Origin of the sequence: Actinophytocola sp., assembly GCF_049647105.1 — a bacterium.
GTDB lineage: Bacteria > Actinomycetota > Actinomycetes > Mycobacteriales > Pseudonocardiaceae > Actinophytocola.
In genome coordinates this window covers 1-47,759 of the sequence record NZ_JBARWZ010000157.1, presented here as the reverse complement: position 1 = coordinate 47,759, position 47,759 = coordinate 1, and the positions used below count along the sequence as shown (strand labels likewise).

Sequence of the window (47,759 nt, the reverse complement as noted above, 5' to 3'; positions counted from 1 at the left end):
GGCCCCGGCACCGTGGTCAGCGCCGCGGCGACGGCGGCGACGACCAGCGCCGCCACGGCCACCGGCACGGCGATCGGCCGTGCCTTGTCACGGGTCCAGTGGTCCCAGGCCACGGCGCCCTCGTCGGCCCACGCCGGCCGCGTCTCCGGCGGCGCGCCCTGCCACAGGTGGTCGGCGCGCAGCACCGCGCGGCTCGCCGCGTCGAGCGAAGCGGCGTCCGACGGGTCGGGTGCGCGGCCTCCCATGTCAGCCCGGCTGGTGGTCGCCTGCCGCGCGGCGGCGAGCCAGGTGCACGGTCAGCAGCGTCACGGCCAGCACCACCGCCACGAGCGCCACCCAGCCGCCACCCGACATCCGCTGTGTCACCTCGGCCTGCGCGACCGGGGTGTCCGGCGTGTCACCGGCCGGGATCGTGCTCGGCAGCTGCGGAGTGGTCGTAGGCGGGGGCGCCGCGGTCGTCCTGGCCGCCGCGGTCAGCTCCTTCTCGCCGCCGGTGCTCACGATGCGCTGCGTGTCGATCTCGATCGGCTGCTGCACGACCGGCACGACGGCCGGGCCCGCGAGGGTGATGTCGATGGCGGGCGCCGCGCCCGTCGGCGTGACCGACAGGGTGAGCGGGTCCTCGGTCGTGGTCACGGTCCCGTTCGACACCTGCTTGCCGTCGGCGTCGGCGAACGTGGCGTCGGTGGCCGTGACCGTCACCGGCACGTCCGGCACGCCGGTGCCGCCCGCATTGGTGACGGTGATCGTCCAGTCGGCGGTGGCGCCGATCTGCTGCGCGCCATCGGGCGCGGCGACCGTGGCCGTCCACGGGCCGCGGTTGACGGCCGCGTCGGCCTGCAGCGCGGCCACCGCGGCCTGTGCGCCCGAGGGGAGCTTCGACAGGTGGAACGGCGCGTCGTAGGCGATGTGGCGGAAGTCGTTGGCCGGGTCGAGCTGACCGGCGTTCTGCGGCCCCGCCGTCCACGTGTGCAGCAGGTGCGCGAGGGCGGCCGCCTCGTCGGCGCTGTCGGTGCCGGCGTACCGCAGCAGCAGGTACGAGATGTCCGACGCGACGTTGGGCGGGAGGTCGGTGCCCCACTTGGTCTTCAGCGCCGCGCCCGGCTGATACTGCTCGTCGCTGTCCGGCGCGAGGTGCGCGAACTGCACGCACCACACCTTCTTTCCACCGACCACATAGGACCCGAGCCAGTCGGCGGGGTCCGGGTTGTTCAAGTATGGCTGGGCGGGCGTGGTCAGGTGGCCGACACCCTGCTGCACCTCAGCGACGGCGGACGGCGCCCCGGTGAGGGAAACGCAGGCGACCACGGCGGTGACCGCCATGCCCACACCGAACCGACGGACGGACGGACGCTGCTTCCCGGTACGCACAGGCACGGGGACAGCATTCTGGGTCGACCCCTACGCCGACAATCCCCCAGCAGAGGGGCCGGAATTCACACGGGTATACCAACGCCGACCCGCTCAGCTCACGGAGAGCGACGGTCAGCCCTGGTTCTCCTCGGCCGCGCGTACCTTCTCGCGCACCTCGTCCATGTCCAGCTCGCGGACCTTGCCGATCAGCTCGGCGAGTGCGGGCGCGGGCAGCGCGCCCGGCTGGGCATACACGACGACGCCGTCCCGGACCACCATCAGCGTGGGGATCGACGAGATGCCGAACGCCTGCGCCAGCTCCACCTCGGCCTCGGTGTCGACCTTGCCGAACGTGAGGTCGGGATTGTTCTCGGCGGCGTCCTCGAAGACCGGCGCGAACTGCCTGCACGGCCCGCACCAGGCCGCCCAGAAGTCCACGAGCACCGTCCCCGGCAAGCTCACGGTGTCGCCGAAGTTGTCCTTCGTCAGCTCGATCGTCGTCACTGTGCCTCCCTTGCGTCTGTCCCGGGTGCAGCGCGGCAGCGCACCCGTTCATTCCCGATCATGGCCCATGTCCGAGTTGAGGAACTCGCGCCGCCGTGTCACCGTGCACGATGACCACCGTGCTCACGATCCTCGCAGGCATGGTCGTCGTGTTCGGCCTGACCGTGCTCACGGGATACTTCGTCGCGCAGGAGTTCGGCTACATGGCCGTTGACCGCGCGCGGCTCAAGGCCCGTGCCGCCGATGGCGACGCCGGGGCGGAACGCGCACTCGACATCACCCGCCGCACCTCCTTCATGCTCTCCGGCGCCCAGCTCGGCATCACGGTGACCGGGCTGCTCGTCGGCTACGTCGCGGAACCACTCATCGGCGCGGGCATCGGCGACCTGCTGGGAGGCGCCGGGCTGTCGCGGGCGGCCGGTGTCGCGATCGGCACGGTGTTCGCGCTGTTGTTCTCCACCGTCGTGCAGATGGTGTTCGGCGAGCTGTTCCCGAAGAACCTCGCCATCGCCAGGCCGGAGCCGGTCGCCCGCAAGCTCGCGTGGTCCACCGCCCTGTACCTTTCGGCCTTCGGCTGGCTGATCCGGCTGTTCGACCAGGCGTCGAACCTGCTGCTCAAGGTGGTGTCGATCGAGCCGGTGCACGACGTCGAGCACGCCGCGACCCCGCGCGACCTCGAGCACATCGTCGCCGCCTCCCGCGACAGCGGCGACCTGCCCCCCGAGCTGTCCACGCTGCTGGACCGCACGCTGGACCTGCACGAGCGGACCGCGCAGCACGCGATGATCCCCCGCACCTCGGTCACCACGGTCAGCGGCGGCGCACCGGTCGCCGAGGCGATCGACGTGATGGCCGCGTCGCACTCGCGGCTCCCGGTGCTTGGCGCGGACGTTGACGACGTGCTTGGCATCGTCCGCCTTCGCGACGTGCTCGCGCTGTCGCGGGACGACCTCGCCACGACCGTGGTCCGCGACGTCGCCCGGCCGGCCGTGATGGTGCCGGAGTCGCTGCCGCTGCCCACCGTGCTGGCGCGGCTGCGGGCGGCAGGCGAGCAGATCGGGTGCGTCGTCGACGAGTACGGCGGCCTGGCCGGGGTGATCACCGTCGAGGACATCGCGGAGGAGCTCGTCGGGGAGATCGCCGACGAGCACGACCCCGACGGCACGCACGCCCCGGTCCTTCGCGACGGCGCCTGGACGCTGCCGGGGGCCACGCACATCGACGAGGTGGAGCGGCTGATCGGCCACGACCTGCCGGACGGCGACTACGAGACCGTCGCCGGGCTCGTCATGGCGGAGCTGCAGCGGCTGCCGCGTCATGGTGACGTCGTGAAGATCACGTTGCCGACGGCGCAGGGCGAACCGGGAAGGGCGATCAGCGTCACGGTCGAGGCCATCACCCGGCGCGTGCCAGGCACCGTGTCCATCACCGTCGCCGAGTCCACTGTGGAGGGTTCGCGATGAGCGGCATGAGCACGTGGCTCGCTCTGGTCGTCTCGGCCGGGATCGTCGCGCTGAGCGCGTTCTTCGTCGCCATCGAGTTCGCGCTCGTCGCCGCCCGCCGCCACCGGCTGGAGGAGGCGGCGGAGCGCAGCGTCGCCGCACGGGCCGCGCTCGCCAGCGCGCGTGACCTTTCGCTGTTGCTGGCCGGGTCGCAGCTGGGCATCACCCTGTGCACGCTGGCGCTCGGCGCCATCACCAAACCGGCTGTGCACCACATGATGACGCCGCTGTTCACCGGCTGGGGCCTGCCGGAGGTGACGGCGGAGGTGATCGCGTTCGTGCTCTCGCTGATCGTGGTCACCTTCGTGCACCTCGTGGTCGGCGAGATGGCACCCAAGTCGTGGGCCATCGCCCACCCCGAGCGGTCCGCGACACTGCTCGCGATCCCGATGCGCGGGTTCATCTGGCTGACCCGCCCGATCCTGGTCGCGCTCAACGGCGCCGCGAACTGGTGCCTGCACCGCTTCGGGGTGGAAGCGCTGGACGAGATGTCCGAGGGCCGCGGCCCCGACGACCTTCGCCAGCTGCTCGACCACTCCGCGCGGGCCGGTTCGCTGGACCCGGCACGCCACGACCGGCTCGCGGCGGCACTGGAGGTCAACGTCCGTCCACTGAGGACCATCCGGCGGCCGATCAGCGAACTGGCCGAGGTGGCACCGGACGCGAGCCCCTCGGACATCGCCCGCGTTGCGCACGAGACCGGGCACCTCCGGCTCGTCGTGCGCACGCACGGGCGACCGCTGGGCGTGGTCCACGTCCGGGACGCCGTGACCCGGCCGGAAGCCACGAAAGCGGCGGACCTCATGCGCCCGGTCCGCACCCTGTCGGGCGACACCCCGATCTACGCGGCGCTCAGCACCATGCGGGAGTCCCGCAACCACCTCGCGCTCGTCGAGGAGAACGGGGAACTGGCCGGGCTGGTCACCCTGCAGGACCTGCTCGACCAGCTGCTGCTCTCGGAGACGCCCGGCTGACGATGTCCACTCGGCAGGTCACCTCTCTGGTAGCTTCCATGGAAGTTAATGGACTAGGCTGTCCGGGTGCCACTCGACCACGTCGCCCGTATCCAGGCCGAATGGGCCCGCGAACGCCCCGACCTCGACGTCAGCCCGCAGGGTGTGATCGGCCGCCTGCACCGGCTCGCCGGTCATCTCACCGAGCAGCTCATGGTGGTGTACCGGCGTTTCGGCCTCGGCGAGGGCGACTTCGACGTGCTCGCCACACTGCGCAGGGCGGGTCCGCCGTTCGAGCGCGCACCCGGCGAGCTTGCCCAGTTCACGATGGTCACCACCGGCGCCATGACCAAGCGGATCGACCGGCTCGAACGCGACGGCCTGGTCACCCGCAGGCGCAGCACCGCCGACGGGCGCGGCCGGGTCGTCGCGCTGACCCTCGCGGGCCGGGAGCTGATCGACACCGCGTTCACCGAGCACATGCGCAACGAGCGCGGGCTTCTCGATGGGCTGTCCGCCGAGGACGCGGCGGCACTCGAGGCGCTGCTCACGACGTGGCTCGCGCGGTTCGAGACGGCCCACGACTGATCTGGGCGGGAATTCCTCACCAATCGGCCGTGTGCTTTCCACTTTCCTGCGGTGGGCGCGGCTTCGCTGGTTAATGTGGAATTCGGTCCCGTCGCCGAATTCCCCTGCGAGGTAAGGAAATGAAACGCCGCGATCTGCTCCGCTCCACGATGGGCGCCGCCACCGCCGCCGCGGTCGCCGGCCTCGTCGGCCCGTCGACCGTCGCCGCCGCGCAGGCGGCCGGGCAGCGCAGGCCGGACACGCTGCGCGTGCGGATCCTGATGTACGACGGCGTCGAGGAGGTCGACTCGATCGGCCCGGCCGAGGTGTTCGACATCGCCCGGGTGTACTTCGACGCCAAGATCGACGTGAAGTACGTGACCGTGGACGAGCCGAGGGTCATCCCCATGAACCGCGGCGCGAAGATGGTGGTGGAACACCGCTGGCGCTCGCGCGACGCGGACATCGTCATCGTGCCGGGCGGTGGGTGGCGCGACCCGGAGGCGCCGGGCACGCACGTCGAGATCGCACGCGGCGTGATCCCCCGCGCGATCGCCGAGGCCCACGACGGCAGGCGGATCATCGCGGGGGTGTGCGTCGGCGTGATGCTGATGTCGGCCGCCGGGCTGACCAAGGACCGCCCGTGCACCACCCACGCGCTCGCCAAGGAGCGGCTCGAGGCGGAGGGCGGGATCCTCAAGACGGCACGGGTCGTCGACGCGGGCACGGTCGTCACCGCCGGTGGCGTCACGTCCGGTATCGACGAGGCCCTGTGGCTGGTGGAACGCGAGTTCGGCCCCGACATGGCGGTCGGCGTGGAACGCACCCTCGAGTACGAACGGCGCGGCACCGTCTGGCGCGCCTGAGTACCGTCAGCGCTCGTCGTCGTTGTCGGGCACGGCCCGCTGCTGTTCGCGGACGTCCTCGGGGTCGGCCTCGAGCGTGTCGTCCGCCTGCGCCGTCACCGCATCGTCCTCGTCCTCGGCGGTGACGGCCAACTGCTGCTCGAGCAGGTCCACCTCGTCCGCCGTCGGCTCCGGATCCACAATCCCCTCCAATGGCTCCGACTGCTCGCTCCAGTGGAGCAGTCCGATCGTCATCGTGAGCGCGCGGCGCACGGTGTCGAGCCCCGTCTCGATGCCCGTGCTCGTGCCGACCTCGCGCACCGCGAGGTCGAGCTGGAACGACGCGTCCTCCTGGCAGTTGTTCAGGTCGGCGAGCATGGCACGGATGGTCGCGCGCACCGGCGGGTCCAGGTCGTCGATGCCGACCTGGTCGTTGTCGTCGTCGCGGAGGTCGATCGCGAACGCGGCGCGGTCCCGCAGCGGGCCAGCGCTGTCGCGCACCGCGGACGTGGCCACGTTGATGAGCTCCGCGACGATCTCGCGTACGTAGGCGCGCAGTTCATCCGCCTGGTGCGCCGCCACTGTCTCCAGGGTTTCGGTCAGGCCTGTCTGATCGGCGTCCAGCACGCAGTGAACCAACTGGTGGGCCGTGGCCTGCGCTTCGGGGTCGTCGCTGCGCATCGAACATCTCCTTCGCCGCTGCGGCCGTGATACCGCGGCGGGCGTACCCTCGGGCGGCCGTCCCCAAACCTGCCGGTGGGACGACCGGGGTCGATCCCCAGGAGCCACAGGACAAGTAGCACGCCCCGGGCAAACGCGCCATTCAGCCGGTTTCCGTTCGACTACCGTGGGTACCCGCACCCCGTACACCGAACGAGAGGTGCAAGCCATGGACAGCAACAGCTATGTGGCGTTCCTCGTCATCGGCACCGTGGCGGTCCTGATCGACGGGCAGATCATCTACCGCAACGGCCGTCGGTTCCTGCAGCAGGCCACGCCCAACGCCCCCGCGGAGTCACTGACGAAGCTCGTGTCGGTGCTGTTCCACCTCGGCACACTGGGCGTGCTGGCGTTGATCTCCGTGATCGACGTCGGCGGCTACGACATCCAGGGTGTGGTGGTGCGACTGGGAATCATCCTGATCGTCATCGGGATCGCCCACTGGATCGCGGTGTCCGCGCTGTCGCGGATCCGCGACCGTGAGGAGTTCGAGGAGTACACGAACGCCGAACGCGAAGCACGGCGCAAGGCCAACGAGGCGGCCCTGCGCGCACAGGGCACCTACGTGCCGGAGCCGACCCAGAGTCCTGTCTACAACGGGGAAAGCGCGACCGCGGTCGTCAACCCGCAGCAGCAGTACCCGCCGAGGTAGGCGCGTCGAACAGCGCGCTGACGGACTCGCCGTTGTGGATCCTGCGCATGGCCTCGGCCAGCGCGGGCGCCACGGACAGCACCGTCAGCTTGTCGGAGCGCTCGGCGATCGGCACCGTGTTGGTGCAGACGATCTCGGTGACGTCTGCCTGACCGCCGATCCTGCCGAGCGCTCCGGCGGCGAACAACCCGTGGGTGCACGCGACCCGGATCGACGCCACCCCGCGCTCACGCAGCTTCGACAGCAGCTCGATGACCGTGCTGCCCTTGGCGATCTCGTCGTCGAGCACGATCACGTCCCGGCCCGCCACGTCACCGATGATCGAGGTGATCTCCACCCGGTCGTCGGTGAAGCGCTGCTTGGCACCCGCCGCCACCGGCACGCCGAGCAACCGCGCGAAGTGCGATGCCTCCTTGGCGTTGCCCAGGTCCGGTGACACGACGATGGAGTTCGACAGGTCGTAGCGCCGGAAGTAGCTCGCGAGCTCCCGCAGCGCGTGCAGATGGTCGACCGGCACGCTGAAGAAACCGTGCACCTGCGGCGAATGCAGCGTCATCGCGAGCACCCGGTTCGCTCCCGCCGCGACGAGCAGGTCGGCGACGAGCCTGCCCCCGATCGAGATGCGCGGTGTCTCCTTCTTGTCCGACCGCGCGTACGCGTAGTGCGGCAGGACGACGGTCGTCCGCGCGGCCGACGCGCCTCGTGCGGCGTCGAGCATCAGCAGCAGTTCGACGAGGTGCTCCTGAACCGGCGTGACGAGCGGCTGGATCAGGAACACGTCGCGTTCGCGGCAGTTAGCCTGGAGCTGCACCTCGAGACAGTCGTTGGCGAACCTGGTCAGCCGCACCGGCCGCAACGGCACCTCGAGGTGGTCGCAGATCTCCGCCGCCAGCTCAGGGTGGGCACTCCCCCCGAAGACCGCGATCTCGCGCAAAAAACGCACGCTAGTCCGCCTCCCCGGAATTAAAAGTGCTGGTCCCGACCCAGCGCATCCTCGGACCGCGGCTGGTTGGTGGCTGGGTGCCGTCACGTTCCCCTGAGGTCACTGTTGGTCAGGCCCAGACCCTCGCACAAAGATCCATAGGACAGATCCTAACCCGCCCCCGGATGATGAGCTTCTAGCCGCGGACACTAGAAGCTTGTTGGGATCGAGGGGTGGCGCTGCACCTGGAGCGCGGCACGCACGACGGTCTCCTTGTACAGCGCGGCGACGCGGCCGGTCAGCACGGCCTCCTTCGGCTCGTCGTCGGCGTTCACGAACTGCACGAGCCCGTCGCGGCGGCCGAGGCTGATGCACTGGTTCACGTAGCGGAACCGGAACGGCTTCGGGTCCTTGCCGTCGCGGCGGGCCAGCAGCGCGCGGATCGCCTGCTGTGCCGCGGGCAGCCCGGTGGCACACGCCATGCGCAGCTCCTGGCCGTTCTGCCTGCGCACGGCCGCCGCGTCACCGACGCCGTACACGTCAGGGTGCGACGTCGACCGCATGGTCTCGTCGACGACCATCCTGCCGTGCCCGTCGACCGCGAGCCCGGCCTCCCCGGCAAGCGACGGCACGGTGAACCCGGTCGTCCACACGACCACGTCCGAAGGGACGTGCTCGCCGCCTGCCAGCACCACGCCGTCGGCACGCACCTCCCCGACGTTCACCTCCTCGCGCAACTCGATGCCCAGCCGCGTGAACGTGCGGCGCAGGTGCCGCCGCCCCTTCTCCGACAGCGCCGCCCCCAGCGCACCCGCCGTCACCAGGCGGACCTTCAGCTCTGGGCGCTGCTCGGCCAGTTCGGTGGCCGCCTCGATGCCGGTAAGTCCCCCGCCGACGACCGTGACCACGTCGCCGTCGCGCAGCCGGGCGCGCAGGCGCTCGGCCTCCTCCGCCACGGCCACCGTGCCAGCGTGCTCGGCGGCACCGGGCACCGACTCGAGGTCCATGCGGCTGCCGAGCGCGTAGACGAGCGTGTCGTACGGGAGCCGCTCCCCGCCCGCCAGTACGACCGCCCTGTCCCCGGTGTCGATGGCGGTGGCCCGGTCGACCACCAGCCGCACCCCGGTACCCGCCACCAGGTCCGCGAGGGAGTGTTCCCGCAGGTCCTGCCCGGCGGCGAACTGGTGCAGCCGCACTCGCTCGACGAACCGGTCCCGGTCGTTCACCAGGGTCACCGACACGTCCTTCGCCCGCGCGGCCAGCCGTGCCGCGATCTGGCCCGAGTAGCCGCCGCCGAGAACCACGATCCGAGTAGTCATCTCGTTCCCCTTTCTCCACACGGTGGACTGATGTCGCGGGATTTTCGTGACACCAGGAGAGCGAGAGTCGAGTCACACCGCGTACGGTCGGCATCGTTCCCGGGACTTACTGGAGGTAGGAAGTCATGCGAATCGTCACGGACCCCGCGCGCTGTGTGGGCGCCGGCCAGTGCGCGCTCACCGAGCCGTCCGTGTTCGACCAGAGCGACGAGGACGGCACGGTCGTGCTCCTGACCGACCAAGCCGAGGGCGAGACCCTCGACAACGTGCGGGAAGCCGTCGATCTCTGCCCCAGCCAGGCCATCTCGATCGAAGAGGACTGAGCGCCGCCGCCCGGCCGTGTCTCACCGGACCGGCCGGGCGGACAACTTGCTCCTGAGGTTGCACCGTACCCAGTTCTGTGAATTTCACACCGACATTCGTCGGTAGTGGGCGCTTGGCAACGGTTCGCACACTGTCCGTGTTCGACCCTGCAATGTTCGTCACGGACCTCGGGGGCACCTCATATGACAGACACGACCACGCGCACCCTGCTGCGCAGGGCGGGCGTCACCGTCGCCTGCGCACTGGCCGCGACCGCCACCGGCCTCGGCGGTGTCGCGGCCGCGAGCCCGGCCGCCGCGCCGGGTGACCACATTCCGGCCTCGATCAATCCCGCGGACTGCGACTCGATCCCGTCCCAGCACGACGTCGCGGTCACCACCACCGTCCACAACGTCGGCGTCAGCATGGGCGCGTCGGACAAGGTGATGCTCGCCGGCTTCGAGGCAGGCTGGGTCGAGTCGCACATGAACAACCTGCCGTGCGGCGACCAGGACTCGCTCGGTGTCTTCCAGCAGCGGCCCAGCCAGGGCTGGGGCACGCCGGAGCAGATCATGGACGTCACCTACGCGGCGACGCAGTTCTTCTCCCAGGCGATCCACAACGAGCCGCTCTACCCCGACTACACCGCGGGCCTGCTCGCGCAGAGCGTCCAGCGGTCGTGCTGCCCCGAGCGCTACGACGAGTCCGAAGGCAAGGCGTACGAGATGCTCGACGAGGTCCGAGCCAAGGAGATCCGATGAGGAACACCACCACCCGCAGGATCGCCACGGCGGCACTCGTCGGCGCGGTCGCCACCGCGTTGTTCAGCGTGCCCGCGACCGCGGAGCGGCTCGACACGACGGCCGCGTTCGCGTCGGCCGCGCAGGAGTTCGACGTGCCGCGCGACCTCGTGGTCGCCGTCGGCCACGCCGAGTCCCGGCTGGCCATGCACGCCGGAAAACCCAGCCAGGACAACGGCTTTGGCCTCATGCACCTGGTGAGCAACCCGTCACGGCACACGCTGGAGCAGGCCTCGGCCGCCACCGGCGCGTCGGCGAGCACGCTGAAGAACGACGTGGGGGCGAACATCCGCGGCGGCGCGGCGGTGCTGCGTGCGCTCGCGGACGCCCACGGGCTCGGCGCGACCGACCGCGACCGGCTCGGCGCCTGGTACCCGGTGGTCGCCGAGTACGGCGGCGCGTCGCTGCCGCAGACCCGCCGCCTGTACGCGGACGTGGTGTACGACCTGCTCGCGTCCGGTCTGTCGGCGGTCGCGCCGACGGGCGAGCGGATCACGGTCACCCCGCGTGCGGTCACCCCGGAACGCGGGAACCTCGCGGCGGCGAGCACGACCCTCGCGCCGGACTACCCCGGCGCGATCTGGAACCCGGCGACCTCGGCGAACTACGCGTCCGGCCGCACGGCGTCGATCAGCACGGTCGTCATCCACGTGACCCAGGGTTCCTACGCAGGCACCATCAGCTGGTTCCAGAACCCGGACGCGCAGGTCAGCGCGCACTACGTGATCCGGTCCTCGGACGGTGAGGTGACGCAGATGGTCGCCGACGCCGACACCGCGTGGCACGCCCGCTCGGCGAACGCCAGCTCGCTCGGCATCGAGCACGAGGGCTTCGTCGACGACCCGGCGTGGTTCACCGACGCGATGTACCGGTCGTCGGCCGCGGTCACGAAGTGGCTGTGCGACACCTACGGCCTCGCCAAGACCCGCGACGTGATCGTCGGGCACAGCGAGGTGCCGGGCAACGACCACACCGACCCGGGCCCCAACTGGGACTGGAACTACTACATGAGCCTGGTCACCGCCTGACCTCTCATGCTCTGAAGGGCACCCTCGGGACGCGGAACGTCCTGAGGGTGCCCTTCGTGGCATTCGGCCTCACTGTTCCAGAAGACCAGCCGAGCGGGCGAGGATCTCGCGCGCCGACCTGACCACGGCCTCGTCGACCATCCGGCCGTCGGCGTCCACGGCGACACCGGTGCCCGCCGACAGCAGGGCGACGGTCGCACGGGCCCGTTCGACCTCCTCGGCGGACGGGGTGAAGACCTCGTTGATCGTGGCGAGCTGGGTGGGCGTGATCGCGGTGCGGGCGCGGAAACCCTGCCGCAGCAGGAGCTCCGTCGTGCGCGCGAGGTCGGACAGGTCCCGGACCTCGGTGTGGACCGGGCCGGCGGGCGGCGCTAGCCCGGCCGCGGCGGACGCGACCACGACCGCGGACCTGATCGGCCACAGCTCCGCCCGGTCCGGGCCCGGCAGCAGGTGAAGTTCCGCCGCCAGGTCCACCTCTCCCAGTCCGAGGCGGACCACCCGGGGGGACTCCGCGACCGCGTCGAGGTCCCGCAGTCCCCGCGCGGTCTCCAGGAGCGCGAGCACCGGCACGTCCCGCGCCCCGAGCCGCTTGTCCACTTCGGACAGCAGGGCGGGCTCTGCCTTCGGCACCACCACTCCCGCCAGGCCGGGACGGGCGGCGATCGCGGCCAGGTCCTCGGCCACCGTGTCGGCGTTGACCCGCACCCATGCCGTCCCCGTCCCGAGGTACCCGGCCGCCGCCGTCCGTGCCGCCCCCTTGTTCGCCACGGCGACGGCGTCCTCCAGGTCGAGAATCAACGCGTCGGCGCCCCGGCCTGCCGCCCCCGCGAGCAGGCGCGGCTGGTCGGCGGGGACGTACAGGTAGCTGCGGGGCGTCATGCGCCCGTCGGCCGCTTGAGGTACTGGCCGACCGGCTCGCCGACGACCTTGCCGGACTCCAGGACGCGGTGGCCGCGGACGAACGTGTCGGTCACCGCCGCGGTCATCGAGAAGCCCTCGAACGGCGTGTACTCCTGCGCCGACTCCGAGTCGGCGGCGCGGACGGTCCACTCCACGGCCGGGTCGACCAGCGCGATGTCCGCGTCGTAGCCGACGCCGAGCGCGCCCTTGGTACGCAACCCGAAGCGGGTGGCCGGGTTCCACGCGGTCAGCCGCGCGATCTCACCCAGCGGCAGGCCGCGCCTGCCGCCCTCGGTGACGAGGCCCGGCAGCAGGTACTCGGCGCCGCCGAAGCCCGACTTGGCGAGGAACACGTCCTCGCGCGGGTCGCCGAACTTCTGCTCGTCGCGGCAGCACGCGTGGTCGGACACCACCCAGTCGACGTCGCCCGCGAGCACGTGGCCCCACAGCGCCTCGACGTCCTCGCGGGGGCGGATCGGCGGGTTGACCTTGCTGCCGATGCCCGCCGCGGTGTCGATGTCGGCGAGCAGGTGCCCGACGGTCACCTCGCGGCGGAACCGGATGTGCGGGAACGCCGTCGCCATCCGCAGCGCCGCGTCCATCGCCTTCGCCGACGACAGGTGCAGCAGGTTGATCGTGGGCAGGCCGGTCTCGTGCGCGAGGTAGGACGCGATCGACACCGCGAGGCCCTCGGAGTGCTGCGGCCGGGACGCGCTGTAGGCGGCGAGCCCGGTGAGCGTGCCCTCCTCCTCGACGAGCTTCGTGTACGCGGTCATGATCTCCGCGGTCTCGCAGTGCAGCGACAGCGAGATCTCGTCGGCCAGCTCGGGGAACTGCTCACGGGCGGCCTGGATGCCACGCATCACGAACTCGAAGTGCGCGTAGTCGTACCGTTCACCCTCGGGGATCATGAGGAAGGCGTTCTGGTCGGCGGAGCGGCCGTGCAGGCCGTGGCTGCCGTAGAACATGAACACCTTGAACGAGGTCACACCGTGGTCACGCACCAGCGCGGGGATCTCCGCGATGTGCTCACGCATCATCGGCGCCAGGTGGTAGCCGTAGTCCACGAAGGCCCTGCCCTCGCTCATCGAGAGCACCTCGGGGAACACGTCGGCGTAGCTGCCGCCCTTGTTGAGGTAGTACTGGCCGGTGCGCATGTAGTTCAGCGCACTCGTCACCCCGCCCTGCGCGCACGCACGGCTCTCGGTTGCCGCGTCGACGGGTAGCGGGTTGTAGATGCCCCAGTGCTGGTGGGCGTCCACCACACCGGGGAACGCGAGCTTGCCGCCACCGTCCACCGTCACCTTCGCGCTCGCCGGGTCGAGTCCCGGCGCGACCCGGACGATCTTCCCGGCCGCGACGCCGAGGTCGGCGCGCTCGGGCTCCGGCCGGTCGTGGTGGACGACCCTGACGTTGGTCACCAGCAGGTCGAGCGGTTCAGTCATGGTCGTCTCCTGGCGACTCGATGCCGTTCTGCGAGCGTGGGGGCGGAGTGTCCACTGTGGTCATCGGCCGACCACCGCGAGCGGCCGGACCGGGGAGCCAGTTGCGCCGAACAGTGGCAGCGGGGACAGCACGAACAGGAACTCGTGCACTCCCCCGGCCGCGATGCCCTCCAGGTTCAGCGCCTCGATGATGTAGACGCCGCGTTCGACGAGCAGCACGCGGTGCGCGGGCAGGGTGGCGTGTCCCGCACCGGCGGCCAGGCGCTCGAACGCGATCGTGTCCGCGCCGGCGGCGTGCACGTCCCGGTCGGCGAGCCACGTCGCACCGGCCGCACCGACGCCGGGCACACCGGTCGTTTTTCCTTGGTAGACCTGGGGATCGGGATCGTCGAACAGCCTGCCCCAGCCACTGCGCACGAGCACGACGTCACCCGCGCGGACCGGTGTGCCCTGCCGCTTCTCTGCGGCCGCCAGGTCGTCCGGGGTGATCTCGTAGCCCGCCGCGCAGCCGACCGGGTCGCCGAGCGCGGCCGGGACGTCGAGCAGCACGCCGCGCCGGACCATCGGCGCGATCGTGTGCGCGCCAAGCTCAACGAACTTCCCGCCCCTGCCCGCTTCCACGGCATCGGACCCGTCGACCAGCTTGCCGTCGTGGGAGACGTGGGCGAACGCGTCGATGTGGGTGCCGACGTGGGTGCCCATGGTGATCATGTCGTTGGCGGCGGACCCGCCGTCGGCGCGGACCATGTCGCCGTGGCGGCGGGGCAACGCGTGCCAGAACGCCGGGTGGTTGGGCGACTGCGGCATCCCGACCCGCAGCTCACGTCCGAGGTCGTGCACGGTGAGGCCGTTCTCGACGGCGGCGAGCAGTGCCTCGGTCGTCGGTGTCGTCGTCATCACGCCACCACCCGCTCCGCGCGCAGCCGCGCAAGTTCGTCCGCGTTCACTCCCAGCTCCCCCAGTATCTCGTCGGTGTCGTGCCCCAGCGCCCTGCCGGTGAACCGGATCCGGCCCGGTGCGCGCTCGGCCCGCCACATCACGTTGTGCATGAGCAGCGGCCCGAGGTCATCGTCCCGCACGGTGGTCAGCATCCCGGTCGACCGCACGTGCTCGTCCTCCGCGAGGTCACGCGCGCTGTAGATCGGGGCGATCGCGGCACCCGCCGCCGCGAACGCGTCGGTCACCTCCGCCTCGGTCCGCTCCGCGATCCAGCCGCCCACGTACTCGTCGAGCAGGTCGGCCCGCCCGGCACGGCCGAGTCCGGTGGCGAACCACGGCTCGTCGATGACCTCGGGGTGCCCGACCAGTTCCATGACCCGCTCCGCGATCCGCTGCGCGCTCGTCGACACGGCCACCCAGCGGTTGTCCTTGGTGCGGTAGGTGTTGCGGGGCGCGTTGTTGGTCGACCGGTTGCCGTGCCGCTCCCCCACGATGCCGAGCTGGTCGTAGACCGTCGCGCCCGGCCCGACCGCGTCCATGATCGGTTCGAGCAGGTTCATGTCGATGACCTCGCCTCGGCCGCCGTTCCGCTCGCGGGCGTACAGCGCCATGGTCGCGGCCGACGATGCGGCGATGCCGCAGATGCTGTCGGCGAGGCCGAACGCGGGCAGCGTCGGCGGGCCACCCTCCTCGCCGGTGAGGTGCGCGAACCCGCTCATGGCCTCGGCGAGCGTGCCGAACCCGGCGCGGGACGCGTACGGGCCGGTCTGACCGAAGCCGGTGATCCGCACGATCACCAGCGCCGGGTTGACCTCGTGCAGTCGTTCCGGGCCAATGCCCCAGCGCTCGAGGGTGCCGGGGCGGAAGTTCTCGACGAGCACGTCGGCGGTGGCGGCGAGGCGCAGCAGCAACTCCGCGCCGTCGGCGGTGGACAGTTTGAGGCCGACGGTGCGCTTGTTGCGGGAGATTTCCTTCCACCACAACGGGATGCCGTCCTTGGCCTCGCCGTGGCCGCGCATGCCGTCACCGGCCTCCGGGTGCTCGATCTTGACCACGTCCGCGCCGTGGTCGCCGAGGATCCGGCAGCACAGCGGGCCGGCGAGGATCGTCGAGACGTCCAGCACCCGCACGCCGGTGAGTGGTCCGTCCATGGCTACCCCTCCAGATTGTTCCGCTATACGTAACGTCGGTCCGCTCAGAGGTTAGGTCGCGATCGACGCGACGGTCAACCTCGGACGGCGGCGCCGACTGTGAGACCCATCGCCGCGCACCTCGGCGGGGCGTGGGTCAACCCCAGATCTCGTCGGCATAGGTGATGTTGACGTCGGTGCGCCAGCCGGTCTCCTGGTCATGGCCCCACCTCTCCCGCCACCCGGCCGCGTGCTCGAGCACCGCAGGATCGCCGTGGTGGAGCTTGCCGCCAGCGTGGAACGCGTCGAGGTCGTCGACGAACATCAGGTCGAAGTGGCGGAACCACTCCTGCCCGCGCGCGTTCTGCCGCACGACGTAGTTGGCGTAGTTCTGGATGCCGGGGTTGCGGCGGAAGACCGGGTAGTCGACGGACCGCGTGTACTCGGCGTACTCCTCAAGGGGCACGCCGGGCTTGATGTTGTAGGTCAGCAGGACGAGCTTGCGGGCCATGGGGTCTGTCCTCTCCTCTTACAGCGCGCGGCCGACGACGTGCGCCTCGGTCATCGCTTCCAGCAGGGTTCTCGGGGCCACCGCGTCACCGATGACGTGCACACCGAGCCCGGCGTCGGCGAGCGGTGCGGCCAGGTCGTCCCGCGCCGTCGGCGGGTCGAGCGCGACCACGTCGGTCACGCCGGGCACGGCCGTGGTGATGTCGACCAGTGCGCTCGTGACGTGCGCGGTGCGGCGGTCGATGGTGGCGCGGGCGGAGGTCCACAGCTGGACGCCAAGTCCTCGGAGCCGCTCGACGGCGGTCATCCTGCTGTACTCGGTGACCCCCGGCAACGCGGTGCCCGCCGCGGTGACCACGTGCACGGTGGCGCCGCCTCTGGCGGCGGTCTCGGCGACGGACGCCGCCGTCCAGCCGCCGTCGTCGTCCAGCACGACCACCGTCCGCCCTGACCAGGCCGGCGCGCTCAGCACCTCGGCCGCGGTGAGCGCGCGACCCCAGCCGGGGACCTCCCTGGCCGTGTGGCGGGCGCCGGTCGCGAGCACCACCGTGTCCGGCCGCTCGGCGAGCACCTCTGCCACGGTGGCCGGTGTGCTCGTCAGCACCGGCACCCCCAGGTCGTCGAGGCGGTGCTGTTGATGGACCCGAAGCCGGTCGAGGTCGGCGCGGCCGACACCGCGACGTCCGATCCGCAGTTGACCGCCCGGCTCTGGCCCGATCTCCCACACCCGCACGGCGTGCCCCCGCTCCGCGGCGAGGCGCGCGGTCTCCAGTCCCGAGGGCCCGCCGCCGACGACCAGTACCCGGCCGGGTTCCCGCGACGTGCCAGGGTGTTCCGGCCACTGCGCCTCACGCCCGACGCGCGGGTTCATCATGCAGGTCATCGGCCGGTGCCCGGCGATCTCACCGATGCAGAAGTTGCAGGACACACACGGCCGGATCCGGTCCTCCTCACCCGCCGCCGCCTTGGCGAGCAGGTGCGGATCGGCGATGTGCGCGCGGGTCATCGCGACGGCGGCGAGCAGGCCGGTGCCCAGGCCGCGTTCCGCGTCGGCGAGGTCGGTGAACCGGCACGCGGCGAGCACCGACGTACGGGTGCACTCCCTGGCCACCGCGAGACTCTGGTCGAGGTAGGGCGTGTGCCCCTCGCTCATGTCGGCGACGTGGTGGCCGATCGAGGGCACCGTGTAGGAGGCGAGGGAGACGTTGAGGAACCCGATCGGGCGGGTGGTGTCGAGGAGGTGCGCGATGCGCCGCCCGGCGTCGAGGTCCTGGCCGCCGTCGACCAGCTCGTCCGAGGACATGCGGACGCCGACGACCACCCGGTCCCCGACGGCGTCCAGCACGGCGTCGAGGACTTCGAGTGGGTAGCGGAGGCGGTGGGTCTCGCTGCCGCCGTACGCGTCGGTGCGGTCGTTACTGGCCGGCGAGATGAACTGGTGCAGGAGGTGTCCGTGTCCGAAGTGGACCTCGACACCCTGGAACCCGGCCGCGACCGCGAGTTCCGCCGCGGTCACGTAGGCGTCGCGGACCTCGGTCATGTCGCGGCGGGTCATGGCGTGCGGGACGTGGCCGCCCGCGGTCCAGCGGCGGTTGGTCGGCCCCCACGCGGCGGTGCGGCGGAAGACGTTCTCGCTGTGCCGCCCGGCGTGGGTGATCTGGCTGAAGATCGCGGCACCCTCGTCACGGACGGCGGCGGTGAGCTTCGTGAGCATCGGGAGCGCGGCCGGGTCCGCGGCGAGGCCACCCGCGCGGCCGAGGCTCGTCGGGTGGACGCGCAGCGGCTCGGTGACGATCAGCCCGGCGCCGCCACGGGCGCGTTCCCGGTGGTAGGCAACGTGCCGGTCGGTCGGGAGGAAGCCGGCGCCGAAGTTCGTGGTGTGCGCCGACACGAACACCCGGTTCCGCAGCGTGATGCCGCCGATGTCGACCGGCGAGGACACCAGTGGGTAGGCGGTCATGGCCGCCACTGTGGGGCCAGGTCGCCGATGAACCTCATGACTGTGCCGCCTTGCGGACCGCGGCCACGATCGTGTTGTAACCCGTGCAGCGGCAGAGGTTTCCGTTGACGGCGCGGAGGATGTCGTCGTCGGTCGGGTCGGGGGTGGACTCGACCAGTTCCTTGGCGGTCAGGAGCATGCCCGGCAGGCAGAAGCCGCACTGGAAGCCGAACTCGTCCCAGAACGCCTGTTGCACCGGGTGGAGGTCCTCGCCGTCGGCAAGGGACTCGATGGTCTCGACCCGCGCTCCTTCCGCAGAGAGCGCGAGGACCGAGCAGGACTTGGTGGTCCGCCCGTCGACCACGACCGTGCAGGCGCCGCAGTCGCCGGTGAGGCAGCCGACGTGGGTGCCGGTGAGGCCGACCTGTTCGCGGATCGCGTGCACCAGCAGGGTGCGCGGGTCGACGTCGATGTCGTGCTCAACGCCGTTGACGGTGAGCTTCATGCCGCCTCCTCCAGTGCGGCGGCCACCGAGCGGGCCGCGATCACGGGCGCGATGCGGGCCCGGTAGTGGCCGGGGGCGAGCACGTCGTCCCACGGTTCGGTGAGCAGTTTGTCCACTTCGGACCACAGCTGCTCCCGCCATGCCACCCGCTCGAGTTCCAGGGCCACCGGCGCGGCCGCCGCGCCACCGAGCGCGACCCGGATCGTCGGCCCCGCCACGGTCGCCGCGGTGACGATCGGCCAGCTGCCCTCGGCGAGCTTGAACTTCACGTACCCGAGGCCGGAGTCCGTGTCGGGCACGGTGATCGCGGTGAGCACCTCGTCCGGTTCGCGGGCGGTCCGGAAGGCGCCGAGGAAGAAGTCACCGGCCGCGACCTCGCGCACTCCCCCAGCCTTCGCGATGCGCAGCCGGGCACCCAGCGCCACCAGGGCCGCTGGCACGTCCGACGACGGGTTCGCGTAGCTCGCCGAACCACCGACGGTGCCACGGTTGCGGATCTGCGGGCCGCCGGTGATGCCGCGTGCGACCGTCGCGAGCAGCGGCACGGCCGAGCGCTCCAGCTCGGTGTAGGTCGTCATGGCGCCCACGACCCACTCGCCGTCGCCGCGCGTGATCCCGGCGAGCCCGGCCTTCGCCAGGTCCACCACCGCCGATGGCCGGACTCGGCCGTGCGTCATCTCGGGCACGACCATGGTGCCGCCGCCGACCACGACGGCGTCGCCGTCCGCGAGCGCCGCGGTCACACCGTCCACATCGGCCGGCCGCAGGTACCTCATGAGCGGACCCCGTCGATGAGGGCCAGCACCACGGGCGGGGTCAGCGGGACCCCTCGGACCGTCACGTCGAACGGGGCGAGCGCGTCCTCGACGGCGTTCGCCACGGCCGCCTGCGCGCCGCCGACCCCGGCCTCGCCCGCGCCCTTGTTGCCATGCATGGTGAACGGGCTCGGCGTGACCTGGTGGATCATGCGCAGCCACGGGAGGTCCCCGGCACGCGGCAGCAGGTAGGACTTGAACCGGTCGGTCGTGAGGCGGCCGTCGGCGTCGAACCGAAGCTGCTCGGACAGCGCACTGCCCAGCCCCATGGTCACCGCGCCACGCGCCTGGCCCTCGACCAGCGCCGGGTTGATCATGGTGCCGCAGTCGTGGGCCATCACGTAGTCGTCGAGCGTGACCTTGCCGGTCTCCGGGTCCACCTCGACGACGGCGGCGTGCAGGCTGGACGAGTACGTCGGGTACGGCTGGATGCGGCCCAGCTCGTCGGGCACGTGGTTGATGTTGCCGGGTTTGTAGGCACGCGTGGACTCCAGCACCGGCTCGATGTCGCCGATCGCGAACGCGCGGGTCAGCAGCGCCCGCGCCACCCCGGGCACCGGCATCTCCCTGCCACCGCCGTACGCGACCCCGTCGCGAATTTCCACCTCGGACGTCTCGAACAGCCGCGCCGCCACCGCGAGCAGCTTCGCGCGCACGTCACGGGCGGCGAGCGTCGCCGACCCGCCGCCGACGACCATGCTGCGGCCGCTGAAGTTGCCGAACCCGTTGGGGCACCGGTCGGTGTCGCCCTGGACCAGCTCCACCCACTCGATCGGCACCCCAAGCTCGGTGGCGACGATCTGCGCGATGCCGGTGTCGTTGCCACCGCCCGGCGACGTGACGCCGGTGAGCACCGTGACCATGCCGGTCACGCTCATCCGCACGGTGGTCGTGTCGAACCCGGACACGAACGTGCCAGGACTGTCGGACGACTCCGGGGTCAGCTCGAACCCCAGCCCGATGCCGAGGTACCTACCGCGGGGCCGCAGCACCTCCTGCCGCCGCCGGATCCCGGGGTAGTCGACCGCCGCCAGGGTCTTGTCGAGGAGGCCTTCGAAGTCACCGCTGTCGATGTTGAGGCCGGTCGCGGTGCGGTACGGGAACTCGCGCACGAAGTTGCGGCGCCGGACCTCGGCCGGGTCCATGCCCAGTTCGCGCGCCACGAGGTCGATCGCGCGCTCCATCACGAAGTGCGCCGCGTCCTTGCCGAAGCCGCGCGCGGCGTTCAGCGGCGGCTTGTTGGTGCACACGATGTCCAGCTCCACCCGCACGTCCTGGACCGCGTACCCGGACGGCAGCGTGGTGGCCGACATGTTCGGCATCGCCCAGCCCGCCTGCGCGGTCAGCGCGCCGATGTCGGCGACGATCTCGTCGACGAGCCCGGTGATCCGGCCGTCGGCCGTCGCGCCGACCCGGAACCGGTGCACCTGTTCGCGGGCGCCGGCCATCAGCGTCTCGCGCCGGTCCTCCACCCACTTCACCGGCGCGCCCGCGAGCTTGGACAGCAGCGCGACGAGGGTCTCCTCGGGGTGGCCCTGCATCTTCAGCCCGAACGAGCCGCCGACCTTGGCGGTCACGACCCGGATGCGGCCCTCGTCGATGCCGAGGCTGACGCTGAGCATCCACCGGAGCTGGTGCGGGTTCTGGCAGGACGCGTGCACGGTGAGCATGCCGTCCTGCCACGACGCGAGGTAGCCACGCGGCTCGATCGGGGACGTGGTCGTGCGGCCGATCCGCAGCTCGCCCTCCACCACGACGGCCGAGGCCGCGAGCGCGGCGTCCGGGTCGCCCGCGCCGTACCGGTTGTGCGCCACCACGTTGCCCGGCCAGTCCTCGTAGAGCCGGGGCGCGTCCCGCGCCATCGCGGCCCGTGCGTCGAGCACGTGCGGCAGCACGTCGTAGGTGACCGCCACCAACTCCGCCGCCGCCCGCGCCTGCAGGCGGGACGCGGCGACCACCGCCGCGACCGGCTGCCCGGCGTGGACGACCTTGTCGGTCTGCAGGCACCGGATGTCGGTGCGGTTGCCGCCGCGGGCGGCGGGGTCGAGGAAGTACGGCACCGGTCCCGCATGCTTCGCGGCCTCGGCGCCGGTGAGCACCAGCACCACCCCTGGCGCGGCTTCGGCGGCGGCCGTGTCGATGGACAGGATCCGTCCGTGCGCGACCTCGCTGCGCACCACGACCGCGTGCAGGAGCCCCTCGGGACGGAGGTCGTCGAGGAAGGTCGCGCGGCCGGTCAGCAGTGCGGCACCGTCCCGTTTGCGCGGGGACGCGCCGATGCCTGCCTGGACGGGCGCCGCCATCATGGCATCGCCACCCGCAGCCGCTTCCCGGTGCGGTACACGGGGTTGCGCTTGTCGACGTCGAGCTTGTGCACCTCACCGTTGCCGTCCACGGCGGACTTGAGGCCGCCGGTGACGCCGGGTGTGCTGGTGATGAAGAACTTCTGGCCGTCCCTGGTGGGGAACGGCGGCTCGTGCCAGGTGCCGCGGTGGATGTTGAGGATCACGTCGCCGGGTACCAGGAACGCCCGGATCGAGGCGAAGTCCGGGAAGCCGTCCACGAGCGGCGCGTCGGGCGGGGCGACGACCGAGACGTACGGGTCGCCGTTGAGCGGGATGAACGTCTGCGTCATGCCGTGGTGTCGTTCCAGGTAGCGGATGTCGCCGCCGCGGTAGCCGACGCGGAACAGGATGAACTCGGGCCGCTCGTCGGCCTGCAGCACGACCGGGCCGTGGATGGCGTTGAGGCCGTTGTAAAGGTCGATCGGCAGCTTCGGGGTGTCGTCGAGGGACACGACCTCACCGAACGGGGCGAACGCGGCCGCGGTGACCGGCTCTGGGGTGATCGTGTGCATCACTGTTACGCCTCCCCGGACTCAAAAGTGTTGGTTGCGCTGGGGAAGGACGGATTTGTTTGGTCACGTGCTTGTGGCTGGCTTGCGTCACGTTCCCCTGAGGTGCGGTTGCGAAGCCCTGGGCTTCTCATCATCGGTCCTCCTTCTCAGTGCGGTGGACAGCGGCGCGGTCAGGTCGCGCACGGGCGTGGCCTCGGGTGGGTCGAGCAGCAGGTCCGCGGTCTGCTTCGCGATCCGCTCCCCGAACGCGGAGCCGACGTAGCCGTCGAACTTGGCGAGCAGCTGGTCGCGGGTGAGCGGGGCGCGGCTGTCCCCGGCCGGCACGTCCACGGTGCGCGTGTGCTTCGTGCCGTCCCCGGTGGTGATCGTGACGCGGGTGGCCGTGTACTCCGGGTACCTGGCCTCCAGGTCGGCGGCCGGGCGCAGCCGCACCAGGTCCGCCACCCGCAGCACGGCCGGGTCGGTGCGGCGGGCCTGGTCGTACTGGGCGCCGCCCACGTCCCGGTCGGCCAGCGCCGCGCCCACCACGTACGGCAGGCTGAGCGTGCAGGCCACGGTGGACGGATCGGGCCCGACCGGCCGGTCGACGAGCAGCAGCGCGATGTCGTAGGTCTCCACGTCCACGTCGGTGACGGCCGCCGGGTCGAGGTCGTGTTCGATCGCCAGCTCCACCGCGGCCTGCCCGGCGCCGTGTGTGTGCCTGCAGCCCGCGAACCGCTTCTGGTGCACGTCGAGGATCGTCCACTCGGTACCGAGGTCGTCGGTCGTGTCGGTGACCGGTTCGCCGCCCAGTACGGCGACCAGGCCGCGTGGGTGCTCGACCACCTCGCGCCAGCCGGTCAGCCCGGCGGCCGCGTGCTGTGCGCCCTCCACCCCGGCGCGGGCGAGCTGGCCCGCGAACGCGGGCTTCGCCGACGGCCCCGCGAAGATCGACTCGATGAGCACGGCGGGCGCGAAGAACGCGGCCGCGCCGATCGCGTCGGCGATCCCGTCCTCCGCGAGGCCCAGCAGCTTCGCGCAGCCCGCGGCGGCGCCGAAGGTCGCCGCCATCGGGAACCAGCCGGCCTGGGTGGCGCGCGGGTGGGTGGCCCGGCCGATCCGGTCGGCCACCTCGTAGGCGACCACCGCCGCGGTGAGCAGGTCACGCAGGTCGGCGCCGGTCTCCTCGGCGACGGCGAGCAGCGCGGGCAGCGTGTGGGACGGGTGGAAGCCGCCGAAGCGGTAGCCGTCCTGGTGTTCGAACACGTCCGCGGCGACGCCGTTGCAGTAGGCCGCGTCCGGCGCGGGGGCGGAGAACCCGGCACCCAGCACGGTCGCGGCGGGGTTGCCGCCGCGCGAGCGCACCAGGCCGGTGATCGCCACGACCTCGGGGGTGCGGGAGCCGCCGACGGCCGCGCCGACGAAGTCCACCAGCAGCGCACCCGTCTTGGCCACCACCGCGACGGGCAGGTCCGGATAGGACAGACCGGCCGCGAACGCGGCCATCGCTCTCGTGTGAGGTACCTCGGTCACGCCTGGCCGCCGAGCTGCTCGCGCAGTTTCCCGACCATCTCGCCGAACCGGGGGTCGCCCGTCACCGACAGGTCACGCGGGCGTTCGAAGCCGACGTCGACGATGTCCTGCACGCGGCCCGGCCGCTGGGACAGCAGCACGACCCGGTCGGCGAGGAACACGGCCTCCGAGATCGAGTGGGTGACCAGCACGACGGTCTTGCCGGTGTCCATCCACAGCTGCTGCAGCAGCAGGTTCATCGAGTCGCGGGTCATCGCGTCGAGCGCGCCGAACGGCTCGTCCATCAGCAGGATCGACGGCCGGTGGATGAGCGCGCGGGCGATCGCGACGCGCTGCTGCATGCCACCGGAGAGCTGCTTCGGGTAGTGGTCGAGGAAGTCCTCCAGGCCCACCAGCCCGGCGAGCTCCACCGCCCGCGCCTTGCGCTCGGCGCGGCCGATCCCCTTGGCCTCCAAGGGAAGCGCGATGTTGCGCCACACCTTCCGCCACGGCATCAGGTTCGGCGCCTGGAACACGAAGCCCAGCGAGCCGAGCGCGTCGCGGGTCGGCTTCGCGGAGCTTGCGGAGCGAACATCAGACACAGTCGCGGAGCTTGCGGAGCGAACATCGGACACAGTCGCGGAGCTTGCGGAGCGAACATCGGACACAGCCGCGGGGCTGGCGAACAGCGGCTTGCCGCCGATCTCGATGCTGCCCTCGGTCGGTGAGACGAGCCCGGCGAGCATGCGCAGGAGCGTCGTCTTGCCGCAGCCCGACGGGCCGAGCAGCACGACGAACTCCCCCGGCGCCACCTCGAGGTCGGTGGGCAGCAGCGCCTGGACAGGCCCCGCGCTCGCGGCGTAGGTCTTGCCGACGCCGCGCACGGAGATCGCGTCGCCGGAGATCGCCGTGCCGGTGTTCTCGGTCATCGCACTCTCCCGAATGGTGCTCTCAGTCACGATGTTCGCTCCGCAAGCTTCGCTCAGTCGACATAGGCCTGTCTCGCCAGCTCGTCCCACGCGCCGCCAGGCGCGGGGTCCCGGTACTCGGTGGTCGTTGCCGCGTCGGACCGGATGAACGACATCGTCCCGCCGCGCGAGTACAGCGGCCCGTGGAAGACATCCGGTGAGCGGAAGAAGTACGACCCCTCCCGCATCACACCCCGGGCACCCATGAGGACGTCGCCGTAGATCTTGTACGACTCCTCGTAGACCGGGTGCGCCTCCTCGGCCTCCGATCGCCAGCCCGGCAGCATCGCGGCCAGGTAGATGTTGGCGCGATCGTCCTTGCGCAGTGTCTTGAGCATCGCACCGGTGCGCAACTCGACGTCCCCGCTCCACGTCGCGGGTGTCCACTCCAGACTCTCGGTGTGGGTGACGGAGAAGGCACCCGGGTCCCCGTCACCCACACCGAAGGCCGGTGCCGCCCAGAATCCGCAGTACAGCACCAGCCCGCGCACGCCGGGCACCAAGTTCAGTTCGGCACCCGCCGCGATGTGCACGTAGTCGTTGACGGCGATCGGCTCGCCGTTCAGCACGCCGCCGCCGGACAGCACGAAGAGGTCGGTCTCGGCGGCGAGCACACCGCGCTGCGGGTCGACCACCCGCGCGACGGCGGTCTCCGCGCCGTCGCCGGGGTCACGGCTCAGTACCCGCTTGCGGCCGCCGCCGGCCACGCCGAACTCACCGTGGGCCGGGCGCTCCCACGGCACGTCCGCGCTGTCGATGAAGTCCACATCGGATCGGTTCCACATCAGGCACTCCCAGCGACACGGCGGCCGAGCAGCCGCCCGAACGACAACGCGGGCGTCACGCTCATCCCGCTCACGAACGACTTGCCCGACAGCGTGCTGCCGCCGAGCACCTCACCGGCCGCGTACAGGTTCTCGACCGGGCCGTCGGCCCCGAGGACACGCAACTCGCGGTCGACGACCAGCCCGGCCGGGCTCTTCAGCGTCGAGCCGTGGTTGCGCACGGCGTAGAACGGCGCCTGCTCGATCGGCAGCGGCAGGTGCCTGCGCCCCAGGCTGTCCACACCGGACGCGACCGCCGCGTTGTACTCGTCCACCGAGCGCCGCAGGCCCGCCGGGTCGACCCCGGCGCACTCGGCCAGCTCCTCGAGCGTGCCCGCGGTGGCGAACGACGGGTGACCAGCGAACGCCTCCGACAGGTCCTCCTGCGCCCACGTCGGGAACAACGCGGGCGCCTTCTGCCGCACCGTCTCGTCGTAGACCACCCAGAACCGCAGGCCAGGCTGGTCGAGCAGCGCGTTCTCCCGGACGTCGACGCTGTCCGCGTCCTCGGCGACGAACCGCTCGCCCCTGGCGTTGACGTGGATCTCCCACGGCGGCCGCGACTGCGGGGTCAGCTGCGGGTAGTCGTCGAGCGGGACCGTCTTCGACGGACTGTCCGGCAGCAGCACCCCGCCGTAGGTGGGCAGGAACAGCTCCCCGCCCCGGGTGCGGGCGCCGAGTTCGAGCGCGGCCAGCAGACCGGTGCCGGTCGACGTCGGCGCGCCGGGACCTACCAGCGGCGCACCGCCGGTGAGCCGAGGGAACAGCTCCGCGTTGCCAGAGTAGCCGCCACTGGTGAGGATCACGGCGGCCGCGTCGAGGTCGGTACGCACACCGCTGCGCCCGAAGGCCGTCACGCCGGCCACCCGGTTCGCCCCGTCGGTCCGCAACGCGGTGACCGTCGTGTTGAGCAGCAACGTCACCGTGCCGTCGGCGCACGCCCGCTCGAACCTCGGGATCAGCACCTCCAGCACCGACATCCCGCCACGCCTGCCCCAGTAGGTGCGGGGCAGCGCGTACGGCTCGTGGAAGTAGAGGATCGCGGGCGCCGCCGGGTCCATGTCGAACCCGGCCGACACCAGCCAGTCCACCGTCTCCGGCGCGTGGTCGACCGCGAGCCGCACCAGCGCGGGGTCGGCACTGCCCTTGCTGATCCGCATCACGTCGTCGAAGTGCAGGTCCGGGCTGTCGTGGATGCCACGCGACCGCTGCAACGCGGTGCCGCCAGCGGACAGCTGCGCCCACGACCGCCACAACGTGCCGCCGATCTGGTCGGCCTGCTCGACGACGGTGACACGCAGGCCGTGCCGCGCGGCCTCGATGGCCGCGGGCAGGCCCGCGGTGCCCGCGCCGACGATCAGCAGGTCGGCCCTGCTCAGCTCGGCACCCAACTCAGATCTGCTCCACGAACTGCGTGGTGACGAAGTCCTTGACCGGCCGCGAGGTGTCCTTCATGATCCCCGACTTGCGCATCAGCTCTACGGCTGACTCCCATGCGGGCATGTCGACGTCGAGGTAGTCGCCGTTGGCCGGCTTGCACAGCGTCTTCTGCGCCTCGATCTTGAGCTTGGCCAGTTCCTCGTCGGCGACCTCGACCTTGTTGAACTCGCCGACCGCGGACAGCACCCGGTCGAGGTTCTCCGGCTTCTCCATGAAGTGGTAACCCCTGCGGGATCCCCGCAGGAACCCGACGATCGCCTCGGCTTCGGATTCCACGTCGGCGGTCTTCACGAAGTACGAGTCGCCCGGCATCTTCGCGAACTCGTCGGTGTTCAGGTAGTTCAGCTCGATGTTCCGCTGCTTGAACGCGGTTTCCGAGCCGAGGTAGGTGATGAAGCCGTCGACCTCGCCCCGGTTCAGGAACTCCAGCGACCCGACGTCGGCGCCGGTGACGACCTTGCGCACCTTCGTGGGGTCGAGTCCCTCCGCGACGGACATCGCGTCGAGCAGCAGCTCGGTCGAGCCACCCTTGGAGATGACGCCGATCGTCTTGCCCTGCCACTGTTCCGGGTGCGTCAGCGGGTTGTCCGGTTTGGACGCCACGCTGTACTGGCTGCGCTGGTCGCCCTGCGCCACCGTGATGATCTCGGCGCCGGTGTCGGCGATCAGCGGGCAGGTGTTGACCGAGGCGGCCTTGCCAAACAGGCCCTGGTTCGCGGTGACCTGCGAGACCGAGCTGGCGGTGCCGGTGCCGCCGACCACGTCGATCCGCAGGCCTTCCTCCGCGAAGAAGCCCTCCTGGATCGCGACGTAGACGTCGGCGTAGTTGATGATGTGCTGGAACGGGGTGATGAACGTGGCGTCCTTCGCGTTCGGGCCTGCCTCGGGCCCGTCCGCCGAGTCGTTCCCGGTCGATGGCGCGCACGCCATCACGAACGTGCTGCCCGCGGCGGTCGTGATCGCGAAAAGGCCGGTGTTGCGCAGAAAAGAGCGTCGATCCATGGTGCCGGACTCCTGGGTTCCGCAGGGGACTAGAGACTGGTGGCGCGCCCTGACGACTCGTGCCAGGGGATCGCGAACCGCCGGATGCCCGCCACGACGGCGTAGAGCAGGAATCCGAGGACCGTCATGATGATCACGACGGCGAACAGCTGGTCGGTCCGCAGCGCCGCGAGCATGACCGTGGCGAGCGCGCCGAGACCCTCGTCGCCACCGAGGTACTCACCGACGATCGCGCCGGTGATCGCGAAGACGATGCCCAGCTCGATGCCGGTGAGCACGGCGGGCAGCGAGGACGGGATGTCGAGGGAGATCACGCGCTTCCACCACGGGGCCTGGATGACGCGCATGAGGTCGCGGTGGCCCGCCTCGATCGAGCGGATGCCGAGGATCGTGTTCTGCATCATCACGAAGAAGCTGATGATGGCGGCCATGAAGATCTTGGATGAGATGCCGAAACCGAACCACAGCAACAGAAGCGGCACGATCGCGACCTTCGGTACCACCTGTGTCGCCACGAGGAACGGCGACAGCACCCGCTCCAGTGCGCGCATCTTGCCGAGCACGATGCCGAGCGTGACCCCGACGACGACCGCGATGCCGAAGCCGACGATCGTCTCGTAGAAGGTCACGTACGTGGCCTCGTAGATCATCTCGTCGCCGAGCAGCTCGAGCAGCGCGGTCCACACCTGCTCGGGCGGCGGCATGATCAGCTCGCTGACGCCGGACACGACCGTGTACAGCTTCCAGATCCCGATGATCGCCGCGAAGATCAGCGGCGTCGTCACCCACAACAACCACCAGGAGCCATGCCCTGCGCGGGCCGCACGCGGGGCAGACGGGGACTCGGGTCGGGGTGGGGCTTGCGGCGCACTCATCATGCGGTGTCCTCCACGGATCCTTTGGGCGCCTCGCGTAACGCTAAGCGGAACGCCGTAACGGATGCCGGTATGCTAGGTCTGCATTCGAACGAGGGTCAAGGCATCGGGGAACTAAATCCTGGATGAACTCGACCGTTACGGACAGTACGCACCGAACCGGGTGCACAGTGTCACCGGGACAGTCCTCTTCGGATCGAACGCAGTGTCCTCACCGGACTGGTGAGGTGGCCGTGAAGCGCCGGTGTGACGCGGATTGCTTATGTATGAATGATCAGGCGCCGGTGCGCCGGTAGCCCAGTCCGGTCGAGACGGCGGCCGCGGCCTCGGTGATGAGCGAGCCGTACTCCTCGATCTTGTCGTCGCTGATCCGGCTGACCGGGCCACAGATCGACAACGCTCCGTAAACACGGCCCGTCGCGTCGAACACCGGGGCCGCCACCGAGCCCGCGTCGACCTGCCGCTCGCCCCGGCTCACCGCGTACCCGCGACGCCGGATGCGGCGCAGCTGCTCCTCCAGCTCCTCGCGGCTCGTCACCGACACGGTGCCGGTGAGCGCGCGGTCGAGGTAGCCGGTCAGCTCGTCGGGCGCGAGTGACGCGAGGATCGCCTTGGACGATCCGCCGATGTGCAGCGGGAACAGCTGCCCCAGCGGCACCGCCATGCGGATCTCCTGGGGGGACAGCACCTGCGCGAGGTACATCCGCTGGTCGCCGTAGCGGGCCGACAGCGTCGCGGTCTCGGCGGTGCTGGCGACGAGCCGCTCCATGTGCGGCTGCGCGATGCTCGGCACCTCCATGCGCGCGAGCGCGGCCAGCCCGACGCTCACCGCGCCCGGCCCGAGCCGGTAGCGCCGGGTGCGCTCGTCGACGAGGAAGAACCCGCTCGCCACGAGCGTGCGCACGACCCGGTGCACGACGGTCTTGCTGTAGCCGAGGGTGCGGGCCAGCTCGGACACCCCGACATCGGGTTCCTGCGACTCCGCGACCGCGAAGATCACCGTGAGCGCGCGGGTGATGCCGCTGCTCGTCTCGCCGTCCTCGACGTCCGTGGACGGCGTGACAGGCCCAGGTGTCACCCGCTCAGCCGCCATGCCGACGGATTCTAGGTGGTCACCCGTGAGCCATCACACGGCCCGCCCGCGCCGGTTCGCGGTCACAATGCGCTCATGGGTACGACAACGCTGGTGGTGGGCGGTGCGGGTGGCATCGGGGCCGCGTGCGCCGACTGGTTCCGCGCACGCGGAGACGACGTGGTGGTGCTGGACCGGGCGCTCGGTCACGACGCGGTCGACCCCGCGTCGGTCGCGGCCGTGCTCGCGGACGTGCCCGCGCTGGACGTGGTCGTGCACGCCGCCGGCTCGGTCGGCAAGGGCGGCATCGAGGACCTCGACCTGGCCGAGTGGCACCGAGTGCTCGACGACAACCTCACCTCGGCGGCGGTGGTGACCAGCCAGGCGCTACCGAAGCTCGCCGAGGGCGGCTCGGTGGTCCTGTTCAGCTCGGTGAACGGACGGCACGGCGGCAACGAGCTGTCCGGTCCCGCGTACGCGGTCGCGAAGGCAGGCGTCATCGGCCTGACCCGCCACCTGGCCAAACACCAGGCGCGCCGCGGGATCCGGGTCAACTGCCTGGCCCCCGGCCCGGTCGAGACCCCGATGCTGGACCGCCTGACCGACGACGAGATGAGCGCGCTGCGCGCCACGATCCCACTGGGCCACGTGACAAGCCCGGCGGAGATCGCGGGCACGGTCGGCTGGCTCTGCTCCCCCGCCGCACTGTCGATCACCGGTGCGGTGATCGACGTCAACGGCGGCATGTGGCTTGGCTGAGCAACCTCCGCGCCGCGGAGTGCCTTACCCCTACGCCGTCAGGCAGAACGGATGCCCGGCCGGGTCCGCGAACACCCGGAAGTGCTTCTCCTTACTGGGAAGGCGGGTCGCGCCCAGCTCCAACGCCCGTGTCTCCCCGGCGTCCAGGTCATCGACGATGATGTCGAGATGCGCCTGCTGCGGCGCCGACGGGTCCGGCCAGCGCGGCGGGGTGAACTCGGCTACCTGCTGGAACATCACACTCTTCCCGCCACCGGAGATGAGCGCGCCCTCCGGCCCGTCGTAGGTGAGCTCCATACCCATCAACTCGGCGTAGAAGCGGGCGAGCCCGGTCGCGTCCGGCGCGTCGATGGTCACCGCGAACAGCGTCATCTCAGGGCCGACACCCTCCTTGCGGCAGATGTCGAACGGATGACCGGCCGGATCCGCCAGCGTGATCCAGTGCGGGCCGTCGGCGAGCCGGGTGGCACCCAGTTCCTCTGCCCGTTTCGCCGCCTCCTCGTGGTCGGCGATGAACAGGTCCAGGTGGAACTGCTGCGGCAGGTCCTGCCCCGGCCACCGCGGCGGCACGTGGTCGGGCGCCTTCTGGAACGCGATCTCCTGCCCGTCGCTCGCGCGGATGGTGATCCAGTCGCCAACGTCGCGCACGGTCTCCCAGCCGGTGAGCGCGGTGTAGAACTCCGCGAGCCTCGTGATGTCCGGGGCGTCGAACGCCGCCAGCTCCAAACGTCCTGTCACTGTCATGCCCGCATCATGCTCCCGGGCACCGACAGAAACGAGAACGCCGAGGTCAGCGGTGCTCGCGTGACCCGGGAAGTATGTGTTACCGTTGGTAACAGTTAATCGAAGTAATAGGCGTCATCAGGGAGCATCCCATGACCACGATCGACACGCACGACCAGTCCCACCGCCAGTCCGTCGCACGCAGGTTGCTGGACTCGTCGGAGACCTTGTCGTACGACCCCGTACGGGAGGTCGACTGGGAGACGCCGCTCGACACCGCCCACCACGGTGCGAGCCCGGAGTGGAGCACGCTCTTCGGCACGTCCTACTGGAACGAGATGACCCCGGAGCAGCAACGCGAGCTGACCCGCCAGGAGGCGGCGTCGGTCGCGAGCACCGGGATCTGGTTCGAGATGATCCTCCAGCAGATGATCCTGCGGGACTTCTACGCGAAGGACCCCACCGATCCCGCCTTCCAGTGGGCGCTGACCGAGATCGCCGACGAGTGCCGGCACTCGATCATGTTCGCGCGGGGCGCCGCGAAGCTCGGCGCGCCCGCCTACCGGCCGAAGCGGCACGTCGTCGAGCTCGGCCGCGTGTTCAAGGCGGTGGCGTTCGGCGAGGCGGCGTACGCGGCGATCCTCGTCGCCGAGGAGGTCCTCGACGTCATGCAGCGCGACTGGATGCGCGACGAGCGGGTGGCACCGTTCGTCCGCACGATCAACAACATCCACGTGGTCGAGGAGTCGCGGCACATGAAGTTCGCCCGCGAGGAGACCAAGGCACGGCTGCGTGGCGCGGGCAGGCTGCGCAAGCAGGTCAACGCGCTGGTCGTGGCGATCGCCGCGTACCACATCGTCACCAGCATGGTGAGCGACCAGGTGTACGCCAACGCCGGCCTGGACACCAAACGGGCGCTGCGCGAGGCGAAGGCCAACGAACACCACCGGTCGATGCTGCGGTCGAGTTGTGCCGGGCTGATGGAGTTCCTCGACTCCTGCGGGCTCCTCACCCGGCCCGCGACGCACTTCTACAAACGCGCCAACCTGATCTGAGCTGGGCTGACCGATGGCGTTCGCGATCACGCAGACCTGCTGCAGCGACGCGTCGTGCGTCGCCGTGTGCCCGGTGAACTGCATCCACCCCACGCCGGACGAGCCGGACTTCGGCACCACCGACATGCTCTACGTCGACCCGCGCACCTGCATCGACTGCGGCGCGTGCGCGGACGCCTGCCCGGTCGACGCGATCTTTCCCGTCGACGCGCTGACCGCGGCGCTGACGTCCTACACGGACATCAACGCCGCCTACTACGCCGACCGGCCGCTCGCCGCCGACCCGTCACCGAACTTCCACGCGTGGGGCCAGCCGACGTTCCACCGCGTGATCCCGAGCGACCTCGCGCCGCTCTCGGTCGCGGTCGTCGGCACCGGGCCCGCCGGGATGTACGCGGTCGAGGACCTTCTCCTGCACACCAACGCGTCGGTCACCCTGATCGACCGGCTGCCGGTCGCCGGTGGACTCATCCGGTTCGGGGTCGCGCCGGACCACCCGTCGACGAAGCGGATCGGCGAGGTGTTCTCGCGGTACCACACGCACCCTCGGCTGCGGCTGAAGCTGGGCGTCGAGGTGGGCCGTGACGTGACGGCCGAGCAGCTGGCTGGGCGGCACGACGCGGTGATCTACGCGGTCGGCGCCTCGGGCGCGCGTGACCTCGGCATCCCCGGTGAGGACCTGCCGGGCAGCCTCGCCGCGACCACCGTGGTCGGCTGGTACAACGGCCACCCCGACGTGCGGGCCGACGCGGTGGACCTGTCGGCGGAACGGGTCGTCGTGGTGGGCACCGGCAACGTCGCGCTGGACGTGGCCCGGCTACTGACCACCGACCCGGCGAAGCTGACCGGCACCTCGATCGCGCCGCACGCGCTGGCCGCACTGCGGTCGAGCAAGGTCCGGGAGGTCGTGCTGCTGGGCCGCCGGGGTCCAGGGGACGCCGCGTACACGACCCCGGAGCTGCGTGCGCTCACCGGTCAGAACGAGGTCGAGCTGGTCGTCGACGCGCACGACCCCCGCGTCGGCAGTGCCATCGACGCTGGCGGCGAGGGCGGGAAAGCCGGTCTGCTCCGGGAAGTGCGGCGGGAGACCGTCGACTGGTCCGCGCCACCCCCGCACGGGCGGCGGCGCATCGTGTTCCGGTTCCACTCCGCACCCCGGTCCGTCGTCGGCGACCGCCAGGTGCGCGGGCTGCGGGTGAGCGGCGCGGCGGACGATCAGGAGATCACGACCGGTCAGGTCGTGCGCGCGGTCGGGTACCGCGGCACGCCACTGCCCGGCCTGCCGTTCGACCACGACAGCGGCCGGATCCCCAACACCGAGGGGCGCGTGCGTCCCGGCACGTATGTCGTCGGCTGGGTGAAACGCGGGTCCACCGGCGGAATCGGCGCGAACAGGTCGTGCGCGGCGGAGACGGTCGGCGCCCTCCTCGATGACGCCGCCGCGGGCCTGCTGCCCACGACATCCCCGCACCGGAACCGATTCCGCCGCCGGTGACGACGGCCCGGCACCACGTCTTCCACAAAGGACTCGCAGATAACCACGGCGACATTCGGTCGGCCGCCGCATCGCCGTCATGATCTTTCCCTAAGCTTCTCCGACGTGGCCACGTTCACTGCCAACGACGGCATCCGGCTCGCCTACCACCGGTCCGGCTCGGGTGCCCCGCTGCTCTGCCTGCCAGGCGGCCCGATGCAAGCGTCGGCCTACCTCGAAGACCTTGGCGGTTTGTCCGCCCACCACTGGCTTGTGCGCCTCGACCTGCGTGGCACCGGTGACTCCGCCACGCCGGAGGACACCGCGACGTACCGCTGCGACCGGCAGGTCGACGACGTCGAAGCACTGCGCACCCACCTCGGCCTTGACCGGATCAACCTGCTCGGGCACTCCGCTGGCGGCACGCTCGCGTTGCAGTACGCCACCCGCCATCCGGACCGGATCGGCAGACTCGTGCTCGTCAGTCCCAGCCCCCGGCCGGTCGGCATCGAGGTCACCGACGAGGCCCGCAGGGAGGTCGCCGAGCTGCGCCGCGGCGAGCGCTGGTTCACGGACGCCTTCGCCGCGTTCGAACGGATCTGGTCCGGTGACTACGCCGGCGCGAACTGGCCTGCGATCGCCCCGTTCTCGCACGGCCGCTGGAACGAAGAGCGCCAGGCCTTCGCCGCCCGCGAGGCCGAGGAGATCAACGCGGAAGCCGCCGCCGCGTACTACTCGGCGAACGCGCTCGACCCGGACGGCACCCGAGGCGACCTCGCCCGCCTGACCGCACCCGTGTTGCTGGTCACCGGCGAGTACGACGTCGGGCTCCCACCGAAGTGCGCCGCCGAGTACGCGACGCTGTTCCGCACCGCCGAACTGGCCGTGCAGCCCCAGGGCGGGCACTTCCCCTGGCTGGACGATCCGGCCTGGTTCGTTGCCACGGTGACGCGTTCCTGAGCTGACCCTCCCCCGCACGTAGTCGTTGTTCTGGGACGATCACCGACGTTCGTTGGTGTCAATCCAACCGTTCGGCATGTCAGGGTTTCTTCAACAGGTGCCCCGGTCCCCTTTGGAGCAACACATGCGTGCCTTACGTCGGACAGCCCTGCTCGCCTCGGTCGGCGTAGCACTCGGCGCCGCTGCTTTCCTCGTCCCCAGCGCATCGGCCGACATCCCGGCCGGCTACTACGACGCCGCGGACGGCAAGACGGGTGCGGAGCTGCACGCGGCACTGCACGAGATCATCGGCAACGGCGCACACCTGTCCTACGACGAGGTGTGGGACGCGCTGAAGGCCACCGACGAGGATCCGGCCAACCCGGCCAACGTGATCATGATCTACAGCGGTGTCTCGATGTCGGAGAACGCCAACGGTGGCGGCACCGACCAGTGGAACCGCGAGCACACGTGGGCGAAGAGCCACGGTGACTTCGGCACCTCCTCCGGTCCCGGCACCGACCTGCACCACCTGCGGCCGTCCGAGGTTGGCGTCAACTCCACGCGGGGCAACCTCGACTTCGACAACGGCGGTTCGCCGGTCGATGGCGCGCCGGACAGCCTCGTCGACGGCGACTCGTTCGAGCCGCGCGACGCCGTGAAGGGCGACATCGCCCGCGGCATCCTGTACATGGCGGTCCGCTACGACGGCGACGACGGCTTCGCCGACCTGGAACCGAACGACTCGGTCGGCAACGACTCGGCGCCGTTCATGGGCAGGCTGTCCGTGCTGATCGAGTGGAACACGCAGGACCCGCCGGATGCCGCAGAACAGGCCCGCAACGACCTGATTTACACCCAGTTCCAGAACAACCGCAACCCGTTCATCGACCACCCCGAGTGGGTCGACGCGATCTGGTAGCCATCCTCGGCTGACCCCCACACTGATCCGCGGTGCACGGCGAAACTGCCGTGCACCGCGGATTTTTCACGTCCTCAGCCGGCCAGCACCTTGCGCAGCTCGGTCGCGAACGCCGCGGGCTCGTGCGCGAACCCGCCGTGGTCGCCCGCGAACAGGACAGGCTCGACGCCCAGCTCCCCGGCCAGCGCGAGAGCGGTGCGGTGCGCGAGCTGACCCGTCGACGTCTTCCCCGCCGCGACGACGATCCGGGGACGCGCGGCACGCAGCGCGTCGAGGTCCGGTGCCCACAGTGACACCGTGCGCAGGTAGTTGGCGAGGAAGAACTCCGCACCGCGGGCCATGTCCTCGTCCGGCTCCTGCGGCGGCTGGTCGTTGACGGACACGGCGGTGAGCACCCCGGTCATGCCGAGGAACTGCCCCATCGCGGGCTGCCACCCCTCGGCGTGGAACGTGTCGACGATGCCGATGGTGGTGGTGCGGAGCTCGTCGGCGTCCGGCAGGAGCAGGCTCAGCGGCGGTTCGTGTGCGACCACCGTGTGCACCTGGTCCGGGTGGTGGATGGCGAGCGCGAGGCCGCCGATGGCGCCGCCGCTGCTGCCCAGCACGTACGCCGGTTCGTCGGTGACCTCGGCGAGGATCCTGTGCAGGTCCTCGGCGGTCGTCTCGGGGGTGACCTGAGCGGCCGCGTCGTCTGCGGTGCTGCGCGCCATGCCACGCGGGTCGAAGGTCACCACCGTGAAGTCGTCGGTCAGGTGCGGCACCAGCGGGGCGAAGCCGGTCGCGTCCATCGGGGTGCCCACCAGGAAGAGCGCCGGACCGGATCCCGCGACGTCGTAGGTGAGCCGGGCACCCGGCACCGTGATGCTGTTCGACATGAATGTCTCCTCGGTGTCGGAACTGCTGTCTGCCCTCAGTCGAAACCGCCGGCGGGATCTCGACACGACACGGTAATCTTGGTGGCAGGTCGGGGCGACATCCTGGGGGATTCGTGTCTCGCCGTAAAGTCATCATCGCGACCGGTGTCGTGCTGGTCGTCCTCATCACCGCGTTGGGTGTGCTGCAACTGCTGCCCGCCGGCGACACCACCGAAACGGTCGCGGCCGCCGACGACCCGCCGCCGTCCGCACTCGAGGTGACCGGCGCGTTCCTTGACGCGTTCACGTCGGGCGACGCCACGACGGCGGGTGCACTGACCGACGACGCGGCCGGTGCCGCCACCGCGCTGGCCGCCGTCCGGCAGACGCTCGCACCGATCTCGGTGACCGCGAGCCGGGACGCGCTCGTCGACGCCGCCGACCAGCGGTTCACGTTGACGTGGGAGCTCGGGCCCGGCCGCACGTGGACCTACGAGAGCGCGCTGCGGCTGGTCGAGGACGGCGAATGGCGGGTGCACTGGGATCCCGCGCTGGTGCACCCGAAGCTGACGGCGGGCCACGGCCTGACGGTCCGCGACCAGACCGGGCAACCCGCCGTGCTCGACCGCGACGGCGCGCCGCTGCTGGAGTGGACCGCGACGGGCACGACCGCGTCGGCGCCGGCCGCGGCGCCCGTGCTGGCGCCGGGCATGGGCCGGGTCGCGGGCAAGGGCGCGTGGTACGTCGCACTGACCGACGGCGCGGGCAGGGATGTCGAGGTGCTGCACGGCGACCGGGTAGCGGCGCTCACGTCGACGGTGAGCAGGCCGGTACAGCAGGCGGCACAGGCGGCGGTGGACTCGCAGGCCCTGCCGACGATGCTGGTGGCGATCCAGCCGTCGACCGGCGATCTCCTCGCGGTGGCGCAGAACGGGTCGGTGGACGGCGGCCCGGTCGCGCTGCAGGGCCTGTTCGCGCCGGGCTCGACGTTCAAGATCGCCACGGCGACCGCGTTACTCGGGGCGGGCGCGGACGTCGGCACGATCGTGCCGTGCCCCGGTGCTGCGACGGTGGGCCCGCGCACGGTGCGCAACGCGGACTTCGACCTGGGCGACGTGCCACTGCGGACGGCGTTCGCGCAGTCGTGCAACACGAGCTTCGCACTGGCGGCGGCGGACCTGCCGCTGGACGCGCTGCCGAAGGCGGCGGACCAGCTCGGCCTCGGCGCCGACTTCGTGATCCCGGGCATCGACACGGAGATCGGCGGCGTGCCCGAGGCGGTGGACACCGTGCAGCAGGTGGAGAACAGCATCGGTCAGGGCCAGGTGCAGGTGAGCCCGTTCGGCCTGGCGATGATGAGCGCGACCGTGGCGGCCGGGCACGCCGTGACCCCACGCCTGTGGCCGGACCGCGCGACGGAGGTGACCACGGGGTACGACGCGCCACCGCCTGGCGTGATCACCTCGCTGCGCACGATGATGCGCGAGGTCGTGACCACCGGCCGGGCGACCGAGCTGGCGGGCCTCGGCCGGGTGTACGGCAAGACCGGCACCGCGGAGACCACCGGCAGCGCACACGGCTGGTTCACCGGCTACCGCGACGACCTGGCCTTCGCCGTCCTGGTCCAGGACGGCGAGTCCTCCACGACCGCCGTCGCGGTGACGAGCAGGTTCCTGACCGGACTCGGCTAGTGCCCCGTCAAGGTGAAGTGGGTCGTTTATCCGTGGATCCAGGTGGTCGCTGGCAAGGCGCAGGGAAGCCGCTCGTACCGGGTTGTACTTGGGCTTTCCCGCAACGCCGCCAGCGGCCGCCTGGGCCGAGGAGAAACGTGCCCTCTTCGCCTTGACGGGGCACTTGGCCGTCAGGTGCAGGTGATCGTCGCGTCGGCCCAGTCCGCGTGGTCGTAGCGTGAACCGTCCACTGTGGGCAGTGCGGCCAGATGGACGTACTGCAGGCCGGTGACGTTCGCGGTGACGCGTTTCGCCGCGTCGGTGCCGTGGACCACGCCGCTGCTCGCGAGCAGCGAGCCGTTGCCCCACACCTCGAGGCTCACGCTGCCCTCCGTACCGGTCTCGTCGTCGAGGCCCGTCCACGCCTGGAAACTCGTGCACCGGCCGCCGAGGTAGTACCGCACCTCGCTGCGGGCGTGCACGCCGAGTCCGCGTGCGTAGGTGGTGCCGCCGATCGTCAGTGTGCGGCCGTCGCCCCCGGCGCGTTCTCCGTTGCTGCGGTCGATCTCCACCGGGCCCCACGCGCTGGCGGACAGGCTCGCGGGCAGCGCGGACACCGGTGTGGTGCCGGCGGGCGGCGCGGTGAACGTGCCCGCGCGGCTGACCCGGTACACCACGGTGGCGTGCGCGGGCACCGACGCGCTGATCGTGCCCGTGCTGGTCGTGACGGCCTTGGTCCACAGTTCCCTGAGCGAGAAGGACGTCGCGTTGCGGAGTCCGGCCGCGGCGGCGGTCGTGCCGATGGTGGCGGTGGCGCCGGTCTCGTTGAACAGCGCGACCGCGACATCGCCGTTGTCGAGTGGCTTGGTCAGCACGTGCAGGCCGTTGGCGCCGGTGATCTCGCCTGCCTGGACGCCGAGCCCGTCCTGGTCGAGCGCGATCACGTCCCGGTTGGTGAGGATGTCGAAGGTCTCCTGGCTCGCGCCGCGCAGGTCCGCGCCGATCAGCAGAGGCGCGTTCATCATGGCCCACAACGTGAAGTGGCTGCGGTACTCGGTGGCGGTCATGCCGCCGTTGCCGACCTCGAGCATGTCCGGGTCGTTCCACCCGCCGCGCTGTGCGTGGTGCGCGAGGCCCACGTTGGCCTTGAAGATGCCGAGCATGCTGGCCCAGTTGTCGGAGATGTCACCGGTGGTGCGCCAGCTGTTGCCGACCGGCTGCGCCCAGTCCCACGGCGCGTTCTGGCCCCATTCGCAGATGGAGAACAGGATCGGCCTGCCGGTGGCGGCGAGCGCGTCGCGCATCTTCGTGTACCGCTCCTGCGCGGACTGGCCGAGGTGGTCGCCGCAGTTGTCGTACTTGAGGTAGTCGACACCCCACGACGCGAACAGGTTCGCGTCCTGCTGTTCGTGGTTGATGCCGCCGGGGAAGCCGAGCTCGTTGCAGGTCTTGGTGCCCGCGCTGGTGTAGATCCCGAACTTCAGCCCTTTGGCGTGCACGTAGTCGGCGACCGCCTTGATGCCGCTCGGGAAGCGTGCCGGGTCGGGCACGAGGTTGCCCGCCGCGTTCCTGGCGGGCAACGCCCAGCAGTCGTCGAGGTTGACGTAGGTGTAGCCGGCGTCCTTGAGTCCACGTGCGACGAACAGGTCGGCGATCTGGGAGACCATCTGCTCGTTGAACTCGGCACGGCAGTGGGTGGCGTTCCAGTTGTTGAACCCCATCGCGGGCGTCCGCGCGAGCCCGTTCTCGACCGCGACCGCCCGGGGCGCCGATGGCCCCGCGGCCGACCCGACGACCGTCACCATCGCCAGCAACAGGACGACAACCACACCCAGCCCGGCCCGACGCGTCATTGCGCAGCCCCGATCCTTCTGTCTATGTGCCCTCAGTGGCTGCCATCGTCGAACGGCGAACACGCACGGTCAAGACTTCGCCACACAACGTGCGAATTTGGTAGTTCTCAACATGCGATGTGCGAGCTTCGCCGGAATGACCGGTCGCTTGTCCGGCCGCGGGTTCGACGGGTGAACGAACTCGAAGTGTGGTCTAGACCTTGACGACGGGGTACCCGGCATACCACGGTGGTCCATGAGAGCGCTCTCATCCTCTCGACCCTGCTGAGAAACGAGAGCACAGAATATGAACAGATCAACGAAGCTTGGCGCGTCCGTCGCGGGCGCGCTCCTCGTGCTGGGCACAGTCCTCGCTGGTGGGGGCACGTCCACCGCGAGCCCTGCCGCGCAGGCACCGCAGGAGGACGAGGTCGTCGCGGCCATGCAGCGTGACCTCGGGCTCACCGCGGACCAGGTCCGCACCCGGTTGCGCCAGGAGTCGACCGCCACGGCCGCCGAGCCGGCCGCCAGGACCGCGGCGGGCGCCGCGTTCGGCGGGTCCTGGTTCGACGCGAAGACCGGGAAGCTCGTCGTCGGGGTGTCCACTTCGGATGCGGCGGTGCACGCGGCGGTCCGGGCCACCGGTGCGACGGTGGTCCGGGCCGGACAGCCGCTGGCCGCGCTCGACGCCGCCAAGGCCGAGCTGGACACGGTCACGGCACCGGCAGGCGTGGCCGCGTGGCGGGTCGACCCCCGGCGTGGCGGGCTCGTCGTGACCGTGCGGAAGGGCGGGGACGTCGGCGACTTCCTCGCCGAGGCACGGGCACTCGGGCCGGTGGTCGTCGAGGAGGTCACCTCGGCACCGGCGACGTTCGCGGCCGGGACGGTAGGCGGCGACCCGTACTACATCAACGGGAACACCCGCTGCTCGATCGGGTTCTCGGTACACGGCGGGTTCGTCAGCGCCGGGCACTGCGGCGGCGCGAACAGCTCGGTAGCGGGCTGGGACGGCTCGTGGATGGGCAACTTCGCGGGTTCGTCCTTCCCTGGCAACGACTACTCGTTCATCCGCACCGGCGGCGGCTGGTGGAACGTGCCGGTCGTGCTCGGCTGGGGCACCGTGTCCGACCAGCTGGTCCGCGGCTCGGCCGAGGCGCCGGTCGGCTCGTCGGTCTGCCGGTCCGGATCGACGACGCACTGGCACTGCGGCACGATCCTCGCGAAGAACGAGACCGTCAACTACGCACAGGGCGCGGTGCACCAGATGACCAAGACCAGCGTCTGCGCGGAACCCGGCGACTCCGGTGGCTCGTTCATCACCGGTGACCAGGCACAGGGCGTCACCTCCGGCGGCTGGGGCAACTGCTCGAGCGGCGGCGAGACGTGGTTCCAGCCGGTGAACGAGATCCTGGGCGCCTACGGCCTCTCGTTGCTCACCGCCTGACACCGCGCTCTGGCCGAGCCCGCTTCGCGGTGCCGGGCGCTGCGCGCCCGGCACCGCTTTCGGCCGTTGGGCCTGGATCCACCGGTTGCGTTTGCCTCCGGCGGCCCTACGCCGGGTTTGCCTCCGGCGGCTCCTCGCCGGAGGCAAACCGGGGAGGCAAAAGATCCAGGCTCAATGTCCTGAAAGCGTGGCTTTCGGGACACCGCGCCTGGCCCGCGCGGCGGGCCTTGGGTCCACTTTGCACGGTCCGGCAACCAGCCACTCGCACGCCGCTGGATCCCCATGTTCGCGAGGAACCCACCCGTGCGAGCGTGGGGAAAGCGCAATAAGAGTCCGAATTCCTACTTTTGGACTCGACGTGCGGCTCGCGGCAAGGGAGTGTCATGAAGGCGGATCTGGCGATGTTCGGCGGAGAGCCCGCGGTGCGAGCGGAGTACCGCAGGCTCGAGTGGCCGGTGGTGACCGACGCTGACCGGGAGGCGGTCGGGCGGGTGCTCGACAGTCGCAAGTTCACCGTCGGCGCGAAGAACGAGGCCGAGATCCACGGCCTGGAGCGGGAATGGGCCGAGTTCTGCGACACCAGGTACGCGGTTTCGGTCAACAGCGGCACGGTCGCACTGGAACTCGCGCTGGCCGCGCTGGGGCTTGCGCCGGGCGACGAGGTCATCGTGCCGGCGCTGAGCTACGTCGCGACGGCGATGGCGCCGCTGTACTCGCTCGCGGTGCCGGTGTTCGTGGACATCGACCCGGTCACGTTCAACATCGACGTGTCGCAGATCGAGGCGAAGATCACCAACCGGACGCGTGCGATCGTGCCGGTGCATCTCGGTGGGCTGCCCGCCGAGATGGACGAGATCCTTGCCCTGGCGAAGAAGTACGACCTGCTGGTGGTCGAGGACGCGGTGCAGGCCCAGGGCGGCACCTACCGCGGCCGCACCTGCGGCTCGATCGGCGACGCGGCCGTGTTCAGCCTCAACGTGGAGAAGAGCATCCCCACCTGCGGGGAGGGCGGCCTCGTCGTCACCGACCGCGAGGACGTCGTCGAGCGGATCCGCAGCCTGCGCATCCTCGGCGAGGACCTGTCGACCGACGAACGGCTGTACGTGTCGGCCACCCGTGGCTCGAACCTCAAGCTGTCCTCGGTGCTCGCCGCGTTCACCCGCGCGCAGCTCGCGCGTTTCTGGGACTACCAGGACCGCCGCGACGCCAACACGCCGGTGTTCGTCGACCGGCTCGCGCAGCTGCCCGGCATCGTCGTGCCGACCGTGCCCGACGACCGCACCCACATGTGGCACATGCTGCGGTTCCGGTTCGACCCGACGACCGCGGGACTCGACGGGGTCAGCCCGGGACGGTTCCGTGCCGCGTTGCGCCGCGCGCTGCTCGCCGAGGGTGTGCCGCTCACGCACTACCAGATCATCCCGCTGCCGGGGCAGCCCGTGTTCCAGGAGCGGAACGCCTACCCCGGCGGCCTTCCGTGGTCACTGCCCGGCACCAACCCGCAGCGCTACGACCTCGCCGACTACCCGGTCACGTGCCAGGTCATCGAGGACTCGCTGTGCCTGCGCCGCATGCACCTCAACCCGGACGCCGGGCCCGCGCTCGCCGAGTACGCGACCGCGTTCGAACGCGTGTGGGACAACCTCGACCGCATCGGGCGGTTCGCCCGCGCCATGCCGTACCAGCCGCCGTGGCACGCGGTGCCGAACGGACCGAGATTGGCGGAAGCGGCATGAGTGTCGAGGCGTTGGCCGGCCCGTCATCGGTCGGTGACCTGGTCGGTTTGCGCCGGACCGCGCTCGCGGTGCGGGAGCACGTGCTCGCGATCGGCGCGGGCGGCGTCGGCACCCACATCGGTGGCGCCCTGTCCGCTGTGGACATCCTCGTCGCCCTGTACCGCGAGGTGCTGCGGGTGCGGCCCGCCGAGCCGGACTGGCCGGACCGCGACCACTTCATCCTCAGCAAGGGCCACGCGTCGGCGGCCCTGTACGCGACGCTCGCCGAGTGCGGGTTCTTCCCCGTCGAGGAGCTGGCCACCTACGGCAGCGCCGATGGCAGGCTGATGGCGCACCCGACACCGGCGGTGCCGGGTGTCGAGTTCGCCACCGGGTCGCTCGGGCACGGGCTCGGGCTCGGCGCCGGGCTCGCGCTGGCCGCCAAGCGGGCAGGCAGCGACAAGCGGGTGTTCGTGCTGGTCGGCGACGGCGAGCTGCAGGAGGGCTCGGTGTGGGAGGCCGTGATGTCCGCCGCACACCACGGCCTGGACAACCTGACCGCGATCGTCGACCGGAACCGGCTGCAGATCAGTGGGTCCACGGAGGACCGGATGGGCCTCGAGCCGCTCGGCGACAAGTGGCGTGCGTTCGGCTGGCAGTGCTCCGAAGTGGACGGACATGACTTCGGCGAGCTGGTGCCCGCGCTGCGCACCCCGCCACCGGCTGGCAAGCCGGCCGTGCTGATCGCGGACACCGTGAAGGGCCAGGGGGTGCGGCACCTGCAGCACCGCAAGCAGAGCCACTTCGCGCGGCTCGGCCCAGAGGCGTACCAGCGTGCGGTCACGGCCCTGCGGGCGGCGGCGGCGTGACCAGCACACTGCCCGAGTCCGACCGCGCCGCCTACCGGGCGACGCTGGTGGACCTCGCCCGAGGTGACTCGCGGATCTGGTGCCTCGACTCGGACATGGGCGGCCTGGAGAAGCAGTTCCAGGCCGAGCTGCCCGGCCAGTACGTCGACGTCGGCATCGCGGAGGCGAACCTGATGTCGATCGCGGCCGCGCTGGCGAGCACCGGGATCCTGCCGTTCGTGAACACGATGGCGGCGTTCGCCTCGGCGCGTGCGCTGGAACAGGTGAAGCTCGACATCGCCTACCACGACCTGCCGGTGCGGATCGCGGCCACGCACGCGGGGTTCTCCGCCGCGCACTACGGACCCACGCACCACGCGCAGTCCGACCTCGCGGCGATGCGGACGCTGCCGAACATGACGGTGCTGGCCCCGGCCGACGCTGGCGAGACCGTCCGGCTGGTCACGGCGGCGGCCTACCTGCCGGGCCCGGTGTACCTGCGGCTCGGCCGCAACGCGATCGAACCGGTGTACACCGGCGACGCCGAGGTCACCATCGGCAAGGCCGTTGAGCTGCGGTCCGGCGACGACGTGACGATCGCCGCCACCGGCGCGCTGCCGGTGCGGTTCGCGCTCGACGCGGCCGACGAGCTCGCCACCGTCGGCATCGGGGCGCGGGTGCTGAACGTGCACACGATCAAGCCGCTCGACGTGCCCGCGCTCGTCGCGGCCGCGGAGCAGACCTCGGGTGTGGTGACGGTGGAGGACCACTCGCTGCTCGGCGGGCTCGGCGGCGCCGTCGCCGAGGCGCTCGCCGAACACCGGCCGACCACCGTGCGCAGGGTCGGCATCTCGGACAGGTTCTGCGCCCGCCCCGGCACGCACGCCGAACAGCTGGCGGCGGCCGGGGTGTCGGCCGCGCACGTGGTGTCGGCGGCGCTCGCCACCACCACGTTCCGTCCAGTGTGTACGTCCATTTGGGATTGATGAAGGAGAAGGCCATGACAACCGCGGTGAGCACCTGCCCGGACTGCACGGAGGCCGTGCCTGCGAACGGCGACGTGCGGGTCACGTCGATCGTCGAGTGCCCCGGCTGCCAGGCCGAGCTCGAGGTCATCGGCATCGAGCCGCTCGAGTACGCGCTGGCGCCCGACATCGAGGAAGACTTCGGGGAATAGGCATGACCCTCGCGGTACTGACGACCCGCACGCGGCTCGAGGAGCGGCTGATCTTCGCCGCCCTCGAGCGGCGCGGGCTCCCCTACGTCCAGGTGGATGACCGCACACTGGTCCACCGGATCGGCGACCCCGGCGGCGCCCGGTACCGGGGCGTGCTGAACCGGATCATGTCGCACACCCGCAGCGTCTACGCCACCCGGATCTTCGAGGCGACCGGCCACCACGTGTTCAACCCGAGCACGGTGGTGGACGTCTGCGGCGACAAGATCCTGACCTCGCTCGCGCTCGTGCGAGCGGGTCTCCCCCACCCGGAGACGGTGCTCGCGGTGACCCCGGACGCCGCGCTCGATGCGATCGAGGCGATCGGCTACCCGGCGATCCTCAAGCCCGCGGTCGGCTCGTGGGGGCGGCTGCTGTCCAAGGTGAACGACCGGGACGCGGCGGAGACGCTGATCGAGCACAAGCAGTCGCTACGCTCGCCGGTCCACAACGTCTACTACGTCCAGGAGTACGTCGACAAGCCGGACCGGGACATCCGCGTGATCGTCATCGGCGACGAGGTGGTCGCCGCGGTCTACCGGCGCTCCGACCACTGGATCACCAACACCGCACGCGGCGCGACCACCGCCGTCTGCACCGTGACCGACGAGCTGCGCTCGCTCGCGCTGCGGTCCGCCGCCGCGGTGGGCGGCGGCATCCTCGCCGTGGACCTGCTCGAACGCGCAGGCGGCGAACTGCTCGTCACGGAGGTCAACCACACCATGGAGTTCCACGGCCTTGCCGCGGTCGCGGACGTGGACGTCGCCGAACTGATCGTCGACCACGTGGACCGCAACAGTCCCGTAGAACTGGCGGAGGCGGCGGCGTGAGCGGAGCGTGCGGAGCGAACCATCAAACACAGCGCCGCCACGGAACCTGCGAGGGAGCGGCGGCGTGAGCGGAGCGTGCGGAGCGAACCATCGAACACAGCGCCGCCACGGAGCCTGCGAGGGGGCGGCGAAATGAAGGCGACAATAGTGGGTGGTAGTGGCTACATCGGCGGTGAGCTGGTGCGGCTGCTGCTCGGCCATCCCGAGATCGAGCTGGCCCACGTCACCTCGACCAAGTACGCGGGCCGCCCGCTGCGGACCGCGCACCCCAACCTGCGCGGGCAGACCAGCCTCACGTTCGTCCAGGACAGCGAGGTCGGCGAGTCCGACGTGGTGTTCCTCGCCGTGCCGCACGGCGCCGCCATGAAGGAGATCGACCGCTGGGCCGCGCTCGCCCCCCGCGTCGTCGACCTCAGCGCGGACCACCGCATCCACAGCACCGACCTGCGGGAGCGGTACTACCCCGGCGGGGTGCCCGATCCGGACTGGCTCGCGCGGTTCCGCGCGGGCATCCCCGAGCTGAACCGGGAGAACCTGCGCGACGCCACACACATCTCGGTCGCGGGCTGCATGGCCAACGCGGCGATCCTCGCGCTGCACCCGCTGGCCGCGGCCGGGCTGGTCGCGGGCACGGCGCTCGTCGACGCGCGCACCGGCTCGTCCGGCGCGGGCCGGGTGCCCGACGAGGGCAGCCACCACCCCGAGCGCAGCGGCGTGCTGCGGATGGCGAAACCCCACGGGCACCGGCACATGGCGGAGATCATCCAGGCGTGCGGGGTGCCGGTGCACATGTCGGTGACCGCGGTCGAGGCGGTGCGCGGGGTGCAGGTCGTCTGCCACGTCATGCTGCCGGACCCGATGACCGAGCGGGACGTGTTGGCCATCTACCGCGAAGCCTACCGGCACGAGCCGTTCGTGCGGCTGGTCCGCGAGCGGTCCGCGCTGCACCGGATGCCGGAGCCAAAGCTGTTGTCCGGCACCAACTTCTGCGACATCGGCCTCTCGCTCGACGAGGGCGGCCAGCATCTCGTCGTGGTGTCCGCGATCGACAACCTCGTCAAGGGAGGTGCGGGGAATGCCGTCCAGTGCCTCAACATCGCGGCCGGGTGGGACGAGACCGCCGGGCTCGGCTTCATCGGGCTCCACCCGGTCTGACCGGTACGTCGTCAAGCTCGGCGGTTCGCTCGACGCGGGCATCACCGCCGCGTGCGACGACCTCCGCGCCCTGGTCGACGGCGGCGCCGAGGTCGTGGTCGTGCACGGCGGCGGCGCGGCGGCCGACCGGCTCGGCGCCGAGC

At 71.0% G+C, this 47,759-nt stretch carries 47 protein-coding genes and 1 pseudogene; 22 read left to right on the top strand and 26 right to left on the bottom strand.

Translation table 11 applies throughout. The annotated features are described in order from the left end of the window. The 3 genes from WBA97_RS20100 to trxA form a co-directional block, all read right to left on the bottom strand. A partial coding sequence (locus WBA97_RS20100) for a hypothetical protein (protein ID WP_424232405.1) occupies window positions 1-245 on the bottom strand: 245 nt, incomplete at its 3' end. A 1-nt stretch (window position 246) separates the two neighbouring features. Further along, complete coding sequence (locus tag WBA97_RS20095) at window positions 247-1,323, bottom strand: Ig-like domain-containing protein (protein WP_424232404.1); 1,077 nt, start codon at window positions 1,321-1,323, stop codon at window positions 247-249. Between the two features lie 162 nt (window positions 1,324-1,485). Next, complete coding sequence (trxA, locus tag WBA97_RS20090; RefSeq protein WP_424232403.1) at window positions 1,486-1,857, bottom strand: thioredoxin; 372 nt, start codon at window positions 1,855-1,857, stop codon at window positions 1,486-1,488. Window positions 1,858-1,967: 110 nt separating this feature from the next. On the opposite strand from trxA, the gene WBA97_RS20085 reads away from it, so the two are divergent. From WBA97_RS20085 to WBA97_RS20070, 4 genes are all read left to right on the top strand, one after another. Further along, window positions 1,968-3,320: a hemolysin family protein gene (locus WBA97_RS20085; protein ID WP_424232402.1), complete on the top strand. Its 1,353-nt coding sequence runs from the start codon at window positions 1,968-1,970 to the stop codon at window positions 3,318-3,320. Further along, a complete protein-coding gene (locus WBA97_RS20080; protein ID WP_424232401.1) occupies window positions 3,317-4,333 on the top strand; it encodes a hemolysin family protein in 1,017 nt (338 codons plus the stop codon). Before WBA97_RS20085 ends, WBA97_RS20080 begins: the two co-directional genes overlap by 4 nt. A 66-nt stretch (window positions 4,334-4,399) precedes the next feature. Beyond that, a complete protein-coding gene (locus WBA97_RS20075; RefSeq protein WP_424232400.1) occupies window positions 4,400-4,900 on the top strand; it encodes a MarR family winged helix-turn-helix transcriptional regulator in 501 nt (166 codons plus the stop codon). A 119-nt stretch (window positions 4,901-5,019) separates the two neighbouring features. Further along, entirely contained in the window at window positions 5,020-5,745 is a 726-nt protein-coding gene (locus WBA97_RS20070; RefSeq protein WP_424232399.1) for a DJ-1/PfpI family protein, read from the top strand. Window positions 5,746-5,751: 6 nt separating this feature from the next. Here WBA97_RS20070 and WBA97_RS20065 read toward each other — a convergent pair whose 3' ends face one another. Then, window positions 5,752-6,405, bottom strand: a complete 654-nt coding sequence (locus WBA97_RS20065; RefSeq protein ID WP_424232398.1) for a hypothetical protein — start codon at window positions 6,403-6,405, stop codon at window positions 5,752-5,754. A gap of 208 nt (window positions 6,406-6,613) precedes the next feature. Between WBA97_RS20065 and WBA97_RS20060 the strand changes: the two genes are divergently transcribed. Next, window positions 6,614-7,096 (top strand): hypothetical protein, encoded by a 483-nt coding sequence (locus WBA97_RS20060; protein ID WP_424232397.1) that lies wholly within the window; start codon window positions 6,614-6,616, stop codon window positions 7,094-7,096. Here WBA97_RS20060 and WBA97_RS20055 read toward each other — a convergent pair. Next, window positions 7,065-8,030, bottom strand: a complete 966-nt coding sequence (locus WBA97_RS20055; RefSeq protein ID WP_424232407.1) for a ribose-phosphate diphosphokinase — start codon at window positions 8,028-8,030, stop codon at window positions 7,065-7,067. The genes WBA97_RS20060 and WBA97_RS20055 overlap by 32 nt on opposite strands. A gap of 197 nt (window positions 8,031-8,227) precedes the next feature. Then, window positions 8,228-9,337: an NAD(P)/FAD-dependent oxidoreductase gene (locus WBA97_RS20050; protein WP_424232396.1), complete on the bottom strand. Its 1,110-nt coding sequence runs from the start codon at window positions 9,335-9,337 to the stop codon at window positions 8,228-8,230. A 125-nt stretch (window positions 9,338-9,462) separates the two neighbouring features. On the opposite strand from WBA97_RS20050, the gene WBA97_RS20045 reads away from it, so the two are divergent. The 3 genes from WBA97_RS20045 (at window position 9,463) to WBA97_RS20035 (ending at window position 11,468) form a co-directional block, all read left to right on the top strand. Continuing rightward, complete coding sequence (locus WBA97_RS20045; RefSeq protein WP_424232395.1) at window positions 9,463-9,660, top strand: ferredoxin; 198 nt, start codon at window positions 9,463-9,465, stop codon at window positions 9,658-9,660. Between the two features lie 183 nt (window positions 9,661-9,843). Continuing rightward, window positions 9,844-10,401: a hypothetical protein gene (locus WBA97_RS20040; RefSeq protein WP_424232394.1), complete on the top strand. Its 558-nt coding sequence runs from the start codon at window positions 9,844-9,846 to the stop codon at window positions 10,399-10,401. Beyond that, entirely contained in the window at window positions 10,398-11,468 is a 1,071-nt protein-coding gene (locus tag WBA97_RS20035) for an N-acetylmuramoyl-L-alanine amidase (protein ID WP_424232393.1), read from the top strand. Before WBA97_RS20040 ends, WBA97_RS20035 begins: the two co-directional genes overlap by 4 nt. Window positions 11,469-11,537: 69 nt before the next feature. Here the strand turns inward: WBA97_RS20035 and WBA97_RS20030 are convergent, their stop codons facing one another. The 17 genes from WBA97_RS20030 to WBA97_RS19950 form a co-directional block, all read right to left on the bottom strand. Beyond that, a complete protein-coding gene (locus tag WBA97_RS20030; protein ID WP_424232392.1) occupies window positions 11,538-12,347 on the bottom strand; it encodes an HpcH/HpaI aldolase/citrate lyase family protein in 810 nt (269 codons plus the stop codon). Further along, complete coding sequence (locus WBA97_RS20025; protein ID WP_424232391.1) at window positions 12,344-13,813, bottom strand: dihydroorotase; 1,470 nt, start codon at window positions 13,811-13,813, stop codon at window positions 12,344-12,346. The genes WBA97_RS20030 and WBA97_RS20025 overlap by 4 nt, the downstream gene beginning before the upstream one ends. A 60-nt stretch (window positions 13,814-13,873) precedes the next feature. Continuing rightward, window positions 13,874-14,710 carry a cyclase family protein gene (locus WBA97_RS20020; protein WP_424232390.1) on the bottom strand — a complete coding sequence of 279 codons (837 nt, stop codon included), beginning with the start codon at window positions 14,708-14,710 and terminating at the stop codon, window positions 13,874-13,876. Continuing rightward, a complete protein-coding gene (locus WBA97_RS20015) occupies window positions 14,710-15,903 on the bottom strand; it encodes a CaiB/BaiF CoA transferase family protein (protein ID WP_424232389.1) in 1,194 nt (397 codons plus the stop codon). Before WBA97_RS20015 ends, WBA97_RS20020 begins: the two co-directional genes overlap by 1 nt. A 136-nt stretch (window positions 15,904-16,039) precedes the next feature. Further along, the gene (locus WBA97_RS20010) at window positions 16,040-16,393 is read right to left on the bottom strand and encodes a hypothetical protein (RefSeq protein WP_424232388.1); all 354 of its coding nucleotides are present in this window, start codon (window positions 16,391-16,393) and stop codon (window positions 16,040-16,042) included. Window positions 16,394-16,411: 18 nt separating this feature from the next. Continuing rightward, window positions 16,412-18,352 carry an FAD-dependent oxidoreductase gene (locus tag WBA97_RS20005; RefSeq protein ID WP_424232387.1) on the bottom strand — a complete coding sequence of 647 codons (1,941 nt, stop codon included), beginning with the start codon at window positions 18,350-18,352 and terminating at the stop codon, window positions 16,412-16,414. A gap of 34 nt (window positions 18,353-18,386) precedes the next feature. After that, a complete protein-coding gene (locus WBA97_RS20000; protein ID WP_424232386.1) occupies window positions 18,387-18,836 on the bottom strand; it encodes a (2Fe-2S)-binding protein in 450 nt (149 codons plus the stop codon). Continuing rightward, window positions 18,833-19,612 carry an FAD binding domain-containing protein gene (locus WBA97_RS19995; protein ID WP_424232385.1) on the bottom strand — a complete coding sequence of 260 codons (780 nt, stop codon included), beginning with the start codon at window positions 19,610-19,612 and terminating at the stop codon, window positions 18,833-18,835. Before WBA97_RS19995 ends, WBA97_RS20000 begins: the two co-directional genes overlap by 4 nt. Beyond that, window positions 19,609-21,957 carry a xanthine dehydrogenase family protein molybdopterin-binding subunit gene (locus WBA97_RS19990; RefSeq protein ID WP_424232384.1) on the bottom strand — a complete coding sequence of 783 codons (2,349 nt, stop codon included), beginning with the start codon at window positions 21,955-21,957 and terminating at the stop codon, window positions 19,609-19,611. The genes WBA97_RS19995 and WBA97_RS19990 overlap by 4 nt, the downstream gene beginning before the upstream one ends. Then, window positions 21,954-22,508 carry an ureidoglycolate lyase gene (locus tag WBA97_RS19985; RefSeq protein ID WP_424232383.1) on the bottom strand — a complete coding sequence of 185 codons (555 nt, stop codon included), beginning with the start codon at window positions 22,506-22,508 and terminating at the stop codon, window positions 21,954-21,956. Before WBA97_RS19985 ends, WBA97_RS19990 begins: the two co-directional genes overlap by 4 nt. Window positions 22,509-22,595: 87 nt before the next feature. Then, entirely contained in the window at window positions 22,596-24,020 is a 1,425-nt protein-coding gene (locus WBA97_RS19980) for an MmgE/PrpD family protein (RefSeq protein WP_424232382.1), read from the bottom strand. After that, complete coding sequence (locus WBA97_RS19975; RefSeq protein WP_424232381.1) at window positions 24,017-24,928, bottom strand: ABC transporter ATP-binding protein; 912 nt, start codon at window positions 24,926-24,928, stop codon at window positions 24,017-24,019. Before WBA97_RS19975 ends, WBA97_RS19980 begins: the two co-directional genes overlap by 4 nt. A 53-nt stretch (window positions 24,929-24,981) precedes the next feature. After that, window positions 24,982-25,752, bottom strand: coding sequence for a DUF4437 domain-containing protein (locus WBA97_RS19970; protein WP_424232380.1), 771 nt, complete (start codon window positions 25,750-25,752; stop codon window positions 24,982-24,984). Continuing rightward, complete coding sequence (locus WBA97_RS19965; RefSeq protein WP_424232379.1) at window positions 25,752-27,182, bottom strand: FAD-dependent oxidoreductase; 1,431 nt, start codon at window positions 27,180-27,182, stop codon at window positions 25,752-25,754. The genes WBA97_RS19970 and WBA97_RS19965 overlap by 1 nt, the downstream gene beginning before the upstream one ends. A gap of 1 nt (window position 27,183) precedes the next feature. Then, a complete protein-coding gene (locus WBA97_RS19960) occupies window positions 27,184-28,233 on the bottom strand; it encodes an ABC transporter substrate-binding protein (protein ID WP_424232378.1) in 1,050 nt (349 codons plus the stop codon). Window positions 28,234-28,262: 29 nt separating this feature from the next. Continuing rightward, a complete protein-coding gene (locus tag WBA97_RS19955; RefSeq protein WP_424232377.1) occupies window positions 28,263-29,018 on the bottom strand; it encodes an ABC transporter permease in 756 nt (251 codons plus the stop codon). 364 nt (window positions 29,019-29,382) lie between these two features. Further along, complete coding sequence (locus WBA97_RS19950) at window positions 29,383-30,201, bottom strand: IclR family transcriptional regulator (protein ID WP_424232376.1); 819 nt, start codon at window positions 30,199-30,201, stop codon at window positions 29,383-29,385. Between the two features lie 75 nt (window positions 30,202-30,276). Here WBA97_RS19950 and WBA97_RS19945 point away from each other — a divergent pair, with 75 nt between their 5' ends. Beyond that, entirely contained in the window at window positions 30,277-30,939 is a 663-nt protein-coding gene (locus WBA97_RS19945; protein WP_424232375.1) for an SDR family NAD(P)-dependent oxidoreductase, read from the top strand. A gap of 30 nt (window positions 30,940-30,969) precedes the next feature. Here WBA97_RS19945 and WBA97_RS19940 read toward each other — a convergent pair whose 3' ends face one another. Then, entirely contained in the window at window positions 30,970-31,683 is a 714-nt protein-coding gene (locus WBA97_RS19940) for a VOC family protein (protein ID WP_424232374.1), read from the bottom strand. 131 nt (window positions 31,684-31,814) lie between these two features. Between WBA97_RS19940 and WBA97_RS19935 the strand changes: the two genes are divergently transcribed. The 4 genes from WBA97_RS19935 (at window position 31,815) to WBA97_RS19920 (ending at window position 36,052) form a co-directional block, all read left to right on the top strand. Further along, window positions 31,815-32,717 (top strand): AurF N-oxygenase family protein, encoded by a 903-nt coding sequence (locus tag WBA97_RS19935; RefSeq protein ID WP_424232373.1) that lies wholly within the window; start codon window positions 31,815-31,817, stop codon window positions 32,715-32,717. Between the two features lie 13 nt (window positions 32,718-32,730). Next, complete coding sequence (locus WBA97_RS19930; RefSeq protein ID WP_424232372.1) at window positions 32,731-34,212, top strand: FAD-dependent oxidoreductase; 1,482 nt, start codon at window positions 32,731-32,733, stop codon at window positions 34,210-34,212. 105 nt (window positions 34,213-34,317) lie between these two features. Next, entirely contained in the window at window positions 34,318-35,151 is an 834-nt protein-coding gene (locus WBA97_RS19925) for an alpha/beta fold hydrolase (protein WP_424232371.1), read from the top strand. A 124-nt stretch (window positions 35,152-35,275) separates the two neighbouring features. Continuing rightward, window positions 35,276-36,052, top strand: coding sequence for an endonuclease I family protein (locus WBA97_RS19920; protein ID WP_424232370.1), 777 nt, complete (start codon window positions 35,276-35,278; stop codon window positions 36,050-36,052). A gap of 74 nt (window positions 36,053-36,126) precedes the next feature. On the opposite strand, the gene WBA97_RS19915 is transcribed toward WBA97_RS19920, so the two are convergent. Then, window positions 36,127-36,927, bottom strand: a complete 801-nt coding sequence (locus tag WBA97_RS19915) for an alpha/beta fold hydrolase (RefSeq protein ID WP_424232369.1) — start codon at window positions 36,925-36,927, stop codon at window positions 36,127-36,129. A 113-nt stretch (window positions 36,928-37,040) separates the two neighbouring features. Between WBA97_RS19915 and WBA97_RS19910 the strand changes: the two genes are divergently transcribed. Then, window positions 37,041-38,597, top strand: coding sequence for a penicillin-binding transpeptidase domain-containing protein (locus tag WBA97_RS19910; RefSeq protein WP_424232368.1), 1,557 nt, complete (start codon window positions 37,041-37,043; stop codon window positions 38,595-38,597). 170 nt (window positions 38,598-38,767) lie between these two features. Here the strand turns inward: WBA97_RS19910 and WBA97_RS19905 are convergent, their stop codons facing one another. Then, a complete protein-coding gene (locus WBA97_RS19905) occupies window positions 38,768-40,381 on the bottom strand; it encodes an NPCBM/NEW2 domain-containing protein (RefSeq protein WP_424232406.1) in 1,614 nt (537 codons plus the stop codon). Between the two features lie 334 nt (window positions 40,382-40,715). On the opposite strand from WBA97_RS19905, the gene WBA97_RS19900 reads away from it, so the two are divergent. The 8 genes and pseudogenes from WBA97_RS19900 to WBA97_RS19865 all read left to right on the top strand — a co-directional run. Beyond that, window positions 40,716-41,852, top strand: a complete 1,137-nt coding sequence (locus tag WBA97_RS19900; RefSeq protein WP_424232367.1) for a S1 family peptidase — start codon at window positions 40,716-40,718, stop codon at window positions 41,850-41,852. A gap of 383 nt (window positions 41,853-42,235) precedes the next feature. After that, window positions 42,236-43,588, top strand: a complete 1,353-nt coding sequence (locus WBA97_RS19895) for a DegT/DnrJ/EryC1/StrS family aminotransferase (RefSeq protein ID WP_424232366.1) — start codon at window positions 42,236-42,238, stop codon at window positions 43,586-43,588. Next, on the top strand, window positions 43,585-44,436 hold the full coding sequence (locus WBA97_RS19890; RefSeq protein WP_424232365.1) for a transketolase: 852 nt from the start codon (window positions 43,585-43,587) through the stop codon (window positions 44,434-44,436). The genes WBA97_RS19895 and WBA97_RS19890 overlap by 4 nt, the downstream gene beginning before the upstream one ends. Then, window positions 44,433-45,401 (top strand): transketolase family protein, encoded by a 969-nt coding sequence (locus tag WBA97_RS19885; RefSeq protein ID WP_424232364.1) that lies wholly within the window; start codon window positions 44,433-44,435, stop codon window positions 45,399-45,401. The genes WBA97_RS19890 and WBA97_RS19885 overlap by 4 nt, the downstream gene beginning before the upstream one ends. A gap of 14 nt (window positions 45,402-45,415) precedes the next feature. Continuing rightward, a complete protein-coding gene (locus WBA97_RS19880) occupies window positions 45,416-45,592 on the top strand; it encodes a lysine biosynthesis protein LysW (protein ID WP_424232363.1) in 177 nt (58 codons plus the stop codon). A gap of 2 nt (window positions 45,593-45,594) precedes the next feature. Beyond that, window positions 45,595-46,461, top strand: a complete 867-nt coding sequence (lysX, locus tag WBA97_RS19875; RefSeq protein WP_424232362.1) for a lysine biosynthesis protein LysX — start codon at window positions 45,595-45,597, stop codon at window positions 46,459-46,461. 132 nt (window positions 46,462-46,593) lie between these two features. Continuing rightward, a complete protein-coding gene (gene argC, locus WBA97_RS19870) occupies window positions 46,594-47,616 on the top strand; it encodes an N-acetyl-gamma-glutamyl-phosphate reductase (protein ID WP_424232361.1) in 1,023 nt (340 codons plus the stop codon). Continuing rightward, a pseudogene (locus WBA97_RS19865) lies at window positions 47,537-47,759 on the top strand (hypothetical protein); the annotation flags it as partial. The gene argC and the pseudogene WBA97_RS19865, both read left to right, overlap by 80 nt.

What these genes read in the sequence shown, in the direction of transcription:
- WBA97_RS19935 (WP_424232373.1), top strand. Translation starts at nt 31,815, where the DNA reads ATGACCACGATCGACACGCACGACCAGTCCCACCGCCAGTCCGTCGCA.
- WBA97_RS20040 (WP_424232394.1), top strand. Translation starts at nt 9,844, where the DNA reads ATGACAGACACGACCACGCGCACCCTGCTGCGCAGGGCGGGCGTCACC.
- WBA97_RS19930 (WP_424232372.1), top strand. Translation starts at nt 32,731, where the DNA reads ATGGCGTTCGCGATCACGCAGACCTGCTGCAGCGACGCGTCGTGCGTC.
- WBA97_RS20025 (WP_424232391.1), bottom strand. Translation starts at nt 13,813, where the DNA reads ATGACTGAACCGCTCGACCTGCTGGTGACCAACGTCAGGGTCGTCCAC.
- WBA97_RS20085 (WP_424232402.1), top strand. Translation starts at nt 1,968, where the DNA reads ATGACCACCGTGCTCACGATCCTCGCAGGCATGGTCGTCGTGTTCGGC.
- WBA97_RS19940 (WP_424232374.1), bottom strand. Translation starts at nt 31,683, where the DNA reads ATGACAGTGACAGGACGTTTGGAGCTGGCGGCGTTCGACGCCCCGGAC.
- WBA97_RS19975 (WP_424232381.1), bottom strand. Translation starts at nt 24,928, where the DNA reads ATGACCGAGAACACCGGCACGGCGATCTCCGGCGACGCGATCTCCGTG.
- WBA97_RS20045 (WP_424232395.1), top strand. Translation starts at nt 9,463, where the DNA reads ATGCGAATCGTCACGGACCCCGCGCGCTGTGTGGGCGCCGGCCAGTGC.
- WBA97_RS19915 (WP_424232369.1), bottom strand. Translation starts at nt 36,927, where the DNA reads ATGTCGAACAGCATCACGGTGCCGGGTGCCCGGCTCACCTACGACGTC.
- WBA97_RS20015 (WP_424232389.1), bottom strand. Translation starts at nt 15,903, where the DNA reads ATGGACGGACCACTCACCGGCGTGCGGGTGCTGGACGTCTCGACGATC.
- WBA97_RS20000 (WP_424232386.1), bottom strand. Translation starts at nt 18,836, where the DNA reads ATGAAGCTCACCGTCAACGGCGTTGAGCACGACATCGACGTCGACCCG.
- WBA97_RS20080 (WP_424232401.1), top strand. Translation starts at nt 3,317, where the DNA reads ATGAGCGGCATGAGCACGTGGCTCGCTCTGGTCGTCTCGGCCGGGATC.
- WBA97_RS19985 (WP_424232383.1), bottom strand. Translation starts at nt 22,508, where the DNA reads ATGCACACGATCACCCCAGAGCCGGTCACCGCGGCCGCGTTCGCCCCG.
- WBA97_RS19970 (WP_424232380.1), bottom strand. Translation starts at nt 25,752, where the DNA reads ATGTGGAACCGATCCGATGTGGACTTCATCGACAGCGCGGACGTGCCG.
- WBA97_RS20005 (WP_424232387.1), bottom strand. Translation starts at nt 18,352, where the DNA reads ATGACCGCCTACCCACTGGTGTCCTCGCCGGTCGACATCGGCGGCATC.
- WBA97_RS19895 (WP_424232366.1), top strand. Translation starts at nt 42,236, where the DNA reads ATGAAGGCGGATCTGGCGATGTTCGGCGGAGAGCCCGCGGTGCGAGCG.
- WBA97_RS20035 (WP_424232393.1), top strand. Translation starts at nt 10,398, where the DNA reads ATGAGGAACACCACCACCCGCAGGATCGCCACGGCGGCACTCGTCGGC.
- WBA97_RS20095 (WP_424232404.1), bottom strand. Translation starts at nt 1,323, where the DNA reads ATGGCGGTCACCGCCGTGGTCGCCTGCGTTTCCCTCACCGGGGCGCCG.
- WBA97_RS19990 (WP_424232384.1), bottom strand. Translation starts at nt 21,957, where the DNA reads ATGATGGCGGCGCCCGTCCAGGCAGGCATCGGCGCGTCCCCGCGCAAA.
- WBA97_RS20030 (WP_424232392.1), bottom strand. Translation starts at nt 12,347, where the DNA reads ATGACGCCCCGCAGCTACCTGTACGTCCCCGCCGACCAGCCGCGCCTG.
- WBA97_RS20070 (WP_424232399.1), top strand. Translation starts at nt 5,020, where the DNA reads ATGAAACGCCGCGATCTGCTCCGCTCCACGATGGGCGCCGCCACCGCC.
- WBA97_RS19950 (WP_424232376.1), bottom strand. Translation starts at nt 30,201, where the DNA reads ATGGCGGCTGAGCGGGTGACACCTGGGCCTGTCACGCCGTCCACGGAC.
- WBA97_RS19890 (WP_424232365.1), top strand. Translation starts at nt 43,585, where the DNA reads ATGAGTGTCGAGGCGTTGGCCGGCCCGTCATCGGTCGGTGACCTGGTC.
- argC (WP_424232361.1), top strand. Translation starts at nt 46,594, where the DNA reads ATGAAGGCGACAATAGTGGGTGGTAGTGGCTACATCGGCGGTGAGCTG.
- WBA97_RS19945 (WP_424232375.1), top strand. Translation starts at nt 30,277, where the DNA reads ATGGGTACGACAACGCTGGTGGTGGGCGGTGCGGGTGGCATCGGGGCC.
- WBA97_RS20010 (WP_424232388.1), bottom strand. Translation starts at nt 16,393, where the DNA reads ATGGCCCGCAAGCTCGTCCTGCTGACCTACAACATCAAGCCCGGCGTG.
- WBA97_RS20065 (WP_424232398.1), bottom strand. Translation starts at nt 6,405, where the DNA reads ATGCGCAGCGACGACCCCGAAGCGCAGGCCACGGCCCACCAGTTGGTT.
- lysX (WP_424232362.1), top strand. Translation starts at nt 45,595, where the DNA reads ATGACCCTCGCGGTACTGACGACCCGCACGCGGCTCGAGGAGCGGCTG.
- WBA97_RS19960 (WP_424232378.1), bottom strand. Translation starts at nt 28,233, where the DNA reads ATGGATCGACGCTCTTTTCTGCGCAACACCGGCCTTTTCGCGATCACG.
- WBA97_RS19920 (WP_424232370.1), top strand. Translation starts at nt 35,276, where the DNA reads ATGCGTGCCTTACGTCGGACAGCCCTGCTCGCCTCGGTCGGCGTAGCA.
- WBA97_RS19995 (WP_424232385.1), bottom strand. Translation starts at nt 19,612, where the DNA reads ATGAGGTACCTGCGGCCGGCCGATGTGGACGGTGTGACCGCGGCGCTC.
- WBA97_RS20020 (WP_424232390.1), bottom strand. Translation starts at nt 14,710, where the DNA reads ATGACGACGACACCGACGACCGAGGCACTGCTCGCCGCCGTCGAGAAC.
- WBA97_RS20060 (WP_424232397.1), top strand. Translation starts at nt 6,614, where the DNA reads ATGGACAGCAACAGCTATGTGGCGTTCCTCGTCATCGGCACCGTGGCG.
- WBA97_RS20050 (WP_424232396.1), bottom strand. Translation starts at nt 9,337, where the DNA reads ATGACTACTCGGATCGTGGTTCTCGGCGGCGGCTACTCGGGCCAGATC.
- WBA97_RS19880 (WP_424232363.1), top strand. Translation starts at nt 45,416, where the DNA reads ATGACAACCGCGGTGAGCACCTGCCCGGACTGCACGGAGGCCGTGCCT.
- WBA97_RS19900 (WP_424232367.1), top strand. Translation starts at nt 40,716, where the DNA reads ATGAACAGATCAACGAAGCTTGGCGCGTCCGTCGCGGGCGCGCTCCTC.
- WBA97_RS19905 (WP_424232406.1), bottom strand. Translation starts at nt 40,381, where the DNA reads ATGGTGACGGTCGTCGGGTCGGCCGCGGGGCCATCGGCGCCCCGGGCG.